Consider the following 57,671-nt stretch of genomic DNA (forward strand, 5'->3'; position numbering starts at 1 on the left):
TTGAGCCAAGAAAGTAATCGTGTTGGAAGACTCCCCCAATTCGTAAGATATTTTCTGAAGCATCACAAAAGATAACTGTGGATCTACTTCTAATAAGTCCATAAAAATATCTGCAGGTAAGAATGTGCATTCAACATCAGTCATTGCTTCTGCCTTTGCCTGAAAATTTTCTCCACACAACAATGCACGATATCCTATAATATCACCTTCTTTTATAAATCTAAGAATTTGATCTTTACCAAAAGATCCCGATTTTGACAATTTAGCAGCCCCTTTTTCTATTACGTAAACCCCTTTCGGAGTTTCGCCATCGTCAAAGACGATATCGTGTTTTTGAAAAACGAGTTTCTTTTTTGCGTTGATATATCTTTCATAATCAGTATTGGAAAGTCTTTCTTTAAAGGATTTATCATTAAAAACCCTCGCGAATCTTTCTTCAATAGCAATCTGTTGTTCCTGCGACATTGTAATATGACATTTATCACAAAAATAGAACATTTAAACTCTATAAACAAAAAAAAATGTTATAATTTTGTAAGTCAATAATTTATGAAGGTGAGCGAGAACTGTTTTCATTGCGGACAAGGGATAGAAAAAGAAAGAATTTCTTTTGACGAAAAAATTTTCTGTTGTACCGGCTGCAAATCTGTTTATGAAATTTTAAATACCAATAATCTCAGTAATTTTTACGAGCTAAATAAAAAAGCGGGCATCAGACCTGAAGAAAATTCTTCTCAATTTGATTACCTCGACACCAAAGAAATTTTTGACAGAGTTACAGATTTTTCTGAAGGCAATACAAGTCTTGTCACGTTCAGAATTCCGGTAATCCACTGTTCTTCTTGCATTTGGCTATTAGAAAGCCTTCATACTTTACATAAAAACATTCATTATTCTCAGGTAAACTTCACAAGAAAGACGTTACAGGTTTCTTTCAATCATAACGAATTAAAATTAAGCGAATTAGCTAAATTTTTAACCAATCTTGGGTACAAACCCGCAATCAATCTTGAAACAGCCGAAAAAAACGAAGACAATTTAGACAAATCTTTATTGGTAAAACTTGCGATTGCAGGATTTGCTTTCGGTAACGGAATGTTTTTGGCCTTCCCGGAATATATCGGCGGCGAAGATTACTGGATGGAGCATTACAAAGGTTTATTCCGAGTCTTAATGTTTTTGCTTTCCGTTCCGGTTGTATTTTATTCTGCATCTGATTATTACAAATCTGCTTGGTATGGTTTAAAAAACAAAATCGTCAATATCGACGTTCCTATTGTTTTGGGAATTTTTGTGCTGTTCGGAAGAAGTATCTATGAAATCGCTACCGATTACGGTCCGGGATATTTTGATACTTTGTGCGGACTTCTGTTTTTCATGCTTTTAGGAAAAATCTTCCAGAAAAGAACGTACAGTTCGCTTTCTTATGACAGAGATTATAAATCATTTTACCCGATTGCAGTAACTAAAGTTGATTTTAATGGAAAGCAGGAGAACATTTTGCTTTCAGAAATTAAAATTGGTGACAGAATTTTAGTAAGAAACCACGAAATCATTCCTGTAGACGCCATTTTGATTAGCGGAAACGGAAATATCGACAATAGTTTTATCACAGGAGAAAGTGAAAGTATTTCTAAAAATCCGGGGGATAAAATCTTTGCCGGAGGAAAGCAGATCGGTTCATCTTTGGAGCTTGAAGTTATTAAAAACGTTGACCAAAGTTATCTTACCCAACTCTGGAATAAAGAAGCTTTCAAAAAACACGAGACCGGACTTGATACTTTAATCAACGACATCAGTAAATATTTCACCTTTATTATTTTAGGAATTGCGCTTGTTGCCGGAATTTATTGGTACTTCATTGATTTGGAAACCATGTTCCAGGTTATCTCTGCCGTTTTAATTATTGCCTGTCCTTGTGCTTTGGCATTGTCTTCTCCGTTTACTTTCGGTCACATTATGAGAATTTTAGGCCGAAATAAATTTTACGTAAAAGATACTTTAACGATTGAAAAAATTGCAAAAGTCGATACTTTAGTTTTCGATAAAACCGGAACAATTACTCACAGAAAAAAATCAAACATCAGATACGAAGGTTCTGAAATTCAGGAATTTGATTTATTAAATATTAAAAGTTTAGTTAAAAACTCAAATCATCCGCTTTCCAAATCTTTGTATGAATTTCTGGAAGTAAAAGATGATTATTTCCCTGTTGATAATTTTGAAGAAATCTCAGGAAAAGGCTACGAAGCAAGTGTACGAGGAAATATTTATAAAATAGGTTCTGCAAAATACAATAATCAGGAGTCTAAAAATCTTGAAACTGCAGTTTACATCAGCAAAAACAATGAGTTTATCGGAAAATTTATTTTTAAAAATGAATACCGAGAAAACCTTAGAAATCTTTTCACAAAACTGATCAATTATAAGATTTTCATTCTGAGCGGAGACAATTCTTCTGAAGAAAATCAGCTTAAAGAAATCATCCCCAATTACAGCTCGATGGCGTTTAACCAAAACCCAGAAGACAAACTGAATTACATCAAGGATCTTCAGGATAAAGGCTTAAAAGTAATTATGCTTGGTGACGGTTTAAATGATGCCGGAGCTTTAAAACAAAGTAACGTAGGAATCGCAATTTCTGACGACAGCAACAGCTTTACACCATCTTCGGATGTCATTATGAATGGAGAAAAAGTATCACAACTTGATAATTATTTAAACGTTTGTAAAGGTTCGATCACCATTGTAAAACTGACCTTCCTGATTAGTTTTTTATACAATGTTGTTGGTTTAACCTTTGCTGTAACCGGAAATATGAGTCCGCTATTTGCAGCTTTAATTATGCCTGCAAGTTCGATTACCGTCATTTCTTTCACAACGATTTCTACCTGGATTCTTGGGAGAAAATATTTCAAAAAACAGCCTTAAAACCCCTTATTTAGACTGATTTTAAATTAGCCAAACCTAGTATTTCGTGATAATTGTCATTATTTTTCACTAATTTTGAACCCCGAAAATAGGTTAATTTTGTTGTCAGATGGATATTCTATATTTAATGATCTTATGCAGCGTTTCTTTGGCTGTAGTTTTTCTGGTCGTATTTATAGTTTTCGCCAGAAAAGGGCAGTTTGAAGATGACGAATCTCCAGCTGTGAGAATACTTTTTGACTCCGATGAAATAAAGGAAAAAGAAGACACTGGCAACAACAACGATAAGAAAAAAGGAGATAATAATAAATTTGAAGAAAAAAGTGAATAGTTAATATGGAGACACAAAAGTTTAGTTATGACAACAGTATTGTTCGTGCATTCCTTTACGCGACCATAGTTTTTGGAATTATAGGTTTCGTGTTTGGACTTACGGCAGCATTGATGCTTTTCTATCCTGAGCTTCCTGAGTTTTTGTTTGGAACTGACGATACAACAATCAACAGTCTTGCATCAGGAAACATACAAGGGTTAATTAATACCAACGGTGCGTTAGGGTTTGGTAGAATAAGAATGCTACACACCAACACGGTAATCTTTGCATTCGTATGTAATATCGTTTATGTAGGGGTTTACTACTCTACCCAAAGATTATTAAAAACAAGAATGTACAGCGATACTTTATCGTGGATTCATTTCTGGACATGGCAATTTATGATTGTTGCTACGTTTATCACATTCTTTATGGGGATCAACACTTCAAAAGAATATGCTGAGCACGAGTGGCCAATCGATATACTAATCGCAGTTTCGTGGATCATTTTCGGAGCGAACATGATTTTAACGATTGCAAAAAGAAGAGTAAGACATCTTTACGTAGCTATTTGGTTCTATCTTGGAACTTGGGTTGCTGTAGCGATGCTTCACATATTCAACAACTTAGAAGTACCTTTAACGTTCTCTGGCTGGAAATCTTATTCAGCGTATGCAGGAGCAAAAGATGCCATCGTACAATGGTGGTATGGTCATAATGCGGTAGCATTCGTATTGACGACTCCGGTTTTAGGTTTAATGTATTATTTCTTACCTAAAGCGGCTGACAGACCTGTATTTTCATACAAACTATCAATCATTCACTTTTGGTCATTGATTTTCGTATATATCTGGGCTGGTCCTCATCACCTTCAGTATACAGCTTTACCGGCATGGGCACAAGCAGTGGGAACTGGATTCTCAATTATGCTTATCGCTCCATCTTGGGGAGGAATGCTGAATGGTCTTCTTACATTAAGAGGAGCTTGGGATAAAGTAAGAGAAAATCCTATCTTGAAATTCTTCGTAGTTGCAGTTACTTGTTATGGTATGGCAACATTTGAAGGACCTCTTTTGGCAACAAAAAACATCAATAAAATTGGTCACTTTACAGACTGGGTTATCGGTCACGTACATTTAGGAGCATTAGGATGGAATGGTTTCATGGCATTCGGTGTTATCTATTATTTGGTACCGATCATGTGGAGAACCAAAATGTGGTCTGTAAAATTAGCTAACTGGCATTTCTGGTTGGGTACTTTAGGGATTATTTTCTACGCAGTACCAATGTATATCGCAGGATTTACTCAAGGTTTGATGTGGAAACAATTCAACCCGGACGGAACTTTATTGTGGAAAAACTGGTTAGATACTGTTACTGCAATTATTCCTTACTTTAAAATGAGATTCTTAGGTGGTTTATTCTATCTTTCAGGAGGTCTTTTAATGGTAGTGAACGTTTACATGACAATCAAAAAAGGATCTTTCCAAAAAGAAGTTCCTGCAGAAGCACCTGCTTTGGCTAACATCAGCAACAGACGTAAAGAAGGAGAAGGTCTTCACCTTTGGTTAGAAAGAATGCCAATCTTGATGACAGTTTTAGCATTACTTACTATCTCTATAGGAAGTATGGTAGAAATTATTCCTACTTTATCATTAAAGAAAAGTGTACCTACAATTTCTGCGGTGAAACCTTATTCACCATTAGAATTAGAAGGTAGAGATTTATATATTCGTGAAGGTTGTAACGCTTGTCACTCACAAATGGTAAGACCATTCAGAGACGAGATTGTAAGATTTAACGGTAAAAACGGACAGTACTCTAAAGCTGGAGAATTTGTTTACGACAGACCTTTCCTTTGGGGATCTAAAAGAACTGGACCAGATTTACATAGAGAAGGTGGTAAAAACCCAAGTTCTTGGCACTACAAGCATATGTATAACCCAAGACAAACGTCTGCAGGTTCTATTATGCCACGTTACCCATGGTTGATTTCAAATAATCTTGACCGTTCTCAAATGGTAGACAAAATCAAGTTCATGAAAAATACCTACGATGTACCTTATACAAAAGCTCAGATTGATACTGCAGATAAATGGGCAGACAATCAGGCAGCGAAAATTGTAAAAGATATCTTCGTAGAAGCGGCTGACGTTAAAAAAGTGTACGAGAACAAACCTAAAGGAGAATTAGAGAAAAAAGAGATTATCGCTCTTATCGCTTATCTTCAGAGATTGGGTACTGATATTAAAACGACAGAAATAAAAACAGCTAGTAACTAATAAAATTAAAAGCTTACGATGATTCCTCAAAACTTTAAAGATATATTATCCAATACTGAAAATGCAGGTTTGTATCAAACATTGGCTCTGATTTTCTTTATGTTGTTTTTCGTTGCTTTGATAATCTATGTTTTTAGCAGGCCTAAAAAATATTACAAAGAAGAAGAGCACGCTCCGCTTGGGGATGACGAAGATGATTTTAATTTAAAAAATTAAACTATTTATTATGAGACAAAGAACACCGGTTGTTGTAAACATTTTAATAATAACAGTATTATTAGTAATATTTTATTATTTATTTGTTCAGAGCTACTCGTTTTTAGCTTCACCATATTTCTGGGGAACTGTTGTGATCAGTGCTATTTTAGCATACATTCACAGCGCTATCGGAGATTTGATTGAGAACAATAAATTTAAAAAATTAACGGCTGAAGAAAAGTCTGCTTACTTAGCTGAAAAGAAAATTCCTTTCTTGAGAAGACAGTATGATGCAGCTTTCAAAAAGCAATCAGATACTCACGAAAAAGATATTTTGATCGACCACGGTTTCGACGGAATTATGGAATTAGACAATCAATTACCAAAATGGTGGTTAGGTTTATTCTATTTCGGAACTGTATTCTGTATCGTTTATATCTGTGCTTATGCTTTTACCGATTTTGCTCATCCTATCAGCGAATATGATAAAGAGTATAAGGAACAAGAAGCTGCAATTGCAATATATCTTGCAGATCAACCACCAGTAACAATAGAATCAGCAGTTTTCTCTGAAGACAATATTGCAGCAGGTGAAGAAGTTTTCAAAACCAACTGTGTATCTTGTCACTCAGACGGTGGTAAAGGAGGTATCGGTCCTAACTTGACAGATAATTTCTGGCACAACCAACCTGAGAAAACATTATTCAAAAACGTATTCCACGTAGTTGAAAATGGAGTTACAGGAACTGCAATGCAGGCTTGGGGAAAAAATGGAGTTTTAACCGGTACAGACATTCAGAATGTTGCCGCTTACGTTTACTCTATCAACCAGCTTAAAAAACCAATTACACCTGCAGAAGGCGGCGCACCACCATATGGTGATGAAGCTCATTGGGAAAAACAGTAATTAAAAAAAATAGAAAGTATATGAAAAACATAATTTGTTATTAGATAAAAATAGTAACGAATTATGTTTTTTCGTTTTTTAAAACCTAGTAAAAAATGTCAAAAATAGATGAAGACATCGCTCGCGGTGGACAAGGACAGGTCTTAGACCCTGAAACCTATAGAGATTCTATAGGCACAATGGAACAATCCGGTAAAAGAAAGTGGGTTTTTCCTAAAAAACCAAAAGGTAAATACACCAACTACAGAAATCTGGTAAGCTATATTTTACTGGTTGTGTATTTTGCCGTTCCATTTATAAAAATCAATGGAAACCCTTTCTTTTTGTTTAACGTTATCGATAGAGAATTCTTTATTGCAGGACAGCCTTTTTATCCGCAAGATTTTTTCATCCTTACATTAGGCGCTATTGCATCTCTTATTTTCATTATTATTTTTACGATTGCATTCGGAAGAATTTTCTGCGGGTGGATTTGCCCTCAGACAATTTTTATGGAATCTGTCTTTCGTAAAATAGAATATCTGATCGAAGGAGACCGAAATAAGCAAATGAAGCTTGACAGACAGGAGTGGAATACAGAAAAGATCTGGAAAAGAAGTTTAAAGTGGTCGGTTTACGTTGTTATTTCTTTAATCATTACCCATTTTATGTTTATGTACATTGTGGGATATGAGGAAGTATTTAACATTGTTTCTGAAGGGCCATTTGCCAATCCTACCAACTTTATCGTAATGATTTTATTTACGGCAGCTTTTTACTTTGTATTCGCATGGTTTAGAGAGCAAGTTTGTACATTGGTTTGTCCGTACGGAAGATTACAGGGCGTTTTAATTGATAAAGAAACCATCAACGTATTTTACGATTTTAAAAGAGGTGAAAACCGTTCTAAATGGAGAAAAGGTGAAGACCGAAAAGCCGCAGGAAAAGGCGATTGTATAGACTGTTATCAGTGTGTTGTAGTTTGTCCTACCGGAATTGACATCAGAGACGGGCAACAGCTAGAATGTGTAAACTGTACTGCCTGTATCGATGCTTGTGACGAAGTAATGGAAAAAGTAGGCTTACCGAAAGGTTTGGTACGTTATGCATCCGAAAAAGAAATAGAAACCGGAGCTCCGTATAAATTTACCGGAAGAATGAAAGGTTTCGCTGTCGTTTTGGTTTTATTGGTTGGATTCTTAGGATACTTACTTTCAAGCCGTGGCGAGATGGAAGCAAAATTCATTAAACCGGCAGGAAGTACATTCTTTGTAAGAGAAGGAAAAATCATCAATACGTATAACTATACTTTCTTAAATAAAACAAACGACAAAAAGATTGTTACCATTAAAGTAATAGAACCTGCGCATGCAGAAGTGGGTTACAGCGCATCAAGCAAAATTACTGTAGAACGTGACAAGATTTCTAAAGGTACCATCAACATCAGTTTCCCGGAAGCAGAAATGAATTTGTCTAAACAAAACATCACCATCGGCGTTTATGATATGAAAGGAAAGTTGATCGATTCTTATCAGACGTACTTCGAAGGACCTTTTAAATTACAGTTTTAAAATTTTAAATTATGAAAAATTTCACTTGGGGACACGGCATTTTTTTAGCTTTAGCCTCTTTCATTATATTTATTTTATCAATGGTTTTTCTTTTTCCAAACGGACAGAAAAACTCTGAAATGGTGACCGACAAATATTACGAAGAAGAACTTCTTTACCAGTCTGTAATTGATGCTAAAAAGCGTGCAGATGAGCTTGCAGAAAAGCCAGCTTATTCTCAATCCCCTGAAGGAATTAAATTAACCTTCCCGAAAGATATCAACAATTCAAATACTGTGGTAAGTTTTGTTTTAAACAGATCTGATGATCAGAATTTAGACGTTAAAAAAACGGTAAAACTAGATGTGAGCAACTCTTTTGTTATTCCTTCATCAGTTTTAAAAAACGGAAATTATACCTTAAGACTCCATTGGATAAAAGATAAAATCGACTACAGACTCGATTATGACGTGATATGGAAATAGCATTGATTATATCTGCAATTGGTTTAGGCTTCGCATCCGGTTTTCACTGTATCGGAATGTGTGGTCCCATTGCGTTATCAATGGGTCTGACCAAAAAGCAAGCTACTAATTACTATCTTCAAAATCTTACCTATCAATTTGGAAGAATTGCAACTTACGCTTTTTTAGGCGCAATTTTAGGAATTGTAGGTCAGGGATTTGAGATGGCAGGTTTTCAGCAATATCTTACGATTGGAGTAGGAATTTTGTTGATTATCATGGCATTATTTTCATTTGGCGGAAAAGATTTTGCTTCAAAAATTCCTTTTATTTCTAAATTCCTTTTTAAAGTTAAATCAAACCTCGGGAAACTGCTTCAGAGAGCAGATTATCGCTCAAGATTCACCACAGGTATTCTGAACGGATTTTTACCTTGTGGAATGGTCTATATGGCTCTTACAGCAAGTCTTGCAAGTGGCGGAATTTGGCAGGGCGCTTCTTTTATGGCATTATTTGGATTGGGAACACTTCCATTTATGTTTACCGTTGTTTTGGTAGGAAATCTGATGAATCAGGCATTTAGAATTAAAGTGCTAAAATTCGTTCCAGCTGTAATGATCATCCTTGGTGGATTGTTTATACTAAGAGGTCTTGAACTTGGGATCCCCTACATTTCTCCACCATCGGAAGCAATGAAGGTTTCTCCTGAACATGATGTGAATTGTCACAACACAGAACCGAATCATAAGCATAATCCGGCAACCTGTCATTAATCAATCCTATTTATGAAGCTTAAAATTAGTTTTCTGTTTATCATTCTGTCTCAATTTTTTATCTCTCAACAGGGAAAAATAATTAATAATCAATCAACAGCTTTCAAACTTTTAGATAAGGAAGATCCTATAGAATTTATTGTTTATGACACTCAATTAAATCATAAAAAACCAGTCTTCCTATGGTGTCAAGGTTCACTTCCCTACCCGATTTATGTCAATTCAAAAGAAGAAGGACTTTGGATTATTGGTGGTGGAATTACCAATTTTGATGTAGAAAATATTGTGAAAAATTACAATTTAGTAATCATTTCAATGCCTAAAACACCTTTAATAGCTGATGAAAAAGATATTAACGAATCTTATTGGTATTACGGAAATTCTAAAAATGAAAATCAACCTACTTTAGACTTTCAAAAAGCAGATTATTTAGAAAACTATGTAAACCGTGCGCAGAAAGTTCTTAAATTTTTAAATAAACAAAAATGGGTAGACCGTTCAAAATTAATTGTTGCAGGTTCTTCTCAAGGTTCAAAAGTTGCTACCAAAGTGGCAGCTACGAATAAAAATGTATCCAAGTTAGGTTTATTTTCAGCAAATCCGTTTGGCAGAATTGATCAGAATATCAGAGAATACCGAAAAGAAGCTGAGCAAAAACAAATTTCATGGGAAGAAGCCGATAAAGGGATTGAAGAAGAATATCAAATGTTCAGAGATGCACACAATCCCAAAAAGTTAGCACAAAGACCGGAACTTCTTGCGTGGAAATCCTTCTCAGTCCCATTATTGGATGATTGGTTGCAATTCAAAAAACCAATTTATTTAGCGTATGGAACTCATGATATTGCAAGTGATTTGAATGACCTAGTTCCAATTTATTTCATCAGAGAAAACAATAATAATCTGACATTCAAAAGATATTTAAATCTTGAACATAATTTCTTTGAAGTAGAAAATGGAAAAGTCAATCATCAAAAACCACATTGGGAAGAAGTGATGAATGATTTTGTGGAATGGACGTTGAAATAAAAAGGTAAAAATTATTACTTATATCTTAATTTTGATCATTTATTATTTGATAGTTGATAAACTTCTGGTATTATATATGTAGTTTTAATTTGAATATTTTCACACTTATTCTCTTCATACCATTTCAACCACTCTATTTTATCTTTTTTAAATACACCAATGGGATAAGTTCTGGAATAATTCATAATATGCTCCACCGATACTGGTGCATAATTATAAATGAAAATAACTGATTTTCTGAATGTTTCATCTTGAGAAATAGCAATATTACTTTCCACAATTTTAATGTGACAAAAAAATGCTTCTTTAAATCTTAAATTTTCGTTACAACTATTGTTTTGTCCAAAATTTTTAAATGAAATAAAAATTAATAAGAATAGAATTAATTGTTTTTTCATGACACTGGAGCTTTGATATATCTTTTAAATGTACAATAAATACGGATTGAATTAGCATATAAACCACCGCTCAATTCAAAATATTATATGTCTAATTTACTAAACTTAAAGGTGTAAATCTTTAAATTTTGATGAAGAATCCCTTTATTCCAAAAAATGACAAAAACCACCGAATTTCGGTGGTTTCATTATATAAAATAAAATATAAATTTTAATTAATCAATTCAAATCTCGCATATTCAGCGATCTTTTTAGGAAGCTTAATTCCTTCTTCAGTCTGATTATTTTCAAGCAATGCTGCCATAATTCTTGGCAACGCCATTGCAGAACCATTCAACGTATGCACCAATTGAGATTTTCCGTCTGCTTTGTAACGGCATTTCAATCGATTTGCCTGGAAAGTTTCAAAATTAGAAACCGAACTTACTTCAAGCCATTTTTCCTGAGCAGCACTCCAAACTTCAAAATCGTAAGTCATTGCAGAAGCAAAACCTGTGTCACCACCACAAAGTCTCAACACTCTGTAAGGCAATTCAAGATCTTCTAAAATTCCTTTGATGTGTTCTACCATTTCTTCCAAAACAGCATAAGAATTCTCAGGCTTTTCGATTCTTACAATTTCTACTTTTTCAAACTGGTGAAGACGGTTCAAACCTCTTACATGAGCGCCGTAGCTTCCCGCTTCTCTTCTGTAGCATTGAGAGAATGCCGTATTTTTAATTGGAAGATCTTTTTCATCCAACAAAACATCACGGTATAAATTCGTCACCGGAACTTCCGCTGTAGGAATTAAATATAGATCATCTGCATTGATATAATACATTTGTCCTTCTTTATCCGGCAACTGCCCTGTTCCGTAACCTGAAGCTTCATTCACAACGTGTGGCGGATTTACTTCAAGATAACCAGCATCCGTATTTTTATCTAAGAAATATTGAACCAAAGCTCTCTGCAATCTCGCTCCTTTCCCGAAGTACACAGGGAAACCAGCTCCGGCAATTTTCACACCCAATTCAAAATCAATCAGGTTGTATTTTTTTGCCAGTTCCCAGTGAGGAATTGCTCCTTCACCTAAACCTTCCACATCATGAGACTGATAAATAATTTCGTTATCATCTGCAGAAACACCTGCTTTTACCAATTCGTAAGGTACGTTTGGAATCTGGTACAAAATTGTAAGTAAAGATTTCTCAACGTTTTCTAGTTGTGTCTGTAATTCTTTACTCGACTCTTTGAACTGTGCTGTTTTAGATTTGGATGCTTCAGCTTCTTCTCTTTTTCCTTCTTTCATTAAAATACCAATTTCTTTGGAAATCTTATTGATCTCGGAAAGTTGCGAATCTAATTCAAACTGAATTCTTTTTCTTTCTTCATCGGTAACGATAGCCTCGTCTACCAACTCAAGATTCTTGAATTGTCTTTTTTGAAGACCTTCTAAAACGCGTTCTTTATTGTCGCGCAAAAAATTAACCTGTAACATGTTTGTTGTTGGGTGTTAGATGTTTGTTGTTGGGTGTTGCAGGACTTCCATCATCCAGCTTCCATCATCCAACAGGATTCTGCAAATTTAAGATTATTTTATGATTGTAGCCACATTTGGCTGATCGGGAACTTTTGTAAATATCAATTGATTATTATAAAGCACTCTCGAAACTTCGAAAACATTTGGGGAGGATCGGTAAAATATTTCGAGCTTATCCTGAACTACAGGAGCATTCTGCGTTTCTGATATCTTTTTAATCAAAGAAACCCGAATTTCCGATTTGTAAATTTTACCTCCGTCAGAAGTGTCTTCTACAAACTGTCTTGTAGCTCCTGCAAGATACTCGAGATAATATGTAGAATCAGCAAGCATTTTTCGGTTATAGCTTACATTCACATTATCTTTTTCCGCCAATTGATCAGTAAAAGTAACTCCTGTGTAAGAACCAATTTCTGTAGGTTTCAAAAGGTCATTCCCGGATGAATCTTTGATGTAAAGATTAAAAAGCTGATCAATTTTCTGCAGAGAATCTTCATCACTTCCGCAACTGAGAAGCGTGAGACTGATAAGCGTTAAAACAAGAAATATTTTCTTCATTCCTACAAAGATAAAATATTAATGAAAAATAAGTTTATTGATTTTCAAAATATTTCTGATACCAAAGTTCAAAAGTCACCAATTGCCAGATTTTCACACAGTCGTATTCGTTTTTTTGGTTGTTCCACCATTCATTAATAACTTCTGGTTTGAAAAAATTTCTCTTTTTTAAGCTATTCAGATTTTCAAGAATAAATTCTCTTACTTTTGGTTCGGTTTTAATAAAATGAGCAAGTGGAAAAGAAAAACCGCGCTTTGGCATTTTCAAAATTTCCGAAGGAAGATATTTTTCGGCAACTTTTCTTAAAAGCGGTTTATTTTGAATTCCATTATACCGTAATTTCTCAGGCAAAGAAGAAACATAATCAATCAAATCATTGCTCAAATAAGGATAACGGAATTCAACACCATATTTCATCGCACTCAAATCATCTCTGAAAACATGGTGTGAAGACAGAGAATATTTCATATCATATTCAAAAAGCCCTTGATAATCTTTAGTTTCTGATAATTTTTTATCTTCTAAATTCGTTTTAACTGTATTAAAAACAGCATTAGAAAAAACATTTTTAGCTTCAAAAGGCTTCATACCGACCTGACTTTGTCTGAAAAAATCAAGCATGTCATCCTGAGAAAAATAATTTTTTACTTTTCTTGAAAAATCATCATTGGTAAAAATAAAATGACGGATTGCATTAAATTTTTTCATCGAAAACCATTTATTAAGCTTTAAAGAATGAGAATATCCCGCAAAAAGTTCATCGGCTCCATTTCCGCTTAAAACTACTTTAAATCCTTTATTCTTTGCAAATTCTGCGGCGTTCATAAGAACTTCAAGACTGCTGTAAGGCTCTTCAAAATGCTGAATATTTTCTTTTAATTGATTTAAAATCTCATCATCGGAGACTTTTTTTACATTATGCTGAATATCAATCTTTTCAGCCATCAAAGACGCATTTTTCACTTCGCTTTCCGAAAACTGATAAGAAATGGTAAATGCATTGATGTCATTTTTGAATGGTTTAGCTTTCGCGGTAATCAGTGTAGAATCTATTCCGCCGCTCATCATACTCGTTACAGGAACATCAGCAAAAAGCTGTTCTTTGACGCTTTCAGACAATAATTGATCAACTTTTGCAACCGCTTCTTCTTCGGTTATATTTGCTGATTTTTCAGTCGGGAAATTCCAATAAAATTGTTTTGAAGAGGTAAAATCATTTAAATCTAAAACTAAAAAAGATGCCGGTTCTAACGAAAATATATTTTGAAAACACGTCTCCGGAGCTAAGGTCGTTTGAAAAAGGAAATTAGTATACACTCCGGTCCAATTGATTTCTGGCTTGATAAATTCATTTTTTAGAATAGATTTTATTTCGGAAGCCCAAACTAAAGCATTTTCATTTTTAAAATAAAACAAAGGTTTTAAACCAATCCTGTCTCTTCCAAGGATCAACTTTTGTTTTTCCAAATCGATCAAAGCAATCGCAAACATTCCATCAAATTTGGCAAACATTTCCGTTCCCCACTCTTCGTAAGATTTTAAAATAACTTCTGTATCTGAATTGCTTTTAAAATGATAACCTAAATCTTCAAGTTCTTTACGTATTTTTTTAAAATTATAAATCTCTCCATTGAAGGTAATCGTAATTTTCTCATCATCAGAAAGCATCGGTTGATGCCCTTTTTCAGACAAATCTACAATTGAAAGTCGGCGAAAACCTAACGCAATTTTCGAATTTGTTTTATTTAAAACAGGAAAAGTTTCTTTAATTTTTTTCGTAGAATCATTTCCGGAAAAAGATTCTCCTTTCACCCCATCAGAAATCCAGAAACCTTCATCATCTGGACCGCGGTGACGAATGGCGTTATTCATTTCTAAAATATTTTCAGAAGAAATTTCGTTCATAAATGAATAATAACCGCATATGCCGCACATAAATTGTTGATGGTTTTTAGTTGACAGTTGATGGACTGAGATTCAATGTAACAAAAAATATATTATTTAATATTTTCAGTATCTTATTTGAAAACTCTTAATTGATTGGTAAAAATAAGGATTTGGTATTAGATTTTAACCAGGAAAATATCAATTGCTTTTTTTAGAAAAAGTTTTAATCAATGTATTAATTTCATCTTTAGAAATAATATAATCTTTGATTTTAAAATCGGTAGACTGATAAAATTTCCAGAATAATATCGCTGCAGAAACTACATATGATAAGGTCGTTACAAAACAGGCGCCCCAAATTCCCCATTTCGGAATGGCAAAAAAGGAAAAAGTAACCGTTATCAATAATCCTACAATCGATTTTATATTTAATATTTTCAACTCTTTAATTCCTGAAAAATAATAGCCAATCATATCACTTACTGCAATTGCCAGAATTCCGGGAGCTAACAAAAGCATGATGAGCTTGGTTTCACTAAACTCTTTTCCAAAAATAAAAGGATACACAAAATCCGGAATAATCAGAATTCCAAAAATAAAAACAAGCATCAAAGTGAATGAAAGCTTGAGTGAAGATTTAGTTTTAACAATAGATTCTTCCCTGCTTTCGCTATTTACAACGTCAGAATAAAGAACGACCGCGATACTTCTTGTAATTGTCCATATTGCTTCTGAAAATGTAATTCCGATAGAAAAGATTCCCACAATAGCAATTCCTTCAAAGTATTCTAAAAAATAAAAAGAAAGTCTGTAGTTTAAAAACTGAATAAATGTGCTCAACTGGGTTTTCCAGCCATATTCGAACATATTGATGAATACTGATTTTGAAAATGAAAATTCTGAAAATTTACATTTCTTCAGAATCAGAAAAAGACTGGTTAGAAACAGAAATGCTAAGCAGAAAATCTGAGCTAAAAAGTAAACCGAAACATCTTTCAGTTTAACAATATAGATCAGAATTGCGATAAACAAAACATGTACAAGCTGCTGTAAAACAGTATAAATATTGAAAAAGCGAATATTCTGCGTCCCAATAAACAGACTAATATTGGTCGATAAAAGCGATGAAAGAACAGAAATACCAATTAAATAATACAAAAATTCATTCTGAATCGCCGCAAAACTGAATATCAAAGGAACTGCAGTTCCTACAATGAGCGACCAGAGATAAGAGTAAACCAGAACCTGCTCTACCTTAAATTTTCTTGCAAAATAAGAGGTACTGCTTCCCGAAAAAATACTACTGAAAAAACTAACCAGAGCAACATTGGCAATGACAATTGAGATCGTGCCTTTTCCTTCACTTCCCCACATGTTGGTAGAAAAGATGACCAGACCAAAGCTCAAAATCAAAATCAAGAACCTTGAAATAAAAGTCTGAACAACTTTAAGCTGCTTCATTTGTTGTTTTTTGGTAAAGAATTTTTGATAAAGTTAACAAAAGAATTCTTGATGACATTCCAATTGTAATTTCGTATAAATTCTTTTCTTGCATTGGTTGCATGAAGATTGTACAGTTGCGGCTCGTTAAGATAAGCTTCAATATGCTCTGCAATCTTTTTAGAATCATTTGGATTCACCAAATATCCAAAATCAGAAACATTCATGTGTTTTCTTATTCCTTTCAAGCTTGAATAAATAATCGGTTTTCCGGCGCCCATGTAATAGAATAATTTGATGGGCAGCGAATGATGATTTTCAAAATTAAAAGCCCTCAAATCAAAACAAATATCGGCATCAGCAAAAGCTTTTGTAAATTCTTCGAAAGAAGTCGGTTTTCTGATCTCTATATTTTTTACTGAAGATTTGGCAAGAATATCCGAGAAATAAGTTTCGTCCGATTTTTTTATCGCAGAACCAACAATCAGTATTTTGATATTTAACCGACGATTACTTTTGTGAAGTTCTTCAACAGCATTGAAAAAATTCCCGATTCCTTTATCTTCTGAAATTGCGCCTGTGTAACAAAGCGTTATTTCGTTTGCATTTAAATCCTTAATATTTTCAGAAACGAATCGTTCGTGAGGATAATAAGGCAAAATAATTTTCTTTTTAAAAGGAAAAAAATAAGCCAATGGAAACTTTTTGGTCTCTTCACCAAAGATAAAATAAGTGCTTAAAAAACCTGCATATAACTGAACCAAGAAAAATTTTATTCCGTGAACCCATTTCATCAAAAAATTGTAATTCTGAAGCATCGACATCGCAGGATACCATTCTGTAATATCATAAACAACACTTACTTTTTTCGTTTTACGAAATTTGTTTGCTGCAAATACAGCAATAGGTTCAGAACAGATAATACAATCCGGCTGAAAAGAACTGCAGACTTTTATAAACTTTTGAATTTTTGTCTGTACAGATTGGTTTAAAATATCAAAAGATTCTATCTCAATACCATCAATTCCGCCTTTAAATTCCGCTGTTAAACTACAAATTTTCACTTCAAAACCAGATGTAATCAATTCTTTTGCCTGATGAAAAAAGATTCTGTCATCATCAAAATTATGGGCAGTGGTTAAGAATAGAATTTTTGGCATAGAAGTGCTTATTCAAAAAATTCCTCATCAGTTTCTACGAATCAGAAACCAAGAGGAATTTTCATTATTTCATTAAGGAATTATTTTATGGTAACTGCCCAACTTTTGCTGAAAGGCAATAAAAAGTTTCCTAAAAATTCTAAATACGTGTTTTTTGAGAAATCAAAAACTTCTATGTCTTTTGAAAGTTCTCCGCTTCTGATTTTATTTTTAAAATCGATAAGCTTTAAGGTTTTTACTTCTCCGTTTTCTACGAAGCTGGCTGTCATTCTGTCGAATAATCCCAATTGGTACTCTTCGTCAATCTCCCTCATTATTTTACCCAAAGCATCGATGCTGCAGCCTGAAGCCATTTCTTTTTCTTCGTCTACACAGATTACGATAAACTGATTTTTTTCAATTTTAAAAGATGACGAAAGTGGTTTTCCGTGCGCTGCCCAACCTGCCAAGAAATCATATAATTTCTCTGTAATTACTTTGGCTTCTTTTGTAGTGAAAGGTCTTGATGCGGGATATATGATAACTCTGTAATCGTTTGCTTCAACAATATTAGATTCTTCAATTTTCATTCTGAATAAATTTAAAAAGTAAAATTACGCATTTTTCCTGAGTTGGAAACCATTGTACTTTTTGCTTAATGCATACAGAAGTACAATAAAAAGCAAAAGAACAAAACCTAAAAAGAATCTCAGATTGGCACTATCCGGAAAAAAAACAAACTTGATATAAATATTGGCAAAGAATAATAAAGACAAGATTCTGATCCACCAATCTTTTGAAAAATAAAACGTTGATCCAACTAAAATTAAGGAAGTCAAAGTTATTTTTTTAAAGTTGATTAATTTAAATAATAGAAAATCAAAATACTTCTGAAAAGTAAACTCTGCTTTTTCAGCCGAAATTATTGGTCTTCTGTAAAAGAAACTGTCATAGAAAAGATCTTTCCAGCCAGGATAATTGTAGTATTTAATAATCGCAACATAAATTACAGCAATTGAAAATCCTTGAAGAATTAAACTATAATTGATCTGTTTATTTTCTTTAAAATATTTAAAAACGAAAACTACAAACAGATAACTCATTGCAAAAAGCACATAATCTGGTCTGATTAAAACGCAGCAAAGAAGGAAAATAAATTGTAGTAATTCAGATTTTTTTTGAAGCAGACTAATGATAAAAAACATTAGAAAGACAAAAACGAACATATCTGGTGTGGGATTTTGCGCCATGTCTCTTACCGGAGGAAACCAGAAAACAAACAATGAAAGTAGCGGTGCAATAAAATAGTTTTTGGGAAACAGTAGTTTTAAAATATAAAACATCAGTAAACCACAAATAAAATAGGAAAAAATATTGACCATAAGAACCGAAAGAGGTCCTGTAAATCCTAGTTTATACAATACATAAACTGCAGCATTAAAGCCAAGTTTAATTTTATAATATGGCAATTGCTCGCCAAAGGCTTTATAATCTGCGTAGAAAACTTCATTGGCATGATTGTAATGAAGAATATCGTTGAATTCTGTTTTTGAAGCCTCTTTTTCAATATCAGAATATACTTTTTCCTGTGCTTTTTTTGCATCATCAGGAAATTCCCAGGAATAAACGCTGCCTAAATATCCAGGCATATCCCAATCGTAAACCCTATTCTGATAGCAGGAAAAAGTAAGAAAACTTAAACCTAAAATAAAAAAAAGAAAGGATAAACCCCATTTTAAATTCATAACTCAAGATTTATCCTTTCTGGAAATATATTTACAAATCTTCAGCTTCCGCCAAAAGTTCTACGATATCTTTTACTTCAACTTCGTTATTTTTATTGAAATGTTTTACGCCGTCAGTCAACATCGTGTTGCAGAAAGGGCAACCTGTTGCAATGATTTTAGGCTCGAAAGAAAGCGCTTCTTCTGTTCTTTCCACATTAATATCTTTTTTTCCTTTTTCAGGTTCTTTAAACATCTGTGCTCCACCTGCTCCGCAACAAAGACCATTGGTTTTGCAACGTTTCATTTCAACCAATTCGGCATCCAGCTTTTCTAAAAGCATTCTTGGAGCTTCATATTCATCATTCGCTCTTCCCAAATAACAAGGATCGTGGAAGGTAATTTTTTTACCTTTAAAACTTCCGCCTTCAATCTTCAGTCTGCCTTCATTCATCAGTTCTTTTAAGAATTGGGTATGATGAATTACTTCATAGTTTCCGCCTAAATTAGGATATTCATTTTTAAGCGTATTGAAACAGTGCGGACAAGCCGTAACGATTTTTTTTACTTCATAAGCATTCAGAACTTCAATGTTCGTCATTGCCATCATCTGGAAAACAAACTCGTTTCCTGCACGTTTTGCAGGATCACCTGTACAGCTTTCTTCCTGTCCTAAAACAGCGAATTCAACACCTATTTTATTTAAAATTTTGCAGAATGCTTTGGTTATTTTTTTGGCTCTATCATCGAAACTTCCAGCGCAACCTACCCAGAAAAGAACTTCCGGAGATTTGCCTTCCATTGCGTAATCCGCCATTGTTTTTATATTGAAATCCATATCAGTTTCAAATTTATCAATATAACAGTGTAACAGTTTACCAGTGATTGTTACATCGTTACATTTTTACATTATTAGATTAATTAGTCTTTTGCCCAATTCAGACGGTCTGCCTGATTGTATTGCCAAGGTGCGGCATTGTTTTCTACATTGGTCATCATCAAATTCAATTCCTGCGGTGCTGCAGATTGCTCCATCACCAAGAATCTTCTCATTTCGAAAATAATAGAAAGCGGGTCAAGCAATACCGGACAAGCCTGTGTACAAGCATTACAAGTAGTACAAGCCCAAAGTTCTTCTTTTGTGATGTAGTCGTTCAACAATTTCTTACCATCGTCTTCAAACTTTCCGTTTTTATCGATATTTCTACCAACTTCTTCCAAACGGTCTCTCGTTTTCATCAAAATAGCTCTCGGTGAAAGCTTTTTACCTGTAATATTTGCTGGACAAACAGAAGTACATCTTCCACATTCTGTACATGAATAGGCATTCAATAACTGAACTTGGTTCAAATCAAAAATATCTTCTGCACCAAATTTCGACGGAGCTTCTTCTGCACCTTCAGCCGGAGCTGCGTAAGGATCTGCATTCGGATCCATCATCAATTTGATTTCTTTGGTAACCGATTCAAGGTTATTGAATTTTCCGTACAAATCAAGATTGGCGTACCAAGTACTTGGAAACGCAAGGATAATATGTAAATGTTTAGAATAATAAAGGTAATTCATAAAGAACAGGATCCCTATGAAATGGAACCACCAAGCTCCTCTTTCAACAACTTCTAAAAAGATATTATCAAAACTGAAAATTTCTAAGAAAGGAACCAATGTCATTTCACTGACTGGAAAGCTTCCATGTGCTGCTAAAACTCCTCTTTGCTGTAAGATAAAGTCGGAAGAATTCATCGTGAAGAAAGCGACCATTAAAGCAAATTCAATGATCAAGATCCAGTTGGCATCATTTTTTGGCCATCCGAAAAGTTCTTTCATCGTCAATCTTTTCACTCCGTAAAAATTTCTACGGATAAAGAAAAGTACCACACCAACAATTACTAAAAGTGCTAAAACTTCTAATGTTGCGGTGAAAAAATTATAGAAAGTATGTCCGAAAATTGTTGATAGAAAACGGTGAGTTCCGAAGATTCCGTCAACGATAATTTCAACTAATTCGATATTAATAATTACGAAACCGACGTAAACAAAAAGGTGCAAAACACCTGCAACAGGTCTTGCCGTCATTCTGCTTTGTCCCATCGCAACTCTTGCCATGGTTTCCCAGCGTTCAGCTTTTCTGTCGCTGCGATTAATTTCTCGTCCTAATCTGATATTTCTATAGATCTTCAGAAGACTTTTTCCAAAAAGCCCGAAACCTGCAATAAGTAAAATCAGAAAAAATACATTATCAAGATACTGCATATTGTAGATTTTTAGTCTTTACTGTTCTTACCGAAAACTGAGAAATTAATATATCTCTTAGGATTCGCTTTCATATCCTCGATTAAAGAGTTCAGATTGGTAGATGCAGAGTTCAGGTTGTTGTACAACTGATCATCTTTCATAATCTTCCCTAAACTACCTTCACCTCTGTCAATACCAGAAATCACACCGTTTAATTTCCCAACAGTCTGATCTAGATTAGCAATCGTCTGATTCAATTGCTTGGTATCTATACTTTCCGCAAGATTTCCGTATTTATCCAAAGTTGTTTTACCACTTTGCATGGTTAAACTTGCTTCATCAAGAACTTTCTGAAGTTTCGGATCATTATTACCAACCAATTTGTTTACGTTTCCTGCTGTAGTTTCTAATGCACCTACAGTTTTGTTTAGGTTGTGAAGTAATATTCTGATTTCTTCTCTGTTTTGAGCATTCATTACCTGATTAGCATTTGCCATCAAAGAATCTACTCTATGCAAAACAGTTTGCAACTGGTCTTTCACAGGACCAACCTGAGAAGAAAGACTGTTCATCATTCCTAGCTTGAAAGCACCTTTCAAAGTATCTCCGTCTTTTGCAGTAGGACCACCATAAAAAAGATTTACTCTCATTTCTTTACCACCCATTAAGCTTGGCTCAAAAATCTCAAGATTTGAATTTTTTGAAAATTCAAAATTATCATCTACGGTAATCTTTACGACAAAGTGTAACTTTCCGTCTTTGCCTGTCTGAGGAATGATTTTATCAACCTGTCCTACTTTCAGACCATTGATGGAAACCGGAGAAGACTGTGCAAGACCTTCTACGTTATCATATTTTGCGTAAAATATATTGTCGGTAGTAAAAAGGCTTCTGCCTTTCATAAACTGAAATAAAATCACGAAGCCAACAATGGCTAAAAGCGCGATTAAACCAGCCTTTAATTCTTTACTGAATTTCACTTGTTAAATTTTTTCTAATGTAGCAAATATAGTACATTTTAAATTAATGTTTCTCTTTATTGCTCTGCGTTAAATACAAAAAAAGCGCCAAAATTACTTTGGCGCTTTTATATTTTTAAATTAGAATCTTATTGTTGATTTCCTAATTTACTCCAGATTTCAATTCTGTAATCATCGATATCTGCATTGTCTTGTAAGCTCTTTAACCAAGCCTGACCAAACATTCCTGCATTTCTCTGAGTAACAGACTCTGTAAATTGTTTTACATCGCCTGGTTGTTTATTAATTGTTTCATTCTTTTTAACAATAACATAAACACCAGTACCACCTTCGATTGGATTTGAAACTTTTCCTTTTGCAATACCAAATGCAGCACCTGCAACTTTAGGCTCCATCGCTCCTGCTACAGAAGGATTAAGCATGTTAACCTGAGCTGATTGCTTAGTTGTTGCAAATTTTGTAGCCACCTGATCTAAGCTTCCTGCTTTTCCAATTTTCTCAGAAATTTGCTTAGCTGCCAATTTATTCTGAACTACTGTTTCTATCTGATCTCTTACAGATTCCGGATCTGCAAGACCTTTTTCCTGTTTCCCGTTTAAGTAAACAACTACTTTATCTCCTGTACCTTCTACAGTGAAGAACTCTGTATCACCTTTTTCTCTTTTCTTATCAAAAGCCCAAGCAATAATTTCACCGTCTTTATCAGTTCCTAAACCTTGAAGCTGACCGTCAAATCTTTTTGCAGATTTAGCGTTAGAATATTGGTAGTTTGATTTTTTAGCAATATTTACAAAATCATTGAATGATTTCCCTTGAATCTGCTGGATAAATCTTCTTGCTTTCTTATCAACTTCAGCTTCTGTAGCTTCAGAAGGCTTAATAGTTTTCACGATATGAGCAATTTTATAACCCATTGCCCCAGCTTTTTTATCTTCAATATTGATGATGTGATAACCGAAAGCTGTTTCTGCTAAACCTGTAGCGCCTTTAGGATTGTTTGCCAAAAACGCTAAGTATCCTGGAGCGAACTGACTTTGAGGAGTCGTCCAACCCACACTTCCTTTTCTTTCAACAGCACCTGGCTCGTCAGAAAGCTTAAGACCTTCTGCAAATTTCGTAGGATTAGCTTTAATTCCAGCCATTAAACTGTCAGCAATTTTTTTAGCTTCTTCTTTAGTTCTTGTCGCTGTAGATCTTTCAGCACCTTTATAAGCGATCAAGATATGGTTTGACAACGTAGAATCTGAAGGTTTTTTGTCAATTAATTTAGACAATACATAAAGATTCTGCTCTTTGTAAGGTCCGAAAACCTGTCCGATTGCAGCCGTTTCAATTTTCCCTTGTAATCCTTGAGGCATTTGGTTTGCCTGAACATAAGCATTGTTATATGGCATATCTGAGTTTGCCATTACAAACATAGAATCATTAGTAGTGTTTTGGAAGTTTTCTTTTCCATCACTTGCATCAGTACCTCCAGAAAATATTTTGGTAATATCTTTTTGTACCGCAGCTTCATCTGCCGGACTTGGCTGAGAAGGGAAAAATGCAATTCCTAAATTTCTGCTTGGCTCAGTTTTAAACTGTACCGGATGCGCTTTGATATAATTAGCTAAATCCTCAGTTGTAACCTTGATTTTATTTTTCTGAAGATAAGAAGCGTAATCTACTTTTACAAAGTCGATATCAGCAAGCTGATCTCTTTCTTTCATCAATTCTTCAGCTTCTTTTTTACCTGTAGTGATACCTGCAGAAACATTAGCAAAAACCTGTCTTGCCATAATTCTGTACTCAATAGTCTTTCTAGTTTTCAACCATTGACTGTATCCTTCAGGGTTTGTATTCTGTAGAGTTTCAATTTCTTTTTTTAATTCCTGAAGCTTGAAATTCCCCTTTTCGTCAAAAAGCTGTTGGTTTTGTGCAAACATTTGATCAAACTGAAGCTGATTCCAGAATAGATCATCTGTCATTTCGAAGCCCATTTTTTCAAATTGCTGTTTTACCAATTTCGACTGTACAAGTAGTTGCCAAGCTTGTTCTTCAAGTCCGTTTTTTGGTTGACCTTGCTGCTCTGCTTGTTGTTGTAATACGAAAAGCTGGTCGTTATACTCTTCACGAGTAATTTTCTCACCATTTACTTTTCCTAAAACATCAGGGTTTTTACCAAAAACCTTATCAAGGCTTTCCGGGTTTACCAAAAACGCCAAAAGCGCCAATGCGATCATTCCCATCAAAAGCCAAGGTCTACTCCTAATCTGTCCTAAAATTGCCATTTTATAAATATAGTTTTTATATCAGTGTGCGAAAATACACATTTTTAAGAAATTACAGAAATATAAGTCGTGTTTTTAATTTTTAAAATTCAAATACTGTGAAAATGGAAATTTTGACCGTATTTTTTGATGATTATCAAATGGCATTAATATTGTCAATTTAATATACAGTTCATACATATTGCTTTCTTTAAGCAAATTGTGAAATATCATTGTAACGACTTAAACTGAAAATGACAATTTGTCATTCGATTTATTATGACAGAATTTGAAGATATAAATTTTGATGATATTCTTGGCGATGGTTTTAACATAGTAGCCGAAGAAATCAACCTTTCTGACCTGGATATGGATAATGAGAAAAGCTCTGAGCAAAACATTTTCCCGATACTTCCGGTAAGAAACATGGTGATGTTCCCAAATGTGGTAATTCCCATCACTGCAGGAAGAAAGACTTCTATACAACTTCTTGAAGAATCGCAACAAAACGGTGATTATATAGGAATTGTGAGTCAGAAAAACTCTGACATCGAGCAACCTACCGAAAAAGATCTTTATCACACAGGAACTTTAGCCAAAATCATTAAGATTATTAAGCTTCCGGAAGGAAACATTACCGCTATTACCAAAGGATTCCATCGATTTAAAGTAAAAAAAATCGTAGAATCTCAACCTTATTTTAAAGCTGAAATATCTAAATTAAAAGATACAAAAGCTAAAAATAAAGAGGAATACGAAGCTCTACTGGAAAACATTAAAGATTTAGCTCTAAAAATTATTGAGCTTGATCCTAATATTCCGAATGCTGCCAATTTTGCAATAAAAAACATCAGCAACAATGAAGATTTGCTGAATTTTGTAAGCACGAATGCCAATTTCCCTTACTTGGAAAAGCAAAAACTTTTGGAAGAAAAAAGCCTGATGGAAAGAGCCAAAAAGTGCTACGAAATGATGCACGAGGATTTCCGAAAGCTTGAATTGAGAAATCAAATTCATCAAAAAACTTCGAAAGATTTAGACAAACAACAGAGAGAATATTTCCTGAATCAGCAAATCAGAACAATTCAGGATGAATTGGGAGGTGGTCCAGAAAGCGATGTTGAAGATTTGCTTAAAAAAGGACAAGATAAAAACTGGAAACCTGAAGTTGAAGAACATTTCCAAAAGGAAATAGGTCGACTACAGAGACAAAACCCAAATTCTCCGGATTATAATGTTCAGAGAAATTATTTAGATTTCTTTACAGATTTACCTTGGGAAACCTTCACAAAAGATACTTTTGATATTGAAAAAGCCGAAAAAGTTTTAGACAAAGCTCATTTTGGTTTAGAAGATATTAAGAAAAGAATTTTAGAACACATGGCTGTTTTAAAATTGAAAAATAACATGAAATCCCCTATTCTATTATTGGTAGGTCCTCCTGGAGTTGGTAAAACATCTCTAGGAAAGTCTGTTGCCGATGCTTTGGGAAGAAAATACGTACGCGTTTCTTTAGGGGGACTTCATGACGAAAGTGAAATTCGTGGTCACCGAAAAACGTATATTGGAGCAATGGCAGGAAGAATTCTTCAGTCCATTAAAAAATCGGGAACTTCAAACCCCGTAATTGTTTTAGACGAAATAGATAAAGTGGGAAAAGGAATGCACGGTGATCCTAGCTCAGCATTGCTTGAAGTTCTGGATCCTGAACAAAACAGCTCTTTCTACGACAACTTCCTTGAAATGGGTTATGATTTGTCTAAAGTAATGTTCTTGGCAACAGCAAACTCACTTTCTACGATCCAAACTCCGCTTTTAGACAGAATGGAAGTCATTCAGATTGCAGGTTATACTTTAGAGGAGAAAATTGAAATCGCTAAAAGACATTTAATTAAAAAACAACAGGAAGAAAACGGTTTGACTGCAAAATCTTTCAAACTTGGAAATCCTGAATTGAAACATATCATCGAAGCACATACTTCGGAAAGCGGTGTAAGAACTTTAGAAAAAAGAATCGCCGCAATTGCACGTTGGGTTGCTTTGCAGACTGCTTTGGTAAGAGAATTTGATGCTAAAATTACGGTTGATAAAGTTGATGAAATTTTAGGGGTTCCAAGACCAAAAAGCTTATCTGAATTGACAGATGTTCCGGGAGTAGTAACCGGATTGGCGTGGACAAGCGTAGGTGGAGACATTTTATTTATCGAAAGTATTACCAGCAACGGAAAAGGAAATCTTACCATGACCGGAAATCTGGGAACGGTAATGAAAGAATCTGCAACCATTGCGTTGGAATACATTAAAGCCAAACATGAAGATCTGGGAATAAGTGAAGACGATCTGGAAAAGAAAAATATTCACGTTCACGTTCCTGAAGGAGCCACACCAAAAGATGGACCTTCTGCGGGAATTGCAATGCTAACTTCCATGGTTTCTTCATTCAAAAACAAAAAAGTAAAACCTCATCTTGCCATGACCGGTGAGATTACGCTAAGAGGAAAAGTACTTCCTGTAGGCGGAATTAAAGAAAAATTACTCGCTGCGACAAGAGCAGGAATCAAAGAAGTGATTCTCTGCGAAGCCAACAGAAAAGATGTGGAAGAAATAAAGCAGGATTACCTGAAAAATCTGAAAGTAAACTACGTAAGCTGGATGAAAGAAGTACTGGAACTGGCCATCGAAAAATAAATATTCAATAATAAACATAAAACCTCATCTGAAAACGGTGGGGTTTTATTATTTTTATACAGCAGATTTTAAATTATGAATTTTATCAAACTTCCATTTCTCCTGAAACTTGCATTAGCAGTTATTTCCATCATCGGAATAGGTTACCTTATCAAATTAGGACAGAGTATTTTGGCTCCGTTTTTTTTGGCTTTTTTAATGGCGATGCTTTTTTTACCATTTGCCAATTTTATGGAGCAAAAACTAAAGCTCCCAAGATCTGTTTCTACAATTGTTTCAGTCATGATGATGCTGATTATTCTTACGGGAATGATCTATTTCTTCGGCTCCCAAATATCAAGCTTCAGCAAAGATCTTCCACATCTCAGCAAACAGTTTAATTTGGTTTTTCACAATCTGCAAAACTGGGTATCACATACTTTTAATGTAAAAATCGACGAACAGTTTGATTATTTAGACCAAGGTTTGGCTAAACTTTTATCTTCTTCAGGAGTGATTTTAGGCTTTACTTTTGGAGTTTTTTCTACAAGCTTAGGGTTTTTAGCATTTTTTATTCTGTTTTTTGTCTTTATATTAAATTACAGAAGAATATTAAATAATTTCATCGTTAATGTCTTCAACGAAAAACACAAAGCCAGCGTACAGGAAGTTGTTTCAGAAGTCAGAATCATGACCAAAAGATACATTATCGGGCTTTGTCTTCAGGTAATTATTGTTTCGGTACTTGCTACAACAGTTCTTACTATTTTAGGCGTAAAATATGCAATTTTATTAGGTGTTTTAACAGGATTACTGAATGTAATTCCTTATATCGGAATCGCTATTTCTTTATTAATTTCTTGCTTTATTGCATTTGCAACAGGCACTGTTTCAACTTGTGTTTATGTAGCAATCGGCTATGTTATTGTTCACGCTATCGACGGAAATATTGTACTGCCTTTTGTGGTAGGTTCAAAAGTAAAAATCAACGCATTATTTTCTTTCATCGGAATTCTTTTAGGCGAACATCTTTGGGGAATTTCCGGAATGTTTCTTTGCATTCCCGCGATTGCAATTATCAAAATTATTTTTGAAAGAGTTGACGGTTTAAAACCTTGGGGTAAACTATTGGGTGAAGAAGAAAAGCCTAATAAAAAGAAAAAATCTTACAAAATTTCAAAAAATATCACCTTAAAGGAAATGGATTAAATATGAGTAATTGATAATAAACAATGAATAATTTCTGCCAAAATTAAATTTTCATTGATTTTTTCACAACGAAAAAGAATTTTATTTAATTTTAATAAAAAATCACCTTATGAAAATTATTAAACTTATTATCAGTCTTCTTTTCGGATTAATGTTTATCAATGCAGGATTAAACAAGTTTCTCAATTACATGCCCATGGAAAAACCGACTCCAGAGCAAATGGAACTTTTCGCCGCATTTGAAAAAATCTTCTGGTTGATGCCTTTAGTAGGAGCTGTAGAAATTATTGGCGGACTGTTATTTATCTTCCCAAAAACCAGAGCTTTAGGAGCAATTGTTATTCTTCCCGTAATGGTAGGAATTGTAATTCATGTTTTCACGATGGATAAATCGACAATGGGAATGTCAATCGCAGGCGTTTTATTTTTAATTAATCTTTGGATGATTATTGATAATAAAGAAAAATATAGAGCTTTGCTGAAATAATAATGTGAATGGTGAATGGTCAATTCGCTTTGCTTGTCAATTTCTAAAATTCACTTGCGAAGCAAGATTCACAATTCACCATTGACTTTTAAACAAATGCGCTGAACCCCGTAATTGATCTACCAACAATCAGTGAATTGATTTCTTTCGTTCCTTCATAAGAATAAATCGCTTCGGCATCGGCAACAAATCTTGCCACATCATATTCGAGCAGAATTCCATTTCCGCCCATCACTTCTCGTGCTCTGGAAACAACGTCTCTCGTTCTCATCGTACAAAAAACTTTCGCTAAAGAAGCATGTTCGTCTTTCAGAATATCTTCGTCCTGCATTTCAGAAAGTCTGAAAACCATCGTTTGCATCGCCGTTAAATTCGAAAGCATTTCTACCAAATGTCCCTGAATCATTTGAAAAGAAGCAATTGGTTTTCCGAACTGTTCTCTTGTTCTTGTATAAGCTAAAGCACTTTCATACGCTCCTCTTGCGCAACCTGTCGCCATCCATGCAACTCCGGCTCTTGTCATTCTCAAAACTTTTGCGGTGTCTTTAAAAGAATTGGCATTTTGAAGTCTGTTTTCTTCAGTTACTAAACAATCTTTCAAAGTAATTAATCCATTCTGAACAATTCGAAGCGCCATTTTTCCTTTAATTTTCTCTACAGAATAACCAGGATTATCTTTTTCAACAATAAAACCTTTTACTTCGCCATCATCAAGATCTCTTGCCCAGATAATAATAACATCTGCAAAAGTGGCGTTTCCGATCCATTTCTTTTCACCATTTAAAATCCATCCTTCAGGAGTTTTTTTGCAAGTTGCCGTCAAACCTCCTGCTGCACCGGAACCCACTTCAGGCTCAGTCAAACCAAATGCACCAATTTTTTCAAACTTCTGCATTTGAGGAAGCCATTTTTGTTTTTGCTCTTCCGAACCGCAAATATAAATAGAGCCCATTGCTAAGCCAGATTGCACTCCGAAAAATGTAGCGATAGAAGCATCAATTCTCGCCATTTCCATTGCGATAACACCTTCCATCAAAAAAGGCATGCCTTTGCAACCATAACCTTCATACGTTACTCCACAAATATCAAGCTTTTGAAATTTCGGGATCAGCTCATGTGGGAATTCATCTCGCAACCAATAATGATTCACCAAAGGCTTTACTTCTTTTTCCATAAACGCTCTTACTTTAAGCTGAACTTCTCTTTGTTCGGGAGTCAAAGTGTGATAAATATCGTAGAAATCGCCATCAATAGGCGGAAGTTCCTTTTTCTTCTTGTTCGGATCAAGCATCTTCGACAAACCTTGCAATTGTTTATTATCTAATTTGGAAAAACTTTGCATCAATTTTGGCAAATCTACCTTTTGAGAAATGGCACTCAACTGATCAAAATCTATTGATCGGAATAATTCTATAGCGTTTCTGATTTTGGAAAAAGTATTAGACATATTATTTGAGATTTAATTTGTAAAACATTAGCAAAAATCAATCCGAAGTACTAATCAAACCGAGTAATCAATTTTACAAAATACTGAATTTCAATAATTTAAATTTAATTAATTATTTACAAAATGTTTACCTGCAATATTCAAACATTACAAACGATTCTGCTGGAACTTTGACCTAAGTAAAACATTAAAAAATAAATATATGAAAACGACTTACATCAGATTAACCATCGCAACCGCACTTTTATTAGGAATTTATTCATGTAAAAAAGGCGAAGCTACCGTAAACGATTATGAGTTGTCAACAGCTGCAGATTCGGCTTCAGTGGAAAGTTCCGATAACATTTCTTCAGCAGCAACAATGTCTGTAAAAGACAAGCAGTTCATCAAAACTGCTAATATAAACATGGAAGTGAAAGATGTTTACGGAGCAACCATATCTATTGAAAAATCGGTACAAGAACTTGGCGGATTTGTTACGCACAGCAATTTACAAAGCAGAGTAATTTCGGAAGACACTTACAATACTTCTAATGAAGAAGCTATGCTGGTAAAAAAATATCAGACGGAAAACACAATGCAGGTAAGGGTTCCCACCGCAAAACTAGGTGAACTTTTAACTTTAATTAATGATAAAAAACTCTTCCTGAATTCCAGAATTATCAATGCCGAAGATGTGACTTCAAACATTAAATATGCAGAAATGGAAGGCAAAAGAATAAAAAAAACCAGCGAGAATATTTCTGAACTCAAAACCACAAAAGACAAAGTAAAAATGAGCGATGAAAATATGTCTGTAGAAAACCAACAACAGCTCGCAAATCTTGATGTAACCGATAATCTGAAATACAGCACAGTCGATATTTACATTAAAGAACCCAAGCTCCGAATTGCAGAAATTGCCATTACCAATTCAGAAAACATTGATAATAAATATAAATTCGATTTCTTTTACAGTGCAAAAAATGCCTTTGTTGAAGGATATTATTTAATTCAGAGAATTGTGATTGGCCTCATTATAATCTGGCCGATTCTATTAATTGGAGGGGTATTATTTTACTTTTATCGTAAAAACAAATCTAATAAGAAACCAATTCAGGCTGATAAAGAATAAACGTGGCATCCTAACCTTTTGGTTATTCATATATAAATATTACCGAACCTCTGCATTTTGTGGAGGTTTTTTATTTTTAAAACTCTAATTTTTAATTTCGCTTTATTAAAAAATAAATCTACACAAAAAGATACTTTCCTTTTACTCACCAAATAAAATTCAGGAAGGAGCGTTAATCATTCAAAATAAAACAATGACCAAAATTTTTACTGTACTATTTTTTATTCTAAGCTTGTCAATTTTTTCTCAAAATAGAATCAAAATTTTAGATTCAGAAAATCAGAAGCCTATTCCTTATGCTAAACTTATTTTAAAAGACAAGAGTTACTACAAAAACACTGAAGAAAACGGCGAAGCAATTTTAGAGAAAGATGAAGAAATATCAGAAATTCAATCTTTTGGATATGAAAAATTGAAAGTTGAAAAAGCCCAACAAACCTATTTATTAAAACCTCAGTTCAATGAAATTGAGGAAGTGGAAATTACAAAACCAAAGTTTCAGAAATCATTTTCAGTAGGCTCAATTAAAAAAAGCAGTATGGGCTTTTCAGCTTTAAATATAAGCTGGGTGGTCGTCGATTTATTTAAAAATGAAATTCCCGATGAAAAAGTTTACATTAAAAAGATAAAAATCCCAACGCAAGTTCATAATACGATAAAAGAAGCTACTTTCAACCTTATTTTTTATGAAAACATCAACGGAAAACCTTCCTTAGAAAAAACAAAAAACATTGTTGTTTCCTGTAAGTCTGGTAAACATCTTACTGAAATAGATTTATCAAAAAATCCTATTCCATTTCCTAAGGACGGTTTATTTATTGGTTTTGAATGGATTGTAAACGAGCAAAACACATACTCTTATATCACCACTGTAAACCATCCGGACGGAACTAAAGAAAAAAATGTATTAAAGCATGGAACAGCTCCTTCTTTCAAGGCTTGTGAATCAGTAAATTCAAATGTCATGGCGAATAGTAATCTGGACTGGTATAATATTTTTAATACGAAAACAAGAAAAACGGTTTACAGTATTTCTATGCAATTAGAACTCACCAATTGATTTTTAATCCTCAATTAACATCATTGTACGAAAATTCCGTAAATTTGCAGATTGAAATTTAATAAATATGATTTAGTGAATTTTATTCAAAAAAATTCCTACATCTTACAATCACTTCTACATATGTTATCAAAAATAAATCCTACACAAACAAATAGCTGGAAAGCCCTCGACGAACACTTTGGAAATAACGATTTTGAGCTGAGAACGCTTTTTCAATATAATCCAAACCGTTTTGAAGAGTTTTCTATCAAAAAAGATAATTTCTTATTCGATTATTCTAAAAATTTAATCGATTCAAGAACAAAAGAGCTTCTTTTGAATCTTGCAGAAGAATGTCAGTTGAAGGATGCTATTTCTAAAATGTTTTCGGGTGATAAAATCAACGAGACAGAAGGAAGAGCAGTTTTGCATACCGCTTTGAGGGATTTTTCTGATAAAGAAATTTTGGTTGATGGTGAAAACATTAAGCCTCAAATCAAAAGAGTTTTAGACCACATGAAATCTTTCTCTGAAAAAATTATTTCAGGAGAACACAAAGGTTTTAGCGGAAAAGAAATTACGGATGTTGTAAACATCGGAATCGGAGGTTCAGATTTGGGACCTGTGATGGTAGTTTCGGCTTTAAAACATTTTAAAACTAGATTAAATGTTCATTTCGTTTCAAACGTAGACGGAAATCATATTGCTGAAGTGGTGAAGAATCTAAATCCTGAAACCACTTTATTCATCATTGCTTCAAAAACGTTTACGACTCAGGAAACAATGACGAATGCAAATTCGGCAAAAGACTGGTTCTTGAAAGCAGGAAAACAGGAAGATGTCGCAAAACATTTTGTAGCTTTATCTACTAATGTTCAATTAGTTAAAGACTTCGGAATTGCGGAAGATAACATCTTCGAATTCTGGGATTGGGTTGGTGGAAGATATTCATTGTGGAGCGCAATTGGCTTGAGCATTGTTCTTTCTGTTGGATATGAGAATTTTGAACAACTATTAAAAGGTGCTGAAAATACAGACCAGCATTTCCAAACGGCAGATTTTTCAGAAAACGTTCCTGTTTTAATGGGACTTTTAGGAATTTGGTATCGTAATTTTTACGCTGCAACAAGTCACGCTGTTTTGCCTTACTCCCAATATTTAGACAGATTTGCAGCCTATCTTCAACAGGGAGATATGGAAAGTAACGGAAAATGTGTCGATAGAAACGGAGAATTCGTAGAATATGAAACAGGTCCGATCATTTGGGGAGAACCGGGAACAAACGGACAACACGCTTTTTACCAATTGATCCACCAGGGAACAGAATTGATTCCTGCTGATTTTATTGCGTATGCGAAAAGTCCGAACAAAGTTTCTGATCACCAAGATAAATTATTGGCCAACTTTTTCGCTCAGACTGAAGCTTTAGCTTTTGGTAAAAACGAAGAAGAAGTGGAAGAAGAATTACAAGCTTCAGGAAAATCTGAAGAAGAAATTGATTTCTTGCTAAATTATAAAGTCTTCCATGGAAACACACCAACTAACTCTTTATTAATTAAAGAATTAACTCCATTTTCATTAGGGCAACTAATTACATTATATGAGCACAAAATATTTGTTCAAGGAGTAATCTGGAATATTTTCAGTTTTGACCAGTTTGGGGTGGAATTAGGAAAAGTTTTAGCAAATAAAATTTTACCGGAACTTGAAAGTAATGAGACTATTAGTTCTCATGACAGCTCAACAAATGGTTTGATTAACTATTATAAAGGAAATAAATAAAGATGTCGCTACTAAGATCATATTATTACAAATTACCTCCCGGTTTAAGAATTTTAGGAAGAAAAATTTATTATTTTCCTATTGATTTTTATGAAGGAATTACCGGAAAAAGATCGAAAAACGAGCCTAAAAAAGGAGATATCTATGTAGGAAGCAGTGATTTTCTTGCTCACGGAATTCGACAGACAAAAGTTTTACAAAAATATATTGATCTTAAAAGTAACGACCATATTTTAGATGTAGGATGTGGTATTGGAAGAACCGCCGTAGCATTAACGAATGTTATCAAAGAAGGTTCTTATGATGGTTTTGATGCCGTTGAAAAGGGAATTACTTGGTGTAACAAGAATATCAACAGGAAACATCAAAACTTTAAGTTTAAATTTACTCCAATATATAATGATTTGTATAATTCTTTCAGTTTAAAAGCAGAAGAATTTACATTTCCTTACGAAGACAAAAAATTTGACAAAGTATTTTTATTTTCTGTTTTCACCCATATGCAGGTGGTCGAGATTAAAAGATATTTAAATGAAATCAGCCGAGTTTTAAAAAATGATGGTTTGTGTTTGTCAACTTTCTTCTTATACGACGATTCTAAAAAAGAAAGTGGGACAATGCATTTTCCTCATATTTATGATGGCTACAAACTAATGGACGACAAGGTAACCGCCGCAAATATTGCTATCAGTATCCCCTTATTGAATAAAATGGCAGCTGACGCTGACTTGACGGTTACAGAAATAAAAAGCGGATATTGGAGAAATGATGTAGAAAAAGAAGGAGCAGATGAGTTTCAGGATATCGTAGTATTCAAAAAAATCTAATAAAGTAATAAAAGTAAAAATGGCAGAAATTCTTGACGGATTAAAAGTATCCAAAGAAATCAAAGCAGAAATCAAAGTTGAAGTTGACAAAATTATTGCAAGCAAAAGAAGAGCACCACATTTAGTAGCAATTCTTGTCGGGAACAACGGAGCAAGCAAGGCGTATGTAAATGCTAAAGTGAAAGACTGTGAAGAAGTAGGATTTCAATCTAGCTTAGTTAAATTTCCAAGCACAGTTTCTGAATCTGAATTGTTGGAAAAAATCGACGAACTGAATAAAGATAAATCTGTAGACGGTTTTATCGTACAGTTACCTTTACCAGACCAGGTTGATCAGGAGAAAATTATCAACGCAATCGATCCGAGAAAAGATGTTGATGGTTTCCACCCAACAAATTTTGGAAAAATGGCTTTGGAAATGGATACTTTCTTACCAGCAACTCCTTTTGGGATTTTAACATTATTGGAAAGATATAATATTGAAACAAAAGGAAAAGACTGTGTAATTATCGGAAGAAGTAAAATTGTGGGAAGACCAATGAGTATTTTGATGGGAAGAAAAGATTTCCCCGGAAATTCTACGGTTACGTTGACTCACTCTTACACGAAAGACATCGAAGAATATACTAAAAAAGCAGACATTGTAATTACCGCTTTAGGTGACCCTCATTTTTTGAAAGGTGAAATGATTAAAGACGGAGCAGTAATCGTTGACGTAGGAATTACAAGGGTTGATAACGATTCTCCAAAAGGATATTATTTAGCAGGTGACGTAGATTTTGACAGTTGTGCAGCAAAAGCAAGCTGGATTACACCTGTTCCCGGAGGAGTAGGTCCTATGACAAGAGCGATGTTGATGAAAAATACCATCATTGCTTATAAGACTTCGGTCTATAACGACTAATTTGAAATGAATAAAGAAGAAGATATATTATTAAAAGAAGGTAAAATGCTCCCTGTGATGGAGCATTTTTACACTATTCAGGGAGAAGGCGCACATACAGGAAAAGCCGCTTACTTTATCAGACTGGGAGGTTGCGACGTTGGTTGCCATTGGTGTGATGTAAAAGAAAGTTGGGATCCTACGCTGCATCCCTTGATGAATGCTGAAGAAATTGCAGAAACTGCTGCAAAACACTGTAAAATTGTTGTTTTGACCGGTGGTGAACCATTAATGTGGAATTTAGATATTTTGACTTCTAAATTAAAAGAATTAGGTTGCACCATCCATATCGAAACTTCAGGAGCATATCCTTTGAGCGGGCAAATCGACTGGATCACACTTTCACCAAAGAAAACAGGACTTCCAAAAGAAGAAATTTATGCTAAAGCTCACGAACTTAAAATGATTGTTTTTAACAATAATGACTTTAAGTTTGCGGATGAACAAGCTGCAAAAGTTTCGGAAAATTGTAGGTTATATCTTCAGAGCGAATGGAGCAAAAGAGACGAAATGTATCCTAAGATTACCGATTTCATCCTTGCAAATCCACGTTGGCAAGCCTCAGTTCAAACTCACAAGTATCTGAATATCCCGTAAATTGTTTATATTAGCTTTTGTGTTTCGCTAGAGAAGATGCAAAGAATCCGATATTCCCGTTATCTAAAATCAATTATCATATTGCTTGACCTTTTGGTTCTTGCAGGTGTTTTTGTATTTTATTTTTTAAATACATCCCGGGATTTGATTCACAATCAGGAAATATGGTATGAAATCTCATTTCCTTTACTTCTTGTTATCTCATTTTGGATTTTATTAAGCGGAAGAACGAAAATTTATAATATCTCCAGAAACCTTACTTATATAATTTTTGTAGAGCGAATTATTATTCATTTTCTTTTATTTATAATTGGTTTGGTATTGATTCGAAAAGTAAGCGGTAATCAGTTTTTTGGTTCAGAACTCACCTGGCTTTCACTTTATCTTTTTGTTTTTATATTTTTATTAAAATCTACTGTCTATTTTTTGATAAGATACATCAGAGCAATGGGAGTCAACAACAGGAATGTGATGTTTCTTAGTGAAAATAATGCGACGGATGTTTTAAAGAAGACAATTGAAGAAAGAAAAGATTTTGGTTACAAGATATTTAATTATAACTCATCTGAAGTAAATATTGAAAATCTAGTAGATTTTTGGAAAAAAAATGGAATTCACACCTTATTTATTCCTACCGAAAATTCATTTAGTAATGAAACGGAAGAAAAATTATTCAGATTGGCAGAAGCCAATAAAGTGCACATTTCTTTGATACCGAATATTTCAAAGAACAATTTTTTCTTTTATGATTTAGGGTATATTCAAACTCAGGCAATTTTAACTCAGGCAAAATATCCTTTAGACTATTATTCTAATTTTTTATTGAAGAGAACCTTTGATATTATTTTTTCGGTCTTGGTTTTGCTATTCATTTGTTCGTGGTTATTTCCCATTATTGCAATTTTAATTAAAAAAAGTTCTAAAGGACCTATATTTTTTATTCAGAAAAGATATGGTTTTCATGAGGAGGTTTTTAATTGTTTTAAATTCAGAACAATGTTTGTAAATGAAGATTCTGCATCTAAAACAACAAGTGTAAACGATAAAAGAATTACCAAAATAGGAAAGTTTTTAAGGAAAACAAGCCTTGATGAGATGCCACAATTTATCAATGTCTTGAAAGGTGAAATGTCTATTGTAGGACCCAGACCACATATGTTGGCTGTTGATAATTATTACAAACCAAAGATTGGAAGATATAGCTTAAGAAGCTTAGCTAATCCTGGAATTACTGGCTTAGCCCAAGTAAACGGCTTAAGAGGTGATTCAGGAAATGTGGAAATTGAAATGAACAAGAGAATTCTTGCCGATGCATTCTACATCAGAAACTGGAGCTTCATTTTAGATATTGTGATTATTCTAAAAACCATTTTATTGGTTATAAAAGGAGATAAAAATGCAAAATAAGACGAGATTCCGTTAAAATAATTTAAAATTTGGGCATTAAAATCAAGCCTAGTCTTAACCTCAGTCTTAAACAAATTAAATAAAAATAGTCTAATTTAGCAGAATGTTAAAAAACTTTTTTACAGCCGTCGGAGAATACATGATTCTTATCGGTAAATCTCTTCAAAAGCCTCAGAAAATGAGAGTTTTTTGGAAGCTATTTATGCGAGAAATCAATGACTTGGGAGTCAACTCATTTGGGTTGGTTATTTTCACGTCTATCTTTGTCGGGGCCGTTGTTGCCATTCAGATGTTTAACAATTTTGATGCATCATCGTTCCCTATTCCTCCTGCATTTGTAGGTTATGCAACCAAAGCAGTTTTAGTATTGGAGTTTGCTCCTACAATTATCAGTTTAATTTTAGCAGGAAAAGTAGGTTCATATATTGCTTCCACCATTGGTACAATGCGTGTTTCAGAACAGATTGATGCTTTAGATATTATGGGAGTAAACTCTCCCAATTTTTTAATTTTACCTAAAATTATTGCCTGTCTCATTTTTAATCCGCTTTTAATTGCAATCAGTATTGTTTTTGGTATTGGCGGAGGTTATATTGCGGGGATACTTACCGGTAACTGGACGACTGCCGATTACATCACAGGTATTCAAATGTACATGCCAAATCTTTTCATTTATTACGCATTTGCTAAGACCATTGTTTTTGCATTTGTAATTGCCACTGTTCCTTCCTATTTTGGATATTTTGTGAAAGGTGGTTCATTGGAAGTAGGTAGAGCAAGTACACAAGCCGTGGTTTGGACGATGGTATTTATCATTATTTCCGAATTAATTTTAACACAATTAATATTAAGCTGATGATTGAGGTAAAAAATCTTAAAAAGAGTTTTGGTGATGTTGAAGTGCTTAAAGGAATTTCAACCACCTTCGAAAAAGGTAAAACAAACCTGATTATCGGACAAAGTGGATCAGGAAAAACCGTTTTTCTTAAAAGTTTATTAAACGTTTATCAACCTTCATCAGGAGAAATCTTGTTTGACGGAAGAGATATCAATGTAATGAACCGTGAAGAAAAACAGCATTTACGATCTGAGATCGGAACATTATTTCAGGGAAGTGCATTGTTTGATTCTTTAACTGTTGAAGAAAACATCATGTTTCCACTTGATATGTTTACCAATTTAACGTTCAGAGAAAAGAAAAGAAGAGTTTTTGAGGTAATCGGAAGAGTACATTTAGATAAAGCTAACAGAAAATTCCCATCAGAAATTTCCGGAGGGATGCAGAAACGTGTGGCAATTGCAAGAGCGATTGTAAATCACCCAAAATATTTGTTCTGTGATGAGCCAAACTCAGGATTAGATCCTTATACTTCTAATGTAATTGATGATTTATTGCTTGAAATCACCAAAGAATACAACACCACAACCATCATCAATACTCACGATATGAACTCGGTAATGACCATTGGCGAGAAAATTGTATACCTGAGATTGGGGATAAAAGAGTGGGAAGGTAATAAAGACATCCTGATTACTGCAGGCAATAAAAATCTGATCGATTTCGTTTATTCATCAGAATTATTTAAAGAATTGCGAGAATATCTTTTAGAGAATAATAAAACAATTGAGAATACTATTACAAAAATAGACGATAATGAAAAAATTAATTAGCGCAGCATTTATAGGCTTTTCAGTTTTTGCTTCGGCACAGATTTCACTAGCCGGAAAAGCAAACGTATTGATCCCAACAAGCTCAGCTTCTTGGAAAAACCTTAAAACAGCAGCTACAAATGCTGTAGAGCAAAAAGGAAAAAACATTACCGGATTTAATGTTGGTTTATCTTTAAAAATCGATTTACCAACTGCATTATACGTAATGCCGGAAATTTATTATACCAATTTCAGCAACGAAGTTACTGTACAAAATGATATAAATGCAGCTCAGACTACCATTAAAGCTAAAAACAGCAGAGTGGATATTCCTGTTTTGGTTGGGGTAAATGTATTGGGTAATTTATTAAGTGCTTATGCAGGACCAGTTGGAAGTTTCAATTTAGCTAAAAGCGATGATTTTGATAACTTCGTACAGAAGGTTGATGCTAAAGAATTCACCGTAGGGTACCAATTGGGTGTACAAAGTGAAATTAAGAAGCTAATTCTTTCTGCAAGATATGAAGGCGCTTTTTCTAAAGACCAGAGAAAATTCATCAACAATGTTGCGGGATCAAGTCAGGAAATCAATTACGACAACAGATCAAGCTTATTCTTGTTAGGTTTAGGATATAAATTCTAATCAAACAAAAATTCAATCATAAAAAAATCCTCAAATTAAATTTGAGGATTTTTATTTATATTTTCTCTTTCAAGTTCAGCTTGACGTTTTTCAATTTCAATAGCTTGCTTTTCAAGTTCTTCTTTTTCTTTCTGAAGCTGTTTAAACTCCTTTCTTTTGGCTTCTTCTTTTATAGCACTCCCTTTACTTACATAACCAATCATTCCGCCGAATATCAAGCCTATTCCAATTCCGGCCATAACTCCCATTACATGCGAAATTGTAATTTTTTCAACAGTAAAATCTGTTGTCAGATAAAAAAGTAAGGCAGATACTGCAAGAAGTATCATTCCTATAATCGAAATACTTTTCATAATAGTGTTTTTTGATGGTGAATATTGACTTATAAATTTAAACTAAAATTTACAAATTCTTTCGGTTAATCCATTTAATTAAAAACTTAAAATTTGCTTTCATCAAACTTTTCCTCCTGCTCTTTTATAGTATTCTAAAGCCTTTGGTAAATCTTTCTGAATATCTCCAACTCTGGTTCCTGGACTTGGGTGAGTTGACAAAAACTCCGGTTGTCTTGCTCCTGAAGATGAAGCTTCCATCCTTTGCCAGAACGGTATTGCTTGACGTGGATCATATCCTGCAATAGCCATTAAATTTAATCCCATTTCGTCTGCTTCAGACTCCTGAGTTCTTCCGTATTTTAAAAGAGCTACTTGTGAACCAACAGGATAAACTTGTTGAAAAACACTCGACCACTGCGCATTTGAAATAGTACTTCCTAAAAGCGCTCCTCCATATTGTGCAACCATTGCCTGTGAAATTCTTTCATTACCGTGACCTGCTAAAGCGTGAGAAACTTCATGCCCCATCACAACTGCAAGCCCGGTTTCATCTTTAGTAACCGGAAGAATTCCTGTATAAACAGCCACTTTTCCGCCCGGCATACACCATGCATTCACCTGATTATCCTGAAGAAGATTAAACTCCCACTGATAACCTGATAAATCTGCACTTCTACCAATACTTGCATAATATTGTTCTGCAGCTATTTTTATTTTATTTCCTACTTTTTTAACCATCTGAGCCTGAGCTCCTGTTACAACTTTAGACTCTTTTAAAGTCTGCTGATATTGTTGCACAGCCGAAGAAGTTATCTGAGGATTAAGAGTTCCTATTTGTAGAGATTTTCTTCCTGTCATCGGATTTGTTGTACACGCTGCAACTGCAAAAGCGGCCGCTCCAATTCCTAATAAATGAGTAATTTTCATAATTATGCCTATTATAATTGAACCTTAACAATTTCTATTCCAAAAAATATTCTGAAATTCGTTTTTGCATACATTTTGATGTATAAATTTACTAAATTTAATCTTATGAAAATTTATATAAAAATAATCTCAGTTTTTGCATTCATATTTCTTTTTCAGAATTGTGCATCGCAAAAAGTTGATCCACAAATAGTAAACAATTTGGTGAGTTCGGATGAATTTACTTTTCATGCTGAAAAAGCAAACCCCATGAATTACGATGTTATCAATGTAGTAAACTCAATGCCAAATGCATCTCAACTCCGTACATTTCAGATTTCAGGTGAAAATTATGGCATCGAAATAAAAAAAGGAGTAATGGAAGTTACGCTTCCTTATTTTGGAAGAGCTTTTACCTCAACATACGGTTCTTCTGATAACAGTTACCGATTTACTTCAAAAGATTATGCCGTAACAAAAACTCAGAGTAAAAAAGGAAATTGGGTTTACAAAATCAAACCCAATGATGTAAAAAATGTTTCTGATATTTATATTGAAATTTTTAAAAATGGAAAAGCATTGACATCAATAAGAAGCAACGACAGACAGCCGATTTCTTACGATGGATATATTTCTAAAAATGAAGAAACGAAAGAAAAGGAGAAGCTTTAATTTGGTTCGGGTGTCGTGATACGAGGTTAAAATACAAAAAATATTATTAAATATTTTCCGAATCACAAAAACTCGGATCTTGAAACTCGCAACTCAAATCTCAGATCTCGAATCTCTTAAAAACTTTTCTACAAATAACTTTGCTTCAGTACTTGGATTAGAAATCAGGTCTGAAGCATTTTTTTTATGCTGAATATAAGCCTCCTCCACAGAGTTATCTTTTTTCATCATGCTTAAAATATATTCCTGAACCCAATATTCAAAGCGTTTTTCAGATTGTTGTGTTCGAACTTCGTCAAAACGTTTCGAATTCTTTTTTAATGAAATAAAATCATCAATTTTCTGATAGACATCATTCAATCCTTCATTATGTAAAGCAGAACCCAGCAAAACAGGAACTTTCCAGTCTTTTTCTTTCGCAGGAAGAAAATCTAATGCCCTTTTCAATTCGAGCTTGGTATTTTTGGCTTTTTGTAGATTACTTTCTTCCACTTTATTAATGAAAATAATATCGACCATTTCCATGATTCCACGCTTTATTCCCTGAAGCTCATCTCCGCCGCCAATAATTTTCAGAAACAAAAACACATCGGTAATATCAGAAACTAAAACTTCAGACTGCCCTACTCCGACGGTTTCGATTAAAATATAATCGTATCCTGCAGCTTCGCAAATCATCATCGTTTCAAAGGTAGTATTGGCAACTCCGCCCAAAAAACCGGAACTTGGAGAAGGACGAATGAACGCATTTTCTTCTTTTGCCAACTCTTCCATTCTGGTTTTATCCCCCAAAATACTGCCTTTATTGATCGCAGAACTGGGATCGATAGCTAAAACCGCAACTTTTTTATTATTTGAAATTGCTAATCTTCCAAAGTTTTCTATAAAAGTAGATTTTCCGGCACCGGGAACTCCTGTGATTCCCACTCTGATTGAATTTCCTGTTAATGGAAGTATCTTTTTTAAAAGTTCTTCTGCCTGACTTCGATGTTCGGGTTTTGTGCTCTCAACTAAAGTAATGGCTTTTGCAATCAAACGCTTATTGCCTGATTTAATCCCATCTATAAAGTCTTCTGTTGAAATTTTCATCTGAATATTTCCATTTTTAAAGGAAAGATGTAACCTGTCGGTTTCATTCATTCAAAAATATAAAAATAACCTGCAAAATCCGAGAAAAAGCTCATTAATTTTAATGCTTCTAAATTATATATCTAAACACCAATCACCTGCAAAATTCGCTATTTTTGTTTTAAACAATTAAAAAAAATATGAAAAGTCTATTTGCAGCAGCAACATTTGCCCTTATTTTATTAGCATCTTGTACTCCGAAAGCAACACCCGTAGCTGAAGCTCCAAAATCAGCGACAAGTACCGCAGAACAAATAGCACAAGGAAAAACAATCTTCGAAACTGCGTGCAAAAGATGTCATGATTTGCCAGAACCCACCAAATTCACTTCTGTACAATGGGTAGGAATTATGAATTCTATGGCACCAAAAGCGAAACTAACTGAAGAACAACATCAGTGGGTTTACGATTATGTGGTGTCTGTGAAAAAATAAAAGATTCAACCAACAAAAAATATCATCATGAAAAAATTAGTTTTAAGTATGATTTTAGGATCTGTTTTTATGGTTTCATGCGGACCAAAAAGCACAGCCGTAATCGGTCCTAAATTTACCTCAGCTGAACATTTGGCACAGGGAAAAACAGTTTTTGAAAACTCATGCAACAGATGCCATAAACTACCGAATCCTGCAAAACATGACGATCAGGGATGGATTAAAACCTTAAGCAGAATGGCTCCAAAAGCGAAATTGAATGATGAACAACATCAAATGGTCTATGATTATTTGATTTCTGTAAATAAAAAATAGGCTTTCTTTTGAAAGTCTATTTTTGTTTAAATCTCCATTCAATTCGGTAGATTTTTGAAAAAAAATTGTATCAGAAATAATGTTTTGAGAAAGTTTTCGATCCATTTTTCTTCGTTTGATTATGAAAAACACGAATGTATAGCTTCGATTTAAATTATAAAATTGAAAAGAAAAGCTGATTGACAATTCACAATTCACCGATTAAATTCACTTTAAATCAATCCCTAAACCCGGTTTTCCGGATAGAATAATTTTGCCATTTTCTACAAAATTTCCTGTGGCATAATCATTAGAAATAAGATTGGCTCCGTCTAAATCTACAAAATCTGCGAGTCCGGTTAAAAGACACCCTGCAGAAATTCCGACTGTTGATTCTGTCATGCAGCCGATCATAATTTTATAGTTTAATTCTCCTGCTTTTTTTATCATTTCTAAAGCGGGCGTCAAACCTCCACATTTCATCAGTTTAATATTGATGCTTTTATAATATGGAATGAGTTCCTCAAGTGAATCAATATTCTGACAATCTTCATCCGCCATCCAATTGGCAAAATTCTCTTTTTTTAATATTTTATAATGGTCAATTGGCCGAGGTTGTTCCAAATATGAAAATCTTTGAACCTCAGCATTTTCCTGAAGCCAAACACAATCTTCATCCGTAAAACTTGCATTAGAATCTAAAGCAATATCTTTATTTAATTCTAATAATCTTTCAATATCATTTTTATTTAAACCTTTGCATTTTACTTTAAATCGAGTCCATTCACTTTTCTGAATTTTATTGATTTGATTCTCAATATTTCCAATGGAAATCGTGATTGAACTTTCAACTAAATTATCTGTTGGAAGTTGATTTAATTCTAAAAAACTTTTGTTTTCAAGTTTTCCAAACAAATCCCAATATGCACAATCTAAAGCAGAAATCAAAAACGAATGAAGGCTTAAACTCAACAAAAACTTAAAAAAATCTTTGGGATAAATAATTTTCTGAGCTTCAATTTGATGCTGAACTTTTTTTAATTTTAAAACAAAATCCTGAAGATTAATCTGATAATAATCAATCGCCACACATTCGCCATAACCTTTACAATTTTGGTGGGATAGCTCTATTAACAATGTATCACGATGATTGTAGTTTCCATAAGCAATGGAAAACGTTTCTTTTAGCTGAAGCTTTTTGAGAGTAAACTTTATTTTCATAATACTAACTTACCCATCGGTCAAATGTTCTTAAAACTACCCATTTCCCATTCTTTTTTTTGTAAATAATAGTATTTCCACCTCCATCCAAAGGACCGCAAGACATTGAATTTTGAACTATACACATAGTTTTATCTTTATTAAAAAATGGTACAGAAAAACGACGAATACAATTGTGACCATACTTTTTATCAAATTCAGTCCAAAAATTACTTTCCTTAATTTCCTGAAGTTCTTGAAGTTCTTGAAGTTCTTGACCTGTTATATATTTTAATTTACCCTTTATTCTACTTTTATCGAATTTAAAATTTAAAACATTTCTTTCCTGATTTTTATAATAACCTGAGTCTTTTTGTAAAAAAATTGAATCGTACTTCAAATCAATACCAAGAGGTCTTATTTCATTATCTTCTATGTCTATATTGACCGGACTCAAGGTAGAATTATAAATAAAATGATTAAAGCCAAGCGTCGCACTATCGCTTTTAATCAACTGATTTAAAACTTCATATCGTAAGTTTAGCAACTCATCTTTCGGGGTAATTTCTTTTCTCGCTTCGTTCTTTTTGCAGGAAATCAATAGCAATAGAATCAAAAATAAATAGTGTTTCATAAATTAAATTTACAAAAAAAGGAGACTTATTTCGTCTCCTTCTTGTTTTTAGATTTTTTCTTGGGCATTTTAGATTTTATAAATTTCTTGCGATCTTTTACAACATCCAAACTATGCGATGAAAAACAATACTTTTCTGCTTCAGTTAAAAATTTCAAAGCATTCGGAAAGCTTCCTCTCTTCTCGGAAAGCAGAGATCTGTAAAACCATAAGGTCATTTTATCAATTCCTTTTATTTTCAAAGAATAGTTGATCAGCTTTTCAGCTTCCTGCAAATCTTCATTATCCAAGAGACATTTAATATAATATTTTGGCGTATTAAGATTCGTAACATCACATTGCATCGCCTCTTCAAAATAGAGTTTTGCTTTTTCGTAATCGATGAGCATTTCGCTGTAGATTCTTCCCATCAGACAAAGCGAATCTGCATCTTCAGGATCGTAAGACAGCGCATAATTCAATGCTTCCAGACAATCCGGCAAGCTGTAAGGATAATTATCCAAAGCTTCAAAATAATATTTACTTTTAGTTAAGGTCATTTCTGTAGTTTTTTAATTCGTTTTTCAGTTGATATCTTTCTTTTTTAAAAGATTTTTCCTGATAATTCTTTTTAAAATCTGTTCCCGAAAATGTTCGGATTGGGTTTCCTCTTTGCACCTGCAAATGATTATTCCAAGTTTCCTGCATTCTTTTTTGAAGCTGAATGATATTCTGTTCCAAAACTTTTTCTTTCAATCTTTCAATCGAAAGTTTTTTATTCTCCAACTGCGAACGCGTATCTTGTACAAAAACACTTTGCCCAGTCGGAATATGAGTTGCACGAACAGCTGTGTTGACTTTATTCACGTTTTGTCCGCCACTTCCCTGACTTCTCGTCGTCTGAAACTGTATATCCTTTTCGTTGAAATTGATTTTCTCCAAACCTTCCAGTTCAAAAATCCCGATAAACCAATTGCTTCTTTTATGTAATTTTCGGAAGGTACTTTTCCCAATCCAGCAAATACTTCCTAACCAAGTTTTTAAAAATTCATTTACATTTTTTGATTTTAAAAGTAGTATTACTGACTTCAAAGTCAGGTTTTCATCACCATTTTCACGATGAATGATTTCGTAATCTATTTTATTATGTTTTACCTCCTCAAGAAAAGCCTTCAGAACTTTGGCAACTACCCATTGACATTCTAAAGGTCCTCTTCCTGAGGTTATTTGTATTAATTTATCCATTGTTATTTTGGTATTTCACTTAATCTTGGATGACTGACAGGATCAATTCCTTTTTCCAATAAATATTTTGCAGCCATCACTGCCCAACATTTATCGCTGGAATGAATGTTTCTGTAAAATGAAAGCAAAACATCAGGTTTTACAACAGTGAATCCGTTTGCTTCGACAGTTTCCAAATCACTTCTTTCAAAGAAATCGATTGTAATTCTGTGAAATTTTCCGTTTTCTATTTCGATTGTTTTCTCATATCTGCGAAAATTTTCTTCGCTTGGAAGATGATCATATCTTGTCCAGACTTTCTGAAAACCTTCCTGCTGAAGAATTATAACCACTTCAGCCACATTTTCTTTATTTACAAAAACATCAATATCCTTATGGTCGTGTGCATGTTTGTATTCTGTATGCCCTATTTTAGACATAAAATGCCACGCCCAACCTCCTGATAAAATGACTTTATTTTTTAATTTTTCTAATATTTTTAGTCCGTGTTGAATTCTAAATTCCGGCCAGACTTCACCGTATCTTTTTATGTTATGTGGTGCTCCCATTTTACTAATTTTTGTTTTTATTGATGGTTGTCAGTTGATGGCGTTAAAAATTCTTATAACCATCAACTAAAAACTAACAACCATTTTACTTATCCATTCTCACAATTCGAGGCTGGAAAGTTCCCAGAATATCAACCAATTCACTTTGTGCATTCATCACTTCGTTGATGTCTTTGTACGCCATTGGTGCTTCTTCAGTATTTCCGCCCATCAAAATGACATTCTTGAGTTTTAATTCTTTTTTGATGTCATTTTGAGTGAAAAGATTTCTGCATTCTCCTCTAGAATACGCTCTTCCAGCGCCGTGAGAAGCAGAATTCAAAGAATCCGGATTTCCTTTTCCACGAACGATGAAACCTTTTGCAGTCATTGATCCGGGAATCATTCCCAATTCATTTTCGTTGGCTGGAGTTGCACCCTTTCTGTGAACAATCACTTCTTTTCCGTTGTGGATCTCTTTCCATGCAAAGTTGTGATGGTTTTCAATTCTGGCTTTTACTCTTCCTCCGACGGCTTTTACCAATCTTCGGTGAATGTCGTCGTGACAAGCCGAAGCATAATCTCCCGCGAGATTCATCGCCGTCCAATATTCTAAACCGAGATGCGTATTCAAATCCAGCCAGGCAAAGTTTTGCGCTTCTTTTGGTAATGGACATTGCTCATTCGCCACTCTCGAATAATATTGAGCGATTTCTGCTCCCAATCCACGAGAGCCGCTGTGTGACAGAATTCCGAGATATTTTCCTTTTGGAAGCCCGATTTGTTTGTCTTCTTCTGTGATTTCTACTTCTCCGAATTCTACAAAGTGATTTCCGCCGCCGGAACTTCCCATTTGTTTGATCGCTTTTCCTTTTAGTCTTCTTAAAATCGGAATTAAATCGAACGTATCTCTCTCGAAAATTTCGTGGTCAACGTGAGATTTGTGCGTTTCATACATTCCGAATTTGGTATGTTCGGCAAGAGCTTTTTCATATTTATCTCTTGCTCCGTCAAGATATGAGATAGGCGTATCCAAAATACTCAAGCTCATTCTACAGCCAATATCCATCCCTACTCCGTAAGGAATCACGGCATTTTCAACTGCCAAAACTCCACCGATTGGAAGTCCGTAACCGCTGTGTGCATCGGGCATTAAAGCACCTTGCGTTGCAATTGGCAATTTCAATGCGGTGTACAACTGGTTTTTTGCTTCATCCGAAATATTGTTTCCGAAAATCTGGAAAGAAGCTCGATTGGCATTGAGCATTCTCTTTTCGGTTTTCTTTGATGAAAGCAAGGCTTCTGCAATTTGTCCGAAGGTTAAATCTTTTTCAAATTGTTCCGGATTTTGTCGAATTTCCTTTAAAAGAGATTTCACATAATGAATATTTTTGGTTGCAAAATTTCTCTTCATAACTTCCAAAGCGATGTTCACGCTCTGATTGTTTGGATAGCCTAATTTTAATATATCTTTTCCTTTAAGTTTTAAATTTCCCATTGTTTTTGTTTTAAACATTTATTGGACTTATTCGTCCATAAAATAGTCGGCAAACGCCGTTGCTGACATTTTGTAGCGAAAGTATTTTTCACTTTCGTTCAGATCAGATTCATATTTAATTTTCCATGAATTTGATTTACCATAAATTTTCTTCTGAATAATTCCCTGAACTTTATATTGCTTTACATAAAATTCTATTTCTGCATATTCTTTTTCCAAATCTGCATTTACAGGTTTGTAATGCGTAATCATATTGGGTTTTATTCTTAAAATAAACCTCCATGGTTCAATAAAATCGTAGTAATCGTAATATATTTTACGAAAAGGACAATATTCTTTTCTTTTTAAAAAGTATTGTTTTTCTCGTTCTGTAAGCTGCAACTTTGGGTTATTCCACTCATAAGATGAAAGAGACTTTAATTTCTGTTCTCTTTCTACATATATTCTCCTTCCAAATTTTTTTCTCTTTTTTAAAAAGTGTCGAATTTCTGAATACATGAATGTGTTTATTTTCTTCAGAATTCCTTCAAAAAAATCGGCATCTTTTGTGCGCATTACTTCTTCTGTTACAGCGAAGAATCTTACAAAACCTCTTTGATAAGGTTTTTCTAAAGGAATCCAAGGAATATCTCTTTTAATTTCCCAAAGTTCATTACTACGTTTATACTTTTTTCTGATCTGTTTTTCTACATCTTTTTTTATGATTCTTTTTCTGCTTCTCAGACTTCGCAATCGGTAAAACAGAAGGTTGTCTTTTTCCATTTATCAATTAGATTATTCGATGCAAGACGCCAGATTTCAGACTTTCTGAAGCTGCATTTTTGCATCAAATCTTTTATCAACTAAAATATTAGTTGATTTTAAATTATGTCATTTTTGTCAACGAAAAAAAGAGATTCTTCCTATTGTCAGAATGACAGAGGAGTTTTCTTAGCCCCGATTGCAGCGACATCCTTTTTTGCGGTGGCTTGAAAAAAGCAGTGGCAAAAAAGATATAGTGGAAAGCGGGATTTAGCTCCTGATAAAAATTTTGATTTCGGGGAAACTTGTTTTGAGTTTGAAATATTGCGCAATAAAAAACCCGAAAATCTTACGACTTCGGGTTTTGATATTTCAATATACTATTGTTCTATGAGTGTACCAAACCACGAAGCCTCGCCTTTGCAAAAGGCAATCCTACTGATGAATGTTGATTGTATTTGAACATTGCTTCGTTGTTTTTTAATGGTTAAACTTGATTTTCAGTTGCAAAGATATTATTTTTTTTGAATTACAAAATAAAAATTTAAAAAATTATTTATCACTTATTAATGACTTTCATTAGATCGAAAATGCTATATTTGTTTTCTTAACCAAAAAATATATGAAAAACACATTAATGAAATCCCTGCTGTGCGCATTTGCATTCGTGATTCTATTTTCCTGTAATTCTAACAAGAATGACGACATTTTAAAATACACCACGGATACCACTTTAGGTTTATCGAGAGTGAATTTAAATTCTATTTCTGATAAAATTCCGGTTGAAAAGATCCTGAAAGAAAAGAAAAACCTCAACGATGAGGGAAGAGTTCTTTTGCAATTGATCAGCAAGCCGAAAGAATCCGGTATTGATATCAGCAAACCGCTTTACATTATGGTGGAACCCGGAAAATCGAATTCAGATCCTGATGTGAAAGCATTTTTCTGGATCAGTGACAAGGCGAAATTCCAGAAAAGCATGTCTGATCTTACCAAAACTAAAATAACAATCGACAAAAAGGATTTTATTTTTGAAGACGGAAAGATTACAGGAAGCATCAAAGGTGATATGGCGATTATGTCGAGCGAGAAATCTTTTTCTTATTCAAGATATAATTCTATGGATGGCGTTGCAAAACTTAGCGAAAAATACTTTACTGATTTTTGGGCAAGAAAAGGAACTTCAAACAAAGTAATCATCGATCAGGTAAACGAATCTCTGGTAAGCGGAAAAGATGTGAGCGGATGGATGAATCTTGGAGCTGTTGCAAGCTACGTTTCTAAAGGATATATAGAAACTCTGGCTGTAAATAAGTTGATTAAAGATTCAGGAATTGGTTTTGATTTCAGCTTCGATAAAGGCAAAGTGGAAATGGATACCAAAACATTTTTCAACAGCGATATGAAAAAAATTGTTGAGAAATATTACAGCAAAAACAACATCAACTATGATCTTGTAAAAAATGTAGAACTCGATAATTCAAAATCATTTTCTATCGGTTATTTCAGTTTAGATTTTATGAGATATTTAATCAAGGAAGCTGGTTTTGAAGCTACTGTAAATCATTATTTAGCGTCTACCAACACAACTTTAGAAGACATTACAACAACTTTCACGGGAGATTATGCGTATATGGATATGAAATCTAATCCTGCAGATTCTATGGAATATTACAGCAATAAAAGAGCAATGGTTTTAGGTTTTAATCCTAAGAAAAAAGATGTTCTTACCTCATTGCTTCAAGGTCCTTTAGGTGAAAGCAAAAAATATACAATTGTAGATAATCAGGTAATTTTCTCTGATGATCAAAGTGTGAATGCACAATTTCAGGCGAAAAAGGCTGCAAAAAATTCTAAACTGAGCAAAAAAACTGGTATAACAGCTTATTCTTGGTCTGATGGAAGCGATTATAACAGAAGAGAAACTGTACCTGCAAAAGTAATTGAGATCTCAAACGAGTCTAAAGAGAATGCCGGAAATTTGGTTTCTAAATCGCTTATCACTCTAGACAAGAAAGACGAAAATGCACTGTATTATTTTATAATGAATGACTAATTTAGTATTAGAAAACATTTTCCCTAAATATTTCACTCCCAGAAATATCGAACAGTCTGAAATTTGGAATAAAAATATTTCCTTCCAAAAAGGAAACAAGTTTCTGATTGTTGCACCTTCCGGGAGTGGAAAATCTACATTGGCAACAGCAATGTTGGGTACTCATTTTCAATATGAAGGAAGTATAAAATATGACCAACAAGTGGTGAAAAAACTTCACCTCGAGGAAATTGTAAAAAACAGAAAAGATGGAGTGAGCCTGCTTTTTCAGGATGTAAGACTGATTAAAGATCTTACCATTTCTGAGAATATTCTGCTTCGTGTTTTTAATAAAGACCGAAAACCGTTCATTCCAAAAATGGAAGAATATGCCAAAAGACTGGGAATAGAAAACCTTCTGAATAAAAAAGCAGAAAACTGTTCTTATGGAGAACGCCAAAGAAGTGCCATTGTGAGAAGCCTCATCAATCCTACAGATTTTATTATTTATGATGAATGTTTCAGTCATTTGGATTTGAATAATAAAAAAATTGCTTTCTCCTTAATTAACGAAGTCTCAGAAGAAAGCGGAAGTTCAGTGATCTTTTTTGAGCTGAATGAGTTTCCATTTGAGCACAATTATCAAATTCTTCATTTATAAAAGCTTATGAAGAAAATTTTTAATTCAATTATTTTATACGCAGGATTATTCATCGCCTTTATTTTGGTTTTGTCTTGTCTGCAACTCTACGAAAATGCGAACCGCCTTTTTGGAAGTAAAAGCAGTGACAGCAATTATTGGCTGACCTTCAGTAAAAAGATTACTCCGGATAATATCGGCAGAAAAGAACTTCTTGGTTTTAATGAAAATGATATTTCAAAAATTAAAACCTGGAATGAAGTAAAAGCCATTTATCCTTTTTCGGCAAATGAATTTAAAGCTTCTGCAAATGGCGGCGACTTTATTCCTTTTTACACTGATCTGTATTTTGAAGGTTTAGATTTAAAAGCAATTGATTCTGATTTGACAGATGAAGAGTTTCAGGTAAAAGGTGACGAAATTCCAATTATTATTTCAAGAGAATATCTCAATCTTTACAATTACGGATTTGCTTTAAACCAAGGTCTTCCGCAGATCTCTGAAGATTTTGCCAAGAAAATTGAAGTGAATATCAACATCACTGTCAATAAGCAGAATAAGACGTACAAAGGAAAAATGGTTGGACTTTCGGACAGAATACATTCCGTTTTGATTCCTAAAAAGTTTCTTGATTCTCTGAATATGGCAGAAAAGCCTGAGCTTGCTACACAGCGGAAAATCTACAATAGAGTTTTGGTACAGGTAAAAGATTCAGGAGATGAAGGTTTGGTTTCTAAAATGAAAGAAAACGGCTATGAGTCTAATCAGGAAAGTCTTCGTTCGGCAAAAATAAAGTCAAAACTATTTTTAGTTTTAAAAATAATTGCTGTTTTGGGAGTTTTCATCTTTGCTTTGTGTTTGTATATCATTGTAAGCTTTATAAAGATTCAGTTTTTAGAAAAACAGGAAGAAGTTTCTATTAAAAACAGTTTAGGATATTCACCTAAGAAAATGGTGAGCGACATTAGCAGAAAATTCAGTATTAATCTGATGTTTGTATTGATCTTAAGCTTAGGATTAATTGCAGCAGGACAATATTTTATCGCAAAATCAGAGGTTTCCAACGGTTTACTTTCGATGTATATTAATCCTTTACTTTGGTCAATGATTATCATCATTCCAATATTGGTTTATTTCTTCGTTAATATTCTTATCTACCGATGGCTGATTAAGTCCTGGAAAATATAACAAAACGACCATCAAATGATGGTCGTTTTTATTTTTTATAAAGCTGTTATTTTAATCTTTCGATCCTTGACTATCCATTGTATCTCCCATCCCTCTACTGTTTGGAGAATATACTCTTTCTTTATCTAAGAAATAAATATTATGCTTTGCCTTTGCGATAATTCCGTTGTAAACATCTTCCGGCAAACCTGTCGACTCAGAATCACTCTGGTTAACAGAAGGTTTATTATAAATTTTTAATGCTCCATATTGATCCAAAACTTTTTTCGCGTTTTGTGCATCTGTAAGATTGGAAGCATAAACCACCAAATTGATTTTACCCACACTTTCCTTACTGTAAGCTGCTAAAATATCGTTATCATTTACAAAAACATGATTCCAAAAACTTTTTGTTTTTTCATCATCTTCATATTCATTCGTAGAAGACTCTTCATCAAATCTCGATTTAGAAACAATAATGTCTGCGTCGAGAAATCCTTTGTTTTTTAATTCTGATTTTATTTCCTCTGTATTCACAGTTTCCGGAAATACTGAAATTACTGTATAAGCCATATTAATTTATTTTTTGGTTATGACTTACAGTACAAAAGCTGTGCAAAAATTCAGATCTTTACAAAATCTTTTTCCAATGGAAATGCTAAAATTCGGAAAGTTGTTGTCTTTCCATGATTACTGATGCGAGTTATAATATCTTCCAATTGAGAGACATTTTGCGTAACTAAATGTACTATTAAACAAAAATCCCCAGTAGATTTCATAATTTTTAATATTCCATTAATACTATTTACTTCCTGCAAAAAAGGAGGAATATCACAGTAAGGAATATCTATGCCTATAATCACATTTTCATTGAAACCTAATTGTTCATAATCTAAATTTACTGTAAAAGATTTAATAATTTTCGCTTCCTCCATTTTTCGTATCCTTTCAGCTACCGCTGGAGCCGTAAGCCCAACTCTTTTACCAATATCTGTATTCGAAGTGCGAGCATTAATTTGGAGTTCATTTAAAATAGCATGATGTAGCTGATCTAATTGCATAATTTTTTAGAAATGAAAGTTTTCACTAAAAATACTTTAATTATTAAAGTATTCCTGTAAAGACAAAGATGGAACTTTGTATTATATAAAACAAATTATGAAATTTAATATTAGTATCTTCCTAGCATTTGTAGCTGTAATGAGTTTAGCTACAGGTGGTATTTTTGTAAAATTAAGTAGCTTACAGCCAATAAATACAGCCTTCTACAGAATTTTAATATCTTTATTTTTCCTATTTCCCTTTGTTTATAAAAATCTCCGAAAGATTGATAGAAAATCATATATCATTATCTTATGTAGTGGTATATTCCTGGCAATTGACCTTATTCTGTGGAATAAATCATTTTTACTTACTAGTGTGGCTAACGCAAACTTATTTGTAAACCTTGTTCCTTTCACAACTATCCCTTTATCTTATTTTTTATTCAAAGAAAGACCTAGTTCAAACTTTTTATTTGGATTAGTTATTTGTATACTTGGTATTGGTGTTTTAATGTTCGGTAAATTTCAAGTTTCTGCAGAGGGATTTCAAGGAGATTTTTTAGCTTTTCTAGCTTCAATATTTTATGGGTTCTTTTTATTGAGTGTTTATAAAGTTCGTTCCAAAGTAGACGCGCCTACATTAATGTTTATTAGTGGGCTTGGTTCAATTCCTATATTAGCAGTTGCTGCAGAATTTTCTGAGAACATAATGCTTCCTTCTTCTACGCATGAATGGTATATTTTATTAGGCTTAGCTTTATGTTCACAGATTTTTGGTCAAGGTCTACTTAGCTATTGTCTAGGAAAAATTAATATATTATTGTCGTCAGTCATTATTTTAAGTCAACCAGTCTTTGCAGCTATTTACGCATATTTCATATTCAAAGAAACTTTATCTATTCAAGAACTAGGAGGTATTATCATTATTCTTTTCGGAGTTTACTTTGCTAAAAAAGAAAAGAAAAAAAACTCAATTCCTGATACGATATGAGATTTTTTTCTTTTTAACAAGATTTTAATCTAAAAATCTATTCAAAATATCAACCGCACATTTAGGAAGATTTGTTCCAGGACCGAAGATGAAATCAGCTCCGTTTGCATATAAAAATTCGTAATCCTGTTGTGGAATTACTCCACCTACAACGATCGTAATATCTTCTGCACCTAATTTCTTTAGCTCTTCAACAACCTGCGGAACCAAAGTTTTGTGACCTGCTGCCAAAGATGAAACGCCCAAAATGTGAATATCGTTTTCTACAGCCTGTTTTGCAACCTCTTCCGGAGTTTGGAATAACGGCGCAACATCCACATCAAATCCCATATCTGCAAACGCAGTTGCTACCACTTTTGCACCACGGTCATGACCATCCTGTCCCATTTTCGCCACCATGATTCTTGGACGACGACCTTCTGCTTCTTCAAATTTTTGGGTAAGCTCAAGTGCTTTTCCAAAATATTCATTTTTACCTGCATTCATAGCGTAAACTCCTTGTATCGTTCTGATGTTGGCTTTGTAACGTCCGAAACTTTCTTCCATTGCGTCACTCATTTCACCCAAAGTCACTCTTCTTCTTGCTGCTTCAATACACAATGCCAAAAGATTTCCGTTTCCTGTTTTTGCAGATTCACGGATTTCATTTAAAATTTGCTCAACAGATTCAGAATTTCGGCTTAATTTAATTGATTCTAATCTCTCAATTTGCTTTCTACGAACTTCAGTATTGTCGATATCTAAAATCTCAATTGGAGTCTGTTTTAAAGCAGATTTAAAAGAATTTACACCGATGATAAACTCTTCGCTGCTATCGATTTTTGCCTGTTTTCTAGCAGCGGCTTCTTCAATTCTCATTTTCGGAATTCCAGCTTCAATGGCTTTTGTCATTCCGCCTTCTTTTTCTACCTCATCAATGTATTTCATTGCTTCTTCGATCATTTGCTGAGTCAAAGATTCAACCAAATTACTTCCACCCATTGGATCTACAACATCGCAGATTCCACTTTCCTGCTGAAGAATAATTTGAGTATTTCTAGCAATTTTTGCCGAATAATCTGTAGGTAAAGCAATCGCTTCATCCAAAGCATTCGTATGAAGAGACTGGGTTCCGCCTAAAGCTGAAGACAAAGCTTCAATTGCCGTTCTTGTGATATTATTGAAAGGTTCCTGCTCCGTTAAAGACCAACCTGAAGTTTGTGAATGCGTTCTTAACGCTAAAGATTTAGGATTTTGAGGGTTAAACTGTTTTAAAAGCGTTGCCCAAATGTATCTTGCTGCACGCATTTTTGCAATTTCCATGAAATGGTTCATCCCAATTGCCCAAAAGAATGACAATCTTGGAGCGAAATCATCCACATTCATTCCTGCTTTAATTCCGGTTCTTACATATTCTAAACCATCCGCTAAAGTATAAGCCATTTCTAAAACAGGAGTTGCTCCTGCTTCCTGCATGTGATATCCGGAAATTGAAATCGAGTTGAATTTCGGAATATTTCTTGAAGTATATTCAAAAATATCAGCAATAATTTTCATGGAAGGAGTCGGCGGATAAATATACGTATTACGCACCATGAATTCTTTCAAAATATCATTCTGAATAGTTCCTGAAAGCTTATCCTGAGAAACGCCTTGCTCTTCTGCAGCTACAATATAAAATGAAAGAATTGGCAAAACCGCACCATTCATCGTCATTGAAACCGATATTTCATCTAAAGGAATTTCGTTGAACAAAATCTTCATATCCTCCACAGAATCAATTGCAACACCGGCTTTACCAACATCTCCAACAACTCTTGCGTGATCGGAATCATAACCTCTGTGTGTC

Annotated in this window: 56 protein-coding genes (2 of these 56 cut by a window edge); 29 read left to right on the forward strand and 27 right to left on the reverse strand. The window is 33.8% G+C overall.

Translation table 11 applies throughout. The features are described from left to right. Positions 1-465: the 5' portion of a Crp/Fnr family transcriptional regulator gene (locus BUR17_RS10650; RefSeq protein ID WP_074230373.1), read on the reverse strand. It extends 249 nt beyond the left edge of the window; 465 of the gene's 714 nt are visible here — the first part of the coding sequence; its start codon is at positions 463-465; the stop codon falls past the left edge of the window. A gap of 90 nt (positions 466-555) precedes the next feature. On the opposite strand from BUR17_RS10650, the gene BUR17_RS10655 reads away from it, so the two are divergent. The 9 genes from BUR17_RS10655 to BUR17_RS10695 all read left to right on the forward strand — a co-directional run bounded on the left by BUR17_RS10655 (position 556) and on the right by BUR17_RS10695 (position 10,426). Beyond that, complete coding sequence (locus BUR17_RS10655; RefSeq protein ID WP_185116694.1) at positions 556-2,931, forward strand: heavy metal translocating P-type ATPase; 2,376 nt, start codon at positions 556-558, stop codon at positions 2,929-2,931. A gap of 109 nt (positions 2,932-3,040) precedes the next feature. Next, a complete protein-coding gene (ccoS, locus tag BUR17_RS10660) occupies positions 3,041-3,262 on the forward strand; it encodes a cbb3-type cytochrome oxidase assembly protein CcoS (RefSeq protein ID WP_074230375.1) in 222 nt (73 codons plus the stop codon). Positions 3,263-3,267: 5 nt separating this feature from the next. Beyond that, positions 3,268-5,526 (forward strand): cytochrome-c oxidase, cbb3-type subunit I, encoded by a 2,259-nt coding sequence (ccoN, locus tag BUR17_RS10665; RefSeq protein WP_074230376.1) that lies wholly within the window; start codon positions 3,268-3,270, stop codon positions 5,524-5,526. 18 nt (positions 5,527-5,544) lie between these two features. Next, positions 5,545-5,742, forward strand: coding sequence for a cbb3-type cytochrome oxidase subunit 3 (locus BUR17_RS10670; RefSeq protein ID WP_066675109.1), 198 nt, complete (start codon positions 5,545-5,547; stop codon positions 5,740-5,742). Positions 5,743-5,752: 10 nt separating this feature from the next. Beyond that, a complete protein-coding gene (locus BUR17_RS10675; protein WP_074230377.1) occupies positions 5,753-6,631 on the forward strand; it encodes a cbb3-type cytochrome c oxidase N-terminal domain-containing protein in 879 nt (292 codons plus the stop codon). Between the two features lie 95 nt (positions 6,632-6,726). Further along, on the forward strand, positions 6,727-8,181 hold the full coding sequence (gene ccoG / locus BUR17_RS10680; protein WP_074230378.1) for a cytochrome c oxidase accessory protein CcoG: 1,455 nt from the start codon (positions 6,727-6,729) through the stop codon (positions 8,179-8,181). Positions 8,182-8,192: 11 nt separating this feature from the next. Next, positions 8,193-8,645 (forward strand): FixH family protein, encoded by a 453-nt coding sequence (locus tag BUR17_RS10685; RefSeq protein WP_074230379.1) that lies wholly within the window; start codon positions 8,193-8,195, stop codon positions 8,643-8,645. Then, positions 8,636-9,397, forward strand: coding sequence for a sulfite exporter TauE/SafE family protein (locus BUR17_RS10690; RefSeq protein ID WP_074230380.1), 762 nt, complete (start codon positions 8,636-8,638; stop codon positions 9,395-9,397). Before BUR17_RS10685 ends, BUR17_RS10690 begins: the two co-directional genes overlap by 10 nt. A 12-nt stretch (positions 9,398-9,409) precedes the next feature. Continuing rightward, positions 9,410-10,426, forward strand: coding sequence for an alpha/beta hydrolase fold domain-containing protein (locus BUR17_RS10695; RefSeq protein ID WP_074230381.1), 1,017 nt, complete (start codon positions 9,410-9,412; stop codon positions 10,424-10,426). 35 nt (positions 10,427-10,461) lie between these two features. Here the strand turns inward: BUR17_RS10695 and BUR17_RS10700 are convergent, their stop codons facing one another. The 12 genes from BUR17_RS10700 to BUR17_RS10755 all read right to left on the reverse strand — a co-directional run bounded on the left by BUR17_RS10700 (position 10,462) and on the right by BUR17_RS10755 (position 24,580). Then, the gene (locus tag BUR17_RS10700; protein WP_074230382.1) at positions 10,462-10,824 is read right to left on the reverse strand and encodes a hypothetical protein; all 363 of its coding nucleotides are present in this window, start codon (positions 10,822-10,824) and stop codon (positions 10,462-10,464) included. 211 nt (positions 10,825-11,035) lie between these two features. After that, positions 11,036-12,304, reverse strand: coding sequence for a serine--tRNA ligase (serS, locus tag BUR17_RS10705; RefSeq protein ID WP_074230383.1), 1,269 nt, complete (start codon positions 12,302-12,304; stop codon positions 11,036-11,038). 93 nt (positions 12,305-12,397) lie between these two features. Beyond that, positions 12,398-12,904: a hypothetical protein gene (locus tag BUR17_RS10710; RefSeq protein ID WP_074230384.1), complete on the reverse strand. Its 507-nt coding sequence runs from the start codon at positions 12,902-12,904 to the stop codon at positions 12,398-12,400. Between the two features lie 34 nt (positions 12,905-12,938). Further along, positions 12,939-14,840, reverse strand: coding sequence for an asparagine synthase (glutamine-hydrolyzing) (asnB, locus tag BUR17_RS10715; protein ID WP_074230385.1), 1,902 nt, complete (start codon positions 14,838-14,840; stop codon positions 12,939-12,941). Positions 14,841-14,990: 150 nt separating this feature from the next. Then, positions 14,991-16,253: an oligosaccharide flippase family protein gene (locus BUR17_RS10720; protein WP_074230386.1), complete on the reverse strand. Its 1,263-nt coding sequence runs from the start codon at positions 16,251-16,253 to the stop codon at positions 14,991-14,993. After that, complete coding sequence (locus BUR17_RS10725) at positions 16,250-17,392, reverse strand: glycosyltransferase (RefSeq protein ID WP_074230387.1); 1,143 nt, start codon at positions 17,390-17,392, stop codon at positions 16,250-16,252. The genes BUR17_RS10720 and BUR17_RS10725 overlap by 4 nt, the downstream gene beginning before the upstream one ends. A gap of 80 nt (positions 17,393-17,472) precedes the next feature. Further along, complete coding sequence (locus BUR17_RS10730) at positions 17,473-17,961, reverse strand: hypothetical protein (protein WP_074230388.1); 489 nt, start codon at positions 17,959-17,961, stop codon at positions 17,473-17,475. Positions 17,962-17,985: 24 nt separating this feature from the next. Continuing rightward, on the reverse strand, positions 17,986-19,116 hold the full coding sequence (locus tag BUR17_RS10735) for a hypothetical protein (RefSeq protein ID WP_074230389.1): 1,131 nt from the start codon (positions 19,114-19,116) through the stop codon (positions 17,986-17,988). Between the two features lie 31 nt (positions 19,117-19,147). After that, a complete protein-coding gene (locus BUR17_RS10740) occupies positions 19,148-19,933 on the reverse strand; it encodes a (Fe-S)-binding protein (protein WP_074230390.1) in 786 nt (261 codons plus the stop codon). 83 nt (positions 19,934-20,016) lie between these two features. Next, entirely contained in the window at positions 20,017-21,348 is a 1,332-nt protein-coding gene (locus BUR17_RS10745) for a (Fe-S)-binding protein (protein WP_074230391.1), read from the reverse strand. An 11-nt stretch (positions 21,349-21,359) separates the two neighbouring features. Further along, the gene (locus tag BUR17_RS10750) at positions 21,360-22,310 is read right to left on the reverse strand and encodes an MlaD family protein (RefSeq protein ID WP_074230392.1); all 951 of its coding nucleotides are present in this window, start codon (positions 22,308-22,310) and stop codon (positions 21,360-21,362) included. A 128-nt stretch (positions 22,311-22,438) separates the two neighbouring features. After that, a complete protein-coding gene (locus tag BUR17_RS10755) occupies positions 22,439-24,580 on the reverse strand; it encodes a peptidylprolyl isomerase (protein ID WP_074230393.1) in 2,142 nt (713 codons plus the stop codon). Positions 24,581-24,838: 258 nt separating this feature from the next. Between BUR17_RS10755 and lon the strand changes: the two genes are divergently transcribed. The 3 genes from lon (at position 24,839) to BUR17_RS10770 (ending at position 28,922) form a co-directional block, all read left to right on the forward strand. Continuing rightward, complete coding sequence (gene lon, locus BUR17_RS10760; protein ID WP_074230394.1) at positions 24,839-27,247, forward strand: endopeptidase La; 2,409 nt, start codon at positions 24,839-24,841, stop codon at positions 27,245-27,247. A gap of 75 nt (positions 27,248-27,322) precedes the next feature. Continuing rightward, the gene (locus tag BUR17_RS10765) at positions 27,323-28,435 is read left to right on the forward strand and encodes an AI-2E family transporter (RefSeq protein WP_074230395.1); all 1,113 of its coding nucleotides are present in this window, start codon (positions 27,323-27,325) and stop codon (positions 28,433-28,435) included. A gap of 109 nt (positions 28,436-28,544) precedes the next feature. After that, positions 28,545-28,922: a MauE/DoxX family redox-associated membrane protein gene (locus BUR17_RS10770; protein ID WP_074230396.1), complete on the forward strand. Its 378-nt coding sequence runs from the start codon at positions 28,545-28,547 to the stop codon at positions 28,920-28,922. Between the two features lie 88 nt (positions 28,923-29,010). On the opposite strand, the gene BUR17_RS10775 is transcribed toward BUR17_RS10770, so the two are convergent. Next, on the reverse strand, positions 29,011-30,369 hold the full coding sequence (locus BUR17_RS10775; RefSeq protein WP_074230397.1) for an acyl-CoA dehydrogenase family protein: 1,359 nt from the start codon (positions 30,367-30,369) through the stop codon (positions 29,011-29,013). 202 nt (positions 30,370-30,571) lie between these two features. Here BUR17_RS10775 and BUR17_RS10780 point away from each other — a divergent pair, with 202 nt between their 5' ends. The 10 genes from BUR17_RS10780 (at position 30,572) to BUR17_RS10825 (ending at position 40,374) form a co-directional block, all read left to right on the forward strand. Then, positions 30,572-31,483 carry a DUF4349 domain-containing protein gene (locus BUR17_RS10780; protein ID WP_074230398.1) on the forward strand — a complete coding sequence of 304 codons (912 nt, stop codon included), beginning with the start codon at positions 30,572-30,574 and terminating at the stop codon, positions 31,481-31,483. A gap of 193 nt (positions 31,484-31,676) precedes the next feature. Beyond that, a complete protein-coding gene (locus BUR17_RS10785) occupies positions 31,677-32,543 on the forward strand; it encodes a hypothetical protein (RefSeq protein WP_143747570.1) in 867 nt (288 codons plus the stop codon). 123 nt (positions 32,544-32,666) lie between these two features. Continuing rightward, positions 32,667-34,307: a glucose-6-phosphate isomerase gene (gene pgi, locus BUR17_RS10790; RefSeq protein WP_074231165.1), complete on the forward strand. Its 1,641-nt coding sequence runs from the start codon at positions 32,667-32,669 to the stop codon at positions 34,305-34,307. A gap of 2 nt (positions 34,308-34,309) precedes the next feature. Continuing rightward, positions 34,310-35,134 carry a class I SAM-dependent methyltransferase gene (locus BUR17_RS10795; RefSeq protein ID WP_074230400.1) on the forward strand — a complete coding sequence of 275 codons (825 nt, stop codon included), beginning with the start codon at positions 34,310-34,312 and terminating at the stop codon, positions 35,132-35,134. A gap of 19 nt (positions 35,135-35,153) precedes the next feature. Continuing rightward, positions 35,154-36,038, forward strand: a complete 885-nt coding sequence (locus BUR17_RS10800; RefSeq protein ID WP_074230401.1) for a bifunctional 5,10-methylenetetrahydrofolate dehydrogenase/5,10-methenyltetrahydrofolate cyclohydrolase — start codon at positions 35,154-35,156, stop codon at positions 36,036-36,038. A 6-nt stretch (positions 36,039-36,044) separates the two neighbouring features. Continuing rightward, positions 36,045-36,674, forward strand: coding sequence for a 7-carboxy-7-deazaguanine synthase QueE (locus tag BUR17_RS10805; RefSeq protein WP_074230402.1), 630 nt, complete (start codon positions 36,045-36,047; stop codon positions 36,672-36,674). A 36-nt stretch (positions 36,675-36,710) separates the two neighbouring features. Next, complete coding sequence (locus BUR17_RS10810) at positions 36,711-38,081, forward strand: exopolysaccharide biosynthesis polyprenyl glycosylphosphotransferase (RefSeq protein ID WP_074230403.1); 1,371 nt, start codon at positions 36,711-36,713, stop codon at positions 38,079-38,081. A gap of 103 nt (positions 38,082-38,184) precedes the next feature. Then, the gene (locus tag BUR17_RS10815) at positions 38,185-38,937 is read left to right on the forward strand and encodes an MlaE family ABC transporter permease (protein WP_074230404.1); all 753 of its coding nucleotides are present in this window, start codon (positions 38,185-38,187) and stop codon (positions 38,935-38,937) included. Beyond that, positions 38,937-39,752 carry an ABC transporter ATP-binding protein gene (locus BUR17_RS10820; RefSeq protein WP_074230405.1) on the forward strand — a complete coding sequence of 272 codons (816 nt, stop codon included), beginning with the start codon at positions 38,937-38,939 and terminating at the stop codon, positions 39,750-39,752. The genes BUR17_RS10815 and BUR17_RS10820 overlap by 1 nt, the downstream gene beginning before the upstream one ends. Then, a complete protein-coding gene (locus tag BUR17_RS10825) occupies positions 39,736-40,374 on the forward strand; it encodes an outer membrane beta-barrel protein (RefSeq protein ID WP_074230406.1) in 639 nt (212 codons plus the stop codon). Before BUR17_RS10820 ends, BUR17_RS10825 begins: the two co-directional genes overlap by 17 nt. A 35-nt stretch (positions 40,375-40,409) precedes the next feature. On the opposite strand, the gene BUR17_RS10830 is transcribed toward BUR17_RS10825, so the two are convergent. Further along, the gene (locus BUR17_RS10830) at positions 40,410-40,727 is read right to left on the reverse strand and encodes a hypothetical protein (protein ID WP_074230407.1); all 318 of its coding nucleotides are present in this window, start codon (positions 40,725-40,727) and stop codon (positions 40,410-40,412) included. Between the two features lie 102 nt (positions 40,728-40,829). Further along, entirely contained in the window at positions 40,830-41,636 is an 807-nt protein-coding gene (locus BUR17_RS10835) for a M48 family metallopeptidase (RefSeq protein WP_074230408.1), read from the reverse strand. A 105-nt stretch (positions 41,637-41,741) separates the two neighbouring features. Between BUR17_RS10835 and BUR17_RS10840 the strand changes: the two genes are divergently transcribed. Further along, complete coding sequence (locus BUR17_RS10840) at positions 41,742-42,287, forward strand: DUF4251 domain-containing protein (protein ID WP_074231167.1); 546 nt, start codon at positions 41,742-41,744, stop codon at positions 42,285-42,287. Between the two features lie 93 nt (positions 42,288-42,380). On the opposite strand, the gene meaB is transcribed toward BUR17_RS10840, so the two are convergent. Further along, entirely contained in the window at positions 42,381-43,376 is a 996-nt protein-coding gene (gene meaB, locus BUR17_RS10845; RefSeq protein WP_074231169.1) for a methylmalonyl Co-A mutase-associated GTPase MeaB, read from the reverse strand. A 179-nt stretch (positions 43,377-43,555) separates the two neighbouring features. On the opposite strand from meaB, the gene BUR17_RS10850 reads away from it, so the two are divergent. Together BUR17_RS10850 and BUR17_RS10855 are read left to right on the forward strand one after the other, a co-directional pair. After that, the gene (locus tag BUR17_RS10850) at positions 43,556-43,849 is read left to right on the forward strand and encodes a c-type cytochrome (RefSeq protein ID WP_074230409.1); all 294 of its coding nucleotides are present in this window, start codon (positions 43,556-43,558) and stop codon (positions 43,847-43,849) included. Positions 43,850-43,876: 27 nt separating this feature from the next. After that, entirely contained in the window at positions 43,877-44,164 is a 288-nt protein-coding gene (locus BUR17_RS10855) for a cytochrome C (protein ID WP_074230410.1), read from the forward strand. Between the two features lie 207 nt (positions 44,165-44,371). Here BUR17_RS10855 and BUR17_RS10860 read toward each other — a convergent pair whose 3' ends face one another. From BUR17_RS10860 to BUR17_RS10890, 7 genes are all read right to left on the reverse strand, one after another. After that, positions 44,372-45,364: an enolase C-terminal domain-like protein gene (locus tag BUR17_RS10860; RefSeq protein WP_074230411.1), complete on the reverse strand. Its 993-nt coding sequence runs from the start codon at positions 45,362-45,364 to the stop codon at positions 44,372-44,374. A gap of 4 nt (positions 45,365-45,368) precedes the next feature. Next, positions 45,369-45,977, reverse strand: a complete 609-nt coding sequence (locus BUR17_RS10865; protein WP_074230412.1) for a hypothetical protein — start codon at positions 45,975-45,977, stop codon at positions 45,369-45,371. 26 nt (positions 45,978-46,003) lie between these two features. After that, entirely contained in the window at positions 46,004-46,516 is a 513-nt protein-coding gene (locus BUR17_RS10870; RefSeq protein ID WP_074230413.1) for a tetratricopeptide repeat protein, read from the reverse strand. After that, on the reverse strand, positions 46,503-47,201 hold the full coding sequence (gene prfH, locus BUR17_RS10875; RefSeq protein ID WP_074230414.1) for a peptide chain release factor H: 699 nt from the start codon (positions 47,199-47,201) through the stop codon (positions 46,503-46,505). Before prfH ends, BUR17_RS10870 begins: the two co-directional genes overlap by 14 nt. Before the next feature lie 2 nt (positions 47,202-47,203). Then, complete coding sequence (locus BUR17_RS10880; RefSeq protein WP_074230415.1) at positions 47,204-47,749, reverse strand: nucleotidyltransferase domain-containing protein; 546 nt, start codon at positions 47,747-47,749, stop codon at positions 47,204-47,206. An 85-nt stretch (positions 47,750-47,834) separates the two neighbouring features. Further along, on the reverse strand, positions 47,835-49,226 hold the full coding sequence (locus BUR17_RS10885) for an RtcB family protein (protein ID WP_074231171.1): 1,392 nt from the start codon (positions 49,224-49,226) through the stop codon (positions 47,835-47,837). A gap of 27 nt (positions 49,227-49,253) precedes the next feature. Next, positions 49,254-49,988, reverse strand: a complete 735-nt coding sequence (locus tag BUR17_RS10890) for a hypothetical protein (protein ID WP_074230416.1) — start codon at positions 49,986-49,988, stop codon at positions 49,254-49,256. Positions 49,989-50,589: 601 nt separating this feature from the next. Between BUR17_RS10890 and BUR17_RS10895 the strand changes: the two genes are divergently transcribed. From BUR17_RS10895 to BUR17_RS10905, 3 genes are read left to right on the forward strand one after another with little or no spacing between them, the layout of a single operon-like run. Then, positions 50,590-52,023 carry a DUF4836 family protein gene (locus BUR17_RS10895; RefSeq protein ID WP_074230417.1) on the forward strand — a complete coding sequence of 478 codons (1,434 nt, stop codon included), beginning with the start codon at positions 50,590-50,592 and terminating at the stop codon, positions 52,021-52,023. Then, the gene (locus BUR17_RS10900) at positions 52,016-52,663 is read left to right on the forward strand and encodes an ATP-binding cassette domain-containing protein (protein ID WP_074230418.1); all 648 of its coding nucleotides are present in this window, start codon (positions 52,016-52,018) and stop codon (positions 52,661-52,663) included. The genes BUR17_RS10895 and BUR17_RS10900 overlap by 8 nt, the downstream gene beginning before the upstream one ends. Positions 52,664-52,669: 6 nt before the next feature. Then, entirely contained in the window at positions 52,670-53,830 is a 1,161-nt protein-coding gene (locus tag BUR17_RS10905) for an ABC transporter permease (protein WP_074230419.1), read from the forward strand. Between the two features lie 51 nt (positions 53,831-53,881). Here BUR17_RS10905 and BUR17_RS10910 read toward each other — a convergent pair whose 3' ends face one another. Both BUR17_RS10910 and BUR17_RS10915 read right to left on the reverse strand, forming a co-directional pair. After that, positions 53,882-54,382, reverse strand: coding sequence for a hypothetical protein (locus BUR17_RS10910; protein WP_074230420.1), 501 nt, complete (start codon positions 54,380-54,382; stop codon positions 53,882-53,884). Positions 54,383-54,432: 50 nt separating this feature from the next. After that, positions 54,433-54,870 carry an Lrp/AsnC family transcriptional regulator gene (locus BUR17_RS10915; RefSeq protein ID WP_074230421.1) on the reverse strand — a complete coding sequence of 146 codons (438 nt, stop codon included), beginning with the start codon at positions 54,868-54,870 and terminating at the stop codon, positions 54,433-54,435. 97 nt (positions 54,871-54,967) lie between these two features. On the opposite strand from BUR17_RS10915, the gene BUR17_RS10920 reads away from it, so the two are divergent. After that, complete coding sequence (locus tag BUR17_RS10920; RefSeq protein ID WP_074230422.1) at positions 54,968-55,843, forward strand: DMT family transporter; 876 nt, start codon at positions 54,968-54,970, stop codon at positions 55,841-55,843. Between the two features lie 24 nt (positions 55,844-55,867). Here BUR17_RS10920 and scpA read toward each other — a convergent pair whose 3' ends face one another. Continuing rightward, positions 55,868-57,671, reverse strand: the 3' portion of a protein-coding gene (scpA, locus tag BUR17_RS10925; RefSeq protein ID WP_074230423.1) for a methylmalonyl-CoA mutase. It continues 314 nt past the right edge of the window; only the last 1,804 of its 2,118 coding nucleotides appear in the window; its start codon lies off the right edge, out of view — the gene reads right to left on this strand; the stop codon is at positions 55,868-55,870.

This window comes from Chryseobacterium scophthalmum (genome assembly GCF_900143185.1).
Lineage (GTDB): Bacteria > Bacteroidota > Bacteroidia > Flavobacteriales > Weeksellaceae > Chryseobacterium > Chryseobacterium scophthalmum.

Coding starts and splice junctions, on each gene's coding strand:
- ccoS (WP_074230375.1), top strand. CDS start 3,041: ATGGATATTCTATATTTAATGATCTTATGCAGCGTTTCTTTGGCTGTA.
- ccoN (WP_074230376.1), top strand. CDS start 3,268: ATGGAGACACAAAAGTTTAGTTATGACAACAGTATTGTTCGTGCATTC.
- BUR17_RS10670 (WP_066675109.1), top strand. CDS start 5,545: ATGATTCCTCAAAACTTTAAAGATATATTATCCAATACTGAAAATGCA.
- BUR17_RS10675 (WP_074230377.1), top strand. CDS start 5,753: ATGAGACAAAGAACACCGGTTGTTGTAAACATTTTAATAATAACAGTA.
- ccoG (WP_074230378.1), top strand. CDS start 6,727: ATGTCAAAAATAGATGAAGACATCGCTCGCGGTGGACAAGGACAGGTC.
- BUR17_RS10685 (WP_074230379.1), top strand. CDS start 8,193: ATGAAAAATTTCACTTGGGGACACGGCATTTTTTTAGCTTTAGCCTCT.
- BUR17_RS10690 (WP_074230380.1), top strand. CDS start 8,636: ATGGAAATAGCATTGATTATATCTGCAATTGGTTTAGGCTTCGCATCC.
- BUR17_RS10695 (WP_074230381.1), top strand. CDS start 9,410: ATGAAGCTTAAAATTAGTTTTCTGTTTATCATTCTGTCTCAATTTTTT.
- BUR17_RS10700 (WP_074230382.1), bottom strand. CDS start 10,824: ATGAAAAAACAATTAATTCTATTCTTATTAATTTTTATTTCATTTAAA.
- serS (WP_074230383.1), bottom strand. CDS start 12,304: ATGTTACAGGTTAATTTTTTGCGCGACAATAAAGAACGCGTTTTAGAA.
- BUR17_RS10710 (WP_074230384.1), bottom strand. CDS start 12,904: ATGAAGAAAATATTTCTTGTTTTAACGCTTATCAGTCTCACGCTTCTC.
- asnB (WP_074230385.1), bottom strand. CDS start 14,840: ATGTGCGGCATATGCGGTTATTATTCATTTATGAACGAAATTTCTTCT.
- BUR17_RS10720 (WP_074230386.1), bottom strand. CDS start 16,253: ATGAAGCAGCTTAAAGTTGTTCAGACTTTTATTTCAAGGTTCTTGATT.
- BUR17_RS10725 (WP_074230387.1), bottom strand. CDS start 17,392: ATGCCAAAAATTCTATTCTTAACCACTGCCCATAATTTTGATGATGAC.
- BUR17_RS10730 (WP_074230388.1), bottom strand. CDS start 17,961: ATGAAAATTGAAGAATCTAATATTGTTGAAGCAAACGATTACAGAGTT.
- BUR17_RS10735 (WP_074230389.1), bottom strand. CDS start 19,116: ATGAATTTAAAATGGGGTTTATCCTTTCTTTTTTTTATTTTAGGTTTA.
- BUR17_RS10740 (WP_074230390.1), bottom strand. CDS start 19,933: ATGGATTTCAATATAAAAACAATGGCGGATTACGCAATGGAAGGCAAA.
- BUR17_RS10745 (WP_074230391.1), bottom strand. CDS start 21,348: ATGCAGTATCTTGATAATGTATTTTTTCTGATTTTACTTATTGCAGGT.
- BUR17_RS10755 (WP_074230393.1), bottom strand. CDS start 24,580: ATGGCAATTTTAGGACAGATTAGGAGTAGACCTTGGCTTTTGATGGGA.
- lon (WP_074230394.1), top strand. CDS start 24,839: ATGACAGAATTTGAAGATATAAATTTTGATGATATTCTTGGCGATGGT.
- BUR17_RS10765 (WP_074230395.1), top strand. CDS start 27,323: ATGAATTTTATCAAACTTCCATTTCTCCTGAAACTTGCATTAGCAGTT.
- BUR17_RS10770 (WP_074230396.1), top strand. CDS start 28,545: ATGAAAATTATTAAACTTATTATCAGTCTTCTTTTCGGATTAATGTTT.
- BUR17_RS10775 (WP_074230397.1), bottom strand. CDS start 30,369: ATGTCTAATACTTTTTCCAAAATCAGAAACGCTATAGAATTATTCCGA.
- BUR17_RS10780 (WP_074230398.1), top strand. CDS start 30,572: ATGAAAACGACTTACATCAGATTAACCATCGCAACCGCACTTTTATTA.
- BUR17_RS10785 (WP_143747570.1), top strand. CDS start 31,677: ATGACCAAAATTTTTACTGTACTATTTTTTATTCTAAGCTTGTCAATT.
- pgi (WP_074231165.1), top strand. CDS start 32,667: ATGTTATCAAAAATAAATCCTACACAAACAAATAGCTGGAAAGCCCTC.
- BUR17_RS10795 (WP_074230400.1), top strand. CDS start 34,310: ATGTCGCTACTAAGATCATATTATTACAAATTACCTCCCGGTTTAAGA.
- BUR17_RS10800 (WP_074230401.1), top strand. CDS start 35,154: ATGGCAGAAATTCTTGACGGATTAAAAGTATCCAAAGAAATCAAAGCA.
- BUR17_RS10805 (WP_074230402.1), top strand. CDS start 36,045: ATGAATAAAGAAGAAGATATATTATTAAAAGAAGGTAAAATGCTCCCT.
- BUR17_RS10810 (WP_074230403.1), top strand. CDS start 36,711: ATGCAAAGAATCCGATATTCCCGTTATCTAAAATCAATTATCATATTG.
- BUR17_RS10815 (WP_074230404.1), top strand. CDS start 38,185: ATGTTAAAAAACTTTTTTACAGCCGTCGGAGAATACATGATTCTTATC.
- BUR17_RS10820 (WP_074230405.1), top strand. CDS start 38,937: ATGATTGAGGTAAAAAATCTTAAAAAGAGTTTTGGTGATGTTGAAGTG.
- BUR17_RS10825 (WP_074230406.1), top strand. CDS start 39,736: ATGAAAAAATTAATTAGCGCAGCATTTATAGGCTTTTCAGTTTTTGCT.
- BUR17_RS10830 (WP_074230407.1), bottom strand. CDS start 40,727: ATGAAAAGTATTTCGATTATAGGAATGATACTTCTTGCAGTATCTGCC.
- BUR17_RS10835 (WP_074230408.1), bottom strand. CDS start 41,636: ATGAAAATTACTCATTTATTAGGAATTGGAGCGGCCGCTTTTGCAGTT.
- BUR17_RS10840 (WP_074231167.1), top strand. CDS start 41,742: ATGAAAATTTATATAAAAATAATCTCAGTTTTTGCATTCATATTTCTT.
- meaB (WP_074231169.1), bottom strand. CDS start 43,376: ATGAAAATTTCAACAGAAGACTTTATAGATGGGATTAAATCAGGCAAT.
- BUR17_RS10850 (WP_074230409.1), top strand. CDS start 43,556: ATGAAAAGTCTATTTGCAGCAGCAACATTTGCCCTTATTTTATTAGCA.
- BUR17_RS10855 (WP_074230410.1), top strand. CDS start 43,877: ATGAAAAAATTAGTTTTAAGTATGATTTTAGGATCTGTTTTTATGGTT.
- BUR17_RS10860 (WP_074230411.1), bottom strand. CDS start 45,364: ATGAAAATAAAGTTTACTCTCAAAAAGCTTCAGCTAAAAGAAACGTTT.
- BUR17_RS10865 (WP_074230412.1), bottom strand. CDS start 45,977: ATGAAACACTATTTATTTTTGATTCTATTGCTATTGATTTCCTGCAAA.
- BUR17_RS10870 (WP_074230413.1), bottom strand. CDS start 46,516: ATGACCTTAACTAAAAGTAAATATTATTTTGAAGCTTTGGATAATTAT.
- prfH (WP_074230414.1), bottom strand. CDS start 47,201: ATGGATAAATTAATACAAATAACCTCAGGAAGAGGACCTTTAGAATGT.
- BUR17_RS10880 (WP_074230415.1), bottom strand. CDS start 47,749: ATGGGAGCACCACATAACATAAAAAGATACGGTGAAGTCTGGCCGGAA.
- BUR17_RS10885 (WP_074231171.1), bottom strand. CDS start 49,226: ATGGGAAATTTAAAACTTAAAGGAAAAGATATATTAAAATTAGGCTAT.
- BUR17_RS10890 (WP_074230416.1), bottom strand. CDS start 49,988: ATGGAAAAAGACAACCTTCTGTTTTACCGATTGCGAAGTCTGAGAAGC.
- BUR17_RS10895 (WP_074230417.1), top strand. CDS start 50,590: ATGAAAAACACATTAATGAAATCCCTGCTGTGCGCATTTGCATTCGTG.
- BUR17_RS10900 (WP_074230418.1), top strand. CDS start 52,016: ATGACTAATTTAGTATTAGAAAACATTTTCCCTAAATATTTCACTCCC.
- BUR17_RS10905 (WP_074230419.1), top strand. CDS start 52,670: ATGAAGAAAATTTTTAATTCAATTATTTTATACGCAGGATTATTCATC.
- BUR17_RS10910 (WP_074230420.1), bottom strand. CDS start 54,382: ATGGCTTATACAGTAATTTCAGTATTTCCGGAAACTGTGAATACAGAG.
- BUR17_RS10915 (WP_074230421.1), bottom strand. CDS start 54,870: ATGCAATTAGATCAGCTACATCATGCTATTTTAAATGAACTCCAAATT.
- BUR17_RS10920 (WP_074230422.1), top strand. CDS start 54,968: ATGAAATTTAATATTAGTATCTTCCTAGCATTTGTAGCTGTAATGAGT.